Annotated in this window: 49 protein-coding genes and 5 tRNA genes; 37 read left to right on the top strand and 17 right to left on the bottom strand. The window is 63.4% G+C overall.

The features are described 5' to 3' along the window. Nucleotides 1-372: 372 nt before the first annotated feature. The 4 genes from LU671_RS26170 to LU671_RS26155 are packed head-to-tail and all read left to right on the top strand — an operon-like array spanning nt 373 to nt 4,508. A complete protein-coding gene (locus tag LU671_RS26170; RefSeq protein ID WP_203648056.1) occupies nt 373-1,032 on the top strand; it encodes a paraquat-inducible protein A in 660 nt (219 codons plus the stop codon). Beyond that, nucleotides 1,019-1,642 carry a paraquat-inducible protein A gene (locus LU671_RS26165; RefSeq protein WP_186714227.1) on the top strand — a complete coding sequence of 208 codons (624 nt, stop codon included), beginning with the start codon at nt 1,019-1,021 and terminating at the stop codon, nt 1,640-1,642. The genes LU671_RS26170 and LU671_RS26165 overlap by 14 nt, the downstream gene beginning before the upstream one ends. Next, on the top strand, nt 1,635-3,935 hold the full coding sequence (locus tag LU671_RS26160; RefSeq protein ID WP_232857383.1) for a PqiB family protein: 2,301 nt from the start codon (nt 1,635-1,637) through the stop codon (nt 3,933-3,935). The genes LU671_RS26165 and LU671_RS26160 overlap by 8 nt, the downstream gene beginning before the upstream one ends. Before the next feature lie 57 nt (nt 3,936-3,992). Continuing rightward, complete coding sequence (locus LU671_RS26155; protein WP_232857382.1) at nt 3,993-4,508, top strand: histidine phosphatase family protein; 516 nt, start codon at nt 3,993-3,995, stop codon at nt 4,506-4,508. Here the strand turns inward: LU671_RS26155 and LU671_RS26150 are convergent. Then, complete coding sequence (locus LU671_RS26150; protein ID WP_232857381.1) at nt 4,505-5,461, bottom strand: arsenic resistance protein; 957 nt, start codon at nt 5,459-5,461, stop codon at nt 4,505-4,507. The genes LU671_RS26155 and LU671_RS26150 overlap by 4 nt on opposite strands. A gap of 75 nt (nt 5,462-5,536) precedes the next feature. On the opposite strand from LU671_RS26150, the gene LU671_RS26145 reads away from it, so the two are divergent. Beyond that, nucleotides 5,537-6,244 (top strand): SDR family NAD(P)-dependent oxidoreductase, encoded by a 708-nt coding sequence (locus LU671_RS26145; protein WP_232857380.1) that lies wholly within the window; start codon nt 5,537-5,539, stop codon nt 6,242-6,244. Between the two features lie 70 nt (nt 6,245-6,314). Here LU671_RS26145 and LU671_RS26140 read toward each other — a convergent pair whose 3' ends face one another. Beyond that, nucleotides 6,315-7,484 (bottom strand): hypothetical protein, encoded by a 1,170-nt coding sequence (locus tag LU671_RS26140; protein WP_232857379.1) that lies wholly within the window; start codon nt 7,482-7,484, stop codon nt 6,315-6,317. Nucleotides 7,485-7,550: 66 nt separating this feature from the next. On the opposite strand from LU671_RS26140, the gene LU671_RS26135 reads away from it, so the two are divergent. Then, entirely contained in the window at nt 7,551-8,135 is a 585-nt protein-coding gene (locus LU671_RS26135) for a YcbK family protein (protein WP_232857377.1), read from the top strand. On the opposite strand, the gene LU671_RS26130 is transcribed toward LU671_RS26135, so the two are convergent. Continuing rightward, on the bottom strand, nt 8,075-8,980 hold the full coding sequence (locus tag LU671_RS26130) for a LysR substrate-binding domain-containing protein (RefSeq protein WP_232857376.1): 906 nt from the start codon (nt 8,978-8,980) through the stop codon (nt 8,075-8,077). The two genes, LU671_RS26135 and LU671_RS26130, sit on opposite strands and share 61 nt — an antisense overlap. 243 nt (nt 8,981-9,223) lie before the next feature. On the opposite strand from LU671_RS26130, the gene LU671_RS26125 reads away from it, so the two are divergent. Then, on the top strand, nt 9,224-9,838 hold the full coding sequence (locus LU671_RS26125) for a LysE family translocator (RefSeq protein WP_203648050.1): 615 nt from the start codon (nt 9,224-9,226) through the stop codon (nt 9,836-9,838). A 54-nt stretch (nt 9,839-9,892) separates the two neighbouring features. On the opposite strand, the gene LU671_RS26120 is transcribed toward LU671_RS26125, so the two are convergent. Both LU671_RS26120 and LU671_RS26115 read right to left on the bottom strand, forming a co-directional pair. Continuing rightward, nucleotides 9,893-9,969, bottom strand: a tRNA-Met gene (locus LU671_RS26120). A gap of 96 nt (nt 9,970-10,065) precedes the next feature. After that, nucleotides 10,066-10,998, bottom strand: a complete 933-nt coding sequence (locus tag LU671_RS26115; RefSeq protein ID WP_232857374.1) for a FecR family protein — start codon at nt 10,996-10,998, stop codon at nt 10,066-10,068. Between the two features lie 191 nt (nt 10,999-11,189). Between LU671_RS26115 and LU671_RS26110 the strand changes: the two genes are divergently transcribed. The 3 genes from LU671_RS26110 to LU671_RS26100 all read left to right on the top strand — a co-directional run bounded on the left by LU671_RS26110 (nt 11,190) and on the right by LU671_RS26100 (nt 14,071). Continuing rightward, nucleotides 11,190-12,404, top strand: a complete 1,215-nt coding sequence (locus LU671_RS26110; protein ID WP_232857372.1) for an MFS transporter — start codon at nt 11,190-11,192, stop codon at nt 12,402-12,404. A gap of 237 nt (nt 12,405-12,641) precedes the next feature. Beyond that, on the top strand, nt 12,642-12,785 hold the full coding sequence (locus tag LU671_RS26105; protein WP_186734725.1) for a hypothetical protein: 144 nt from the start codon (nt 12,642-12,644) through the stop codon (nt 12,783-12,785). 125 nt (nt 12,786-12,910) lie between these two features. Beyond that, a complete protein-coding gene (locus LU671_RS26100; RefSeq protein ID WP_203648049.1) occupies nt 12,911-14,071 on the top strand; it encodes an MFS transporter in 1,161 nt (386 codons plus the stop codon). Between the two features lie 310 nt (nt 14,072-14,381). Here LU671_RS26100 and rpsT read toward each other — a convergent pair whose 3' ends face one another. Further along, nucleotides 14,382-14,660, bottom strand: coding sequence for a 30S ribosomal protein S20 (gene rpsT / locus LU671_RS26095; RefSeq protein ID WP_023533220.1), 279 nt, complete (start codon nt 14,658-14,660; stop codon nt 14,382-14,384). A 250-nt stretch (nt 14,661-14,910) separates the two neighbouring features. Between rpsT and murJ the strand changes: the two genes are divergently transcribed. The 6 genes from murJ (at nt 14,911) to ispH (ending at nt 22,243) form a co-directional block, all read left to right on the top strand. After that, nucleotides 14,911-16,449, top strand: a complete 1,539-nt coding sequence (murJ, locus tag LU671_RS26090; protein WP_232857371.1) for a murein biosynthesis integral membrane protein MurJ — start codon at nt 14,911-14,913, stop codon at nt 16,447-16,449. A gap of 118 nt (nt 16,450-16,567) precedes the next feature. Continuing rightward, the gene (ribF, locus tag LU671_RS26085) at nt 16,568-17,518 is read left to right on the top strand and encodes a bifunctional riboflavin kinase/FAD synthetase (RefSeq protein WP_232857370.1); all 951 of its coding nucleotides are present in this window, start codon (nt 16,568-16,570) and stop codon (nt 17,516-17,518) included. Next, on the top strand, nt 17,515-20,346 hold the full coding sequence (gene ileS, locus LU671_RS26080) for an isoleucine--tRNA ligase (RefSeq protein WP_232857369.1): 2,832 nt from the start codon (nt 17,515-17,517) through the stop codon (nt 20,344-20,346). Before ribF ends, ileS begins: the two co-directional genes overlap by 4 nt. Beyond that, entirely contained in the window at nt 20,339-20,854 is a 516-nt protein-coding gene (lspA, locus tag LU671_RS26075; protein WP_203648045.1) for a signal peptidase II, read from the top strand. The genes ileS and lspA overlap by 8 nt, the downstream gene beginning before the upstream one ends. Next, a complete protein-coding gene (locus LU671_RS26070; RefSeq protein WP_023629753.1) occupies nt 20,847-21,284 on the top strand; it encodes an FKBP-type peptidyl-prolyl cis-trans isomerase in 438 nt (145 codons plus the stop codon). The genes lspA and LU671_RS26070 overlap by 8 nt, the downstream gene beginning before the upstream one ends. A 14-nt stretch (nt 21,285-21,298) precedes the next feature. Beyond that, entirely contained in the window at nt 21,299-22,243 is a 945-nt protein-coding gene (ispH, locus tag LU671_RS26065) for a 4-hydroxy-3-methylbut-2-enyl diphosphate reductase (RefSeq protein ID WP_232857368.1), read from the top strand. Nucleotide 22,244: 1 nt separating this feature from the next. On the opposite strand, the gene LU671_RS26060 is transcribed toward ispH, so the two are convergent. Then, nucleotides 22,245-22,694 carry a GspH/FimT family protein gene (locus LU671_RS26060; protein WP_269806832.1) on the bottom strand — a complete coding sequence of 150 codons (450 nt, stop codon included), beginning with the start codon at nt 22,692-22,694 and terminating at the stop codon, nt 22,245-22,247. Between the two features lie 158 nt (nt 22,695-22,852). On the opposite strand from LU671_RS26060, the gene LU671_RS29555 reads away from it, so the two are divergent. The 5 genes from LU671_RS29555 to thiO are packed head-to-tail and all read left to right on the top strand — an operon-like array spanning nt 22,853 to nt 25,847. Beyond that, nucleotides 22,853-23,191 carry a hypothetical protein gene (locus tag LU671_RS29555; RefSeq protein WP_332880097.1) on the top strand — a complete coding sequence of 113 codons (339 nt, stop codon included), beginning with the start codon at nt 22,853-22,855 and terminating at the stop codon, nt 23,189-23,191. Then, complete coding sequence (locus tag LU671_RS26050) at nt 23,188-23,835, top strand: PilW family protein (RefSeq protein WP_232857366.1); 648 nt, start codon at nt 23,188-23,190, stop codon at nt 23,833-23,835. Before LU671_RS29555 ends, LU671_RS26050 begins: the two co-directional genes overlap by 4 nt. After that, nucleotides 23,832-24,302, top strand: a complete 471-nt coding sequence (locus LU671_RS26045) for a hypothetical protein (RefSeq protein ID WP_232857365.1) — start codon at nt 23,832-23,834, stop codon at nt 24,300-24,302. The genes LU671_RS26050 and LU671_RS26045 overlap by 4 nt, the downstream gene beginning before the upstream one ends. A gap of 1 nt (nt 24,303) precedes the next feature. Next, entirely contained in the window at nt 24,304-24,696 is a 393-nt protein-coding gene (locus LU671_RS26040) for a type IV pilin protein (RefSeq protein WP_232857364.1), read from the top strand. 53 nt (nt 24,697-24,749) lie between these two features. Then, nucleotides 24,750-25,847: a glycine oxidase ThiO gene (gene thiO, locus LU671_RS26035; protein WP_232857363.1), complete on the top strand. Its 1,098-nt coding sequence runs from the start codon at nt 24,750-24,752 to the stop codon at nt 25,845-25,847. A 150-nt stretch (nt 25,848-25,997) separates the two neighbouring features. Here the strand turns inward: thiO and LU671_RS26030 are convergent, their stop codons facing one another. Both LU671_RS26030 and LU671_RS26025 read right to left on the bottom strand, forming a co-directional pair. After that, entirely contained in the window at nt 25,998-26,228 is a 231-nt protein-coding gene (locus LU671_RS26030) for a PP0621 family protein (protein WP_050703666.1), read from the bottom strand. Between the two features lie 94 nt (nt 26,229-26,322). After that, a complete protein-coding gene (locus tag LU671_RS26025; protein WP_050703667.1) occupies nt 26,323-27,342 on the bottom strand; it encodes an outer membrane protein assembly factor BamD in 1,020 nt (339 codons plus the stop codon). Nucleotides 27,343-27,491: 149 nt separating this feature from the next. Between LU671_RS26025 and rluD the strand changes: the two genes are divergently transcribed. From rluD to LU671_RS25990, 7 genes are all read left to right on the top strand, one after another. Then, nucleotides 27,492-28,454 (top strand): 23S rRNA pseudouridine(1911/1915/1917) synthase RluD, encoded by a 963-nt coding sequence (rluD, locus tag LU671_RS26020; RefSeq protein WP_203648040.1) that lies wholly within the window; start codon nt 27,492-27,494, stop codon nt 28,452-28,454. Then, a complete protein-coding gene (gene pgeF, locus LU671_RS26015) occupies nt 28,451-29,188 on the top strand; it encodes a peptidoglycan editing factor PgeF (protein WP_232857362.1) in 738 nt (245 codons plus the stop codon). The genes rluD and pgeF overlap by 4 nt, the downstream gene beginning before the upstream one ends. A gap of 258 nt (nt 29,189-29,446) precedes the next feature. After that, nucleotides 29,447-32,011, top strand: coding sequence for an ATP-dependent chaperone ClpB (gene clpB, locus LU671_RS26010; RefSeq protein WP_232857361.1), 2,565 nt, complete (start codon nt 29,447-29,449; stop codon nt 32,009-32,011). A gap of 471 nt (nt 32,012-32,482) precedes the next feature. Continuing rightward, nucleotides 32,483-32,558, top strand: a tRNA-Asn gene (locus tag LU671_RS26005). A gap of 4 nt (nt 32,559-32,562) precedes the next feature. Further along, nucleotides 32,563-32,639, top strand: a tRNA-Pro gene (locus LU671_RS26000). Between the two features lie 6 nt (nt 32,640-32,645). Continuing rightward, nucleotides 32,646-32,721, top strand: a tRNA-Lys gene (locus LU671_RS25995). A gap of 101 nt (nt 32,722-32,822) precedes the next feature. Beyond that, nucleotides 32,823-33,359 carry a dihydrofolate reductase family protein gene (locus LU671_RS25990; protein ID WP_232857359.1) on the top strand — a complete coding sequence of 179 codons (537 nt, stop codon included), beginning with the start codon at nt 32,823-32,825 and terminating at the stop codon, nt 33,357-33,359. Nucleotides 33,360-33,483: 124 nt separating this feature from the next. On the opposite strand, the gene LU671_RS25985 is transcribed toward LU671_RS25990, so the two are convergent. The 4 genes from LU671_RS25985 to LU671_RS25970 all read right to left on the bottom strand — a co-directional run bounded on the left by LU671_RS25985 (nt 33,484) and on the right by LU671_RS25970 (nt 36,286). Beyond that, nucleotides 33,484-34,779, bottom strand: a complete 1,296-nt coding sequence (locus LU671_RS25985; protein WP_110739752.1) for an NAD(P)/FAD-dependent oxidoreductase — start codon at nt 34,777-34,779, stop codon at nt 33,484-33,486. Nucleotides 34,780-34,863: 84 nt separating this feature from the next. Beyond that, on the bottom strand, nt 34,864-35,037 hold the full coding sequence (locus LU671_RS25980; RefSeq protein WP_232857358.1) for a DUF3094 family protein: 174 nt from the start codon (nt 35,035-35,037) through the stop codon (nt 34,864-34,866). Between the two features lie 132 nt (nt 35,038-35,169). Next, nucleotides 35,170-35,799, bottom strand: a complete 630-nt coding sequence (locus LU671_RS25975) for a DUF1780 domain-containing protein (protein ID WP_110739751.1) — start codon at nt 35,797-35,799, stop codon at nt 35,170-35,172. A gap of 55 nt (nt 35,800-35,854) precedes the next feature. After that, entirely contained in the window at nt 35,855-36,286 is a 432-nt protein-coding gene (locus LU671_RS25970) for a hypothetical protein (protein ID WP_232857357.1), read from the bottom strand. Between the two features lie 86 nt (nt 36,287-36,372). On the opposite strand from LU671_RS25970, the gene LU671_RS25965 reads away from it, so the two are divergent. Next, nucleotides 36,373-37,080 (top strand): energy-coupling factor ABC transporter permease, encoded by a 708-nt coding sequence (locus tag LU671_RS25965; protein WP_232857356.1) that lies wholly within the window; start codon nt 36,373-36,375, stop codon nt 37,078-37,080. Nucleotides 37,081-37,231: 151 nt separating this feature from the next. On the opposite strand, the gene yacG is transcribed toward LU671_RS25965, so the two are convergent. From yacG to LU671_RS25945, 4 genes are read right to left on the bottom strand one after another with little or no spacing between them, the layout of a single operon-like run. Then, entirely contained in the window at nt 37,232-37,432 is a 201-nt protein-coding gene (gene yacG, locus LU671_RS25960) for a DNA gyrase inhibitor YacG (protein ID WP_232857355.1), read from the bottom strand. Beyond that, complete coding sequence (gene coaE, locus LU671_RS25955; protein WP_110739747.1) at nt 37,429-38,052, bottom strand: dephospho-CoA kinase; 624 nt, start codon at nt 38,050-38,052, stop codon at nt 37,429-37,431. Before coaE ends, yacG begins: the two co-directional genes overlap by 4 nt. Then, a complete protein-coding gene (locus tag LU671_RS25950; protein ID WP_232857354.1) occupies nt 38,052-38,918 on the bottom strand; it encodes a prepilin peptidase in 867 nt (288 codons plus the stop codon). Before LU671_RS25950 ends, coaE begins: the two co-directional genes overlap by 1 nt. A gap of 2 nt (nt 38,919-38,920) precedes the next feature. Beyond that, nucleotides 38,921-40,129 carry a type II secretion system F family protein gene (locus tag LU671_RS25945; RefSeq protein ID WP_232857353.1) on the bottom strand — a complete coding sequence of 403 codons (1,209 nt, stop codon included), beginning with the start codon at nt 40,127-40,129 and terminating at the stop codon, nt 38,921-38,923. Nucleotides 40,130-40,356: 227 nt separating this feature from the next. Between LU671_RS25945 and LU671_RS25940 the strand changes: the two genes are divergently transcribed. The 8 genes from LU671_RS25940 to avs3b all read left to right on the top strand — a co-directional run bounded on the left by LU671_RS25940 (nt 40,357) and on the right by avs3b (nt 51,718). Next, nucleotides 40,357-40,767: a pilin gene (locus LU671_RS25940; RefSeq protein WP_062575174.1), complete on the top strand. Its 411-nt coding sequence runs from the start codon at nt 40,357-40,359 to the stop codon at nt 40,765-40,767. Nucleotides 40,768-40,825: 58 nt separating this feature from the next. Continuing rightward, nucleotides 40,826-40,901 (top strand) — tRNA-Thr (locus LU671_RS25935). Between the two features lie 161 nt (nt 40,902-41,062). Further along, nucleotides 41,063-42,385 carry a tyrosine-type recombinase/integrase gene (locus LU671_RS25930; protein ID WP_232857352.1) on the top strand — a complete coding sequence of 441 codons (1,323 nt, stop codon included), beginning with the start codon at nt 41,063-41,065 and terminating at the stop codon, nt 42,383-42,385. A gap of 416 nt (nt 42,386-42,801) precedes the next feature. Beyond that, entirely contained in the window at nt 42,802-42,999 is a 198-nt protein-coding gene (locus LU671_RS25925) for a hypothetical protein (RefSeq protein ID WP_232857351.1), read from the top strand. 283 nt (nt 43,000-43,282) lie between these two features. After that, nucleotides 43,283-44,263 carry an integrase domain-containing protein gene (locus LU671_RS25920; RefSeq protein ID WP_232857384.1) on the top strand — a complete coding sequence of 327 codons (981 nt, stop codon included), beginning with the start codon at nt 43,283-43,285 and terminating at the stop codon, nt 44,261-44,263. Beyond that, nucleotides 44,260-44,547 carry a hypothetical protein gene (locus LU671_RS25915; protein ID WP_232857349.1) on the top strand — a complete coding sequence of 96 codons (288 nt, stop codon included), beginning with the start codon at nt 44,260-44,262 and terminating at the stop codon, nt 44,545-44,547. The genes LU671_RS25920 and LU671_RS25915 overlap by 4 nt, the downstream gene beginning before the upstream one ends. 252 nt (nt 44,548-44,799) lie before the next feature. Further along, nucleotides 44,800-51,060 carry an AVAST type 3 anti-phage nuclease/ATPase Avs3a gene (gene avs3a, locus LU671_RS25910; RefSeq protein WP_232857348.1) on the top strand — a complete coding sequence of 2,087 codons (6,261 nt, stop codon included), beginning with the start codon at nt 44,800-44,802 and terminating at the stop codon, nt 51,058-51,060. Further along, entirely contained in the window at nt 51,035-51,718 is a 684-nt protein-coding gene (avs3b, locus tag LU671_RS25905; protein ID WP_232857347.1) for an AVAST type 3 anti-phage proein Avs3b, read from the top strand. Before avs3a ends, avs3b begins: the two co-directional genes overlap by 26 nt. The last annotated feature ends 163 nt before the right edge of the window (nt 51,719-51,881 follow it).

Raw genomic sequence — 51,881 nt, 5'->3', positions numbered from 1 at the left:
CGCCGATGGTAGTGTGGGGTTTCCCCATGTGAGAGTAGGTCATCGTCAAGATTCATTTCGCAAAACCCCTATCTGCGCGAGCAGGTAGGGGTTTTGTCTTTTCTGCGTTGCAAAATAAACACAGTCTCCCCCTGTAGGAGCGGCCTTGCGCCGCGAAAGGGTCGCAACGCGGCCCCGGCGATATCAGCGTGATGCACAAACCCCGGGGCCGCTACGCAGCCCTTTCGCGGCACAAGGCCGCTCCTACAGGGAGGGCGATTCGCTTGCGGAAAATGTGACCCGGCTACCGATACAGTTCCTCATAATGGCCATCTCCCACAATTCGAGTCGGAACACTAGAATAGAGCCGACGCATCCATTCAGAATGCCTTTATGCCCAACCCTGTCGATCCCGAAGCGCTCGCGCAGATGCCGCTGGACGAACTCGTGGCCTGCCACGAGTGCGACCTGCTGATGCGCAAGACCACGCTGCAAAATGACGAGAAGGCCCAGTGCCCGCGCTGCGGCTACGAGCTGTATGCCCATCGCCACAACCTGATCAACCGCAGCCTGGCCCTGGTCCTGACCGCGTTGCTGCTGTACGTGCCGGCCAACTTCCTGCCGATCATGCAGTTGCACCTGCTCGGCCAGACCTCCGACGACACCGTCTGGAGCGGTGTGCTTGGCCTGTACAACTCAGAGATGCGCGGCATCGCCGTGGTGGTGTTCCTGTGCAGCATGGCCATTCCCTTGCTCAAGCTGCTCTGCCAGCTGATGGTGCTGCTGAGCATCCGCCTGGATATCGGCCGCAGCTACGGCCTGCTGATCTATCGTATCTATCACCACCTGCGTGAGTGGGGCATGCTCGAGGTCTACTTCATGGGCGTGCTGGTGGCCATCGTCAAGCTGGTCGACCTGGCCGAACTGAGTATCGGCCTGGGCCTGTTCTGCTTCATCAGCCTGTTGCTGGTGCAGGTATGGCTCGAGGTGGTCATGTCGCCGCACCAGATCTGGGTGGCCTTGTCGGGGGAGGATGTCCATGCGGGCGATTGATGCAGGCATCCTGGTCTGCAACGAATGTCACGAGCTCAATCGCCAGGAGCCGGACAGCACCTCGCAGACCTGCACCCGCTGCGGCGCGGTGGTGCATGCCCGGCGCCCGAACAGCATCGTGCGCACCTGGGCGCTGCTGATCACGGCGATGGTGCTCTACATCCCGGCCAACGTGCTGCCGATCATGACTGTCAGCGCGCTCGGCCAGGGCAGTCCGGACACCATCATGTCCGGCGTCATCACCTTGATGAAGCATGGCATGCTGCCGATCGCCGCGGTGGTGTTCATCGCCAGCATCCTGGTGCCGACCTTCAAGCTGGTCGGCATCGCCCTGCTGCTGTACTCGGTGCAGCGCCACCAGCCGCTCTCGGCGCGCCAGCGCATCCTGATGTACCGCTTCATCGAATTCATCGGCCGCTGGTCGATGCTGGACATCTTCGTCATCGCCATCCTGGTGGCGGTGGTGAATTTCGGCCGCATCGCCAGTGTCGAAGCCAATCTGGGCGCCGTCGCCTTCGCCACCGTGGTGATCCTGACAATGCTCGCCGCTTTAACTTTCGATCCCCGACTGATCTGGGACAACACGGAGTCGGATGACGACCATGAGTGATTTGCCTACGGCTAAAACCCGCCCCGCTTCGAACTGGTCGGCTATCTGGATCCTGCCGTTGATTGCCTTGGCGATTGGCGGCTGGCTGGCCTGGAAGGCCTACAGCGATGCCGGTATCGAGATCCAGGTGCGCTTCGAGAGTGGCGAGGGCATCGTCGCCAACAAGACCGAGGTCATCTACAAGGGCATGTCGGTGGGCAAGGTCGTCGCCCTGGTGCTGGATGACAAGGGGGAAAACCGCGGGGTGGTCGCCACCATCGAGATGCGCAAGGAGGCAGGGCCGCACCTGACCAAGGGCACGCGATTCTGGCTGGTGAAGCCAAGCGTCAGCCTGGCGGGCATTACGGGACTGGAGACGCTGGTGTCGGGTAACTACATCGCCGTCGATCCGGGGGAGGGCGAGCAGACCAAGCGTTTCACCGCGCTCAAGGAGGCCCCGCCGCTGTCCGATAGCGAGCCGGGTTTGCATCTTGTCCTCAAGGCCGAGCGCCTGGGCTCGCTCAATCGTGACAGCCCGGTGTTCTACAAGCAGATTCAGGTGGGCCGGGTGAAGAGCTATCGCTTGTCCGAAGACCAGGGCACGGTGGAGATCAAGGTGTTCATCGCCCCGGCTTACGCCAGCCTGGTGCGCAAGCACACGCGGTTCTGGAACGCCAGCGGGGTCAGCATCGACGCCGACCTGTCCGGGGTCAAGGTGCGTACCGAGTCGCTGTCGAGCATCGTCGCCGGCGGTATCGCCTTCGCCACGCCGGAAAACCGCAAGGACAGCCCGCCCACCGATCCGAGCCTGCCCTTCCGCCTGTACGAAGACTTCGACGCCGCCCAGGCCGGCATCCGGGTCAAGGTCAAGCTCAGTGACTTCGAGGGGCTGCAGAAGGGCCGCACGCCGGTGCTGTACAAAGGTATCCAGGTGGGAACGCTGAAGGAACTGAAAGTCGAAGGCGACCTCTCCACTGCCATGGCCGAGCTGACCCTCGATCCGTTGGCCGAGGACTACCTGGTCGAAGGCACCCAGTTCTGGGTGGTCAAGCCGTCCATTTCGCTTGCCGGCATTACCGGCCTCGAGGCGTTGGTGAAGGGCAACTACATTGCCGTACGCCCGGGTGAGCCGGGTGCCAAGCCGCTGCGCGAGTTCGAGGCGCGACCCAAGGCGCCGCCGCTGGACCTGAAGGCGCCGGGCCGGCACATGGTGCTGTTCGCCGATACCCTGGGCTCGCTGGAAGTGGGCAGCCCGGTGATGTATCGCCAGGTGCGCGTGGGTAGCGTGCAGAGCTACCAGTTCGCCCGCAACAGCAAGCGCATCCTGATCGGGGTGCACATCGAGAAGGAATACGAGAACCTGGTCAACGGCTCCTCGCGCTTCTGGAATGCCAGTGGCATCACCCTGACCGGCGGCCTCTCGGGGATCCAGGTCAAGAGCGAGTCGTTGCAGACGCTGATGGCCGGTGGCATCGCCTTCGATACGCCGAAACCGGATGTGCCGCTCAAGCGCCGCATTCCGCGTTTCCGCCTGCATGAAAGCCAGGATGCGGCCAACCGTGCCGGTACCCTGGTCACCATCCGCGTGGAGCGCGCCGAGGGCCTGAAGCCGGGCACGCCGATCCGCTTCCGTGGGCTGGATGTGGGCAGTGTCGAGAGTGTCGACCTGACCGCCGACCTGCAGGCCGTGCTGCTCCGTGCACGAATCACCCAGGCGGCCGAGCGCATCGCCCGTGCCGGTACCCAGTTCTGGGTGGTCAAGCCGGCCTTGGGCCTGGTGCGTACCCAGAACCTCGACACGCTGATCGGCGGCCAGTACCTGGAGGTGCTGCCGGCGCTCAAGGACAAGGGGTCGCAGCGTGACTTCATCGCCCTGAGCGATGCGCCGGAAGTGAAAGGCGAGGAGGTCGGCCTGCCACTGACCCTGAGCGCGGCGCGCCGTGGCTCGATCAAGCCGGGCGTGCCGGTGACCTACCGCGAGGTCACGGTCGGCAGGGTCACCGGCTTCGAGCTGGGCCAGACCGCCGACCGGGTACTTATCCACATCCTGATCGAGCCGCGTTACGCCGGGTTGGTGCGCGGCGGCAGCCGCTTCTGGAACAGCAGCGGCTTCGGCTTCGACTGGGGCCTGTTCAAGGGCGCCACGGTGCGCACCGAGTCGGTGGAGACCCTGATCGAGGGTGGGATCGCCTTCGCCACGCCGGATGGCGAGCAGATGGGCAACCCGGCGCGACCGCAGCAGACCTTCGCCTTGTTCGACAAGCCCGAGGATGCCTGGCTGGAGTGGGCACCGAAGATCCAGATCGGCAAGTGATGCATGCCGGGCCGCCCGTCTGGGTGGCCCGGCTGTGCGGGAGGGCGCGCGCCAGCCATGAAACCCATTCACCTCACCCTGGTCTGCCACGCCCGCACCGAGGCGCAGCGGGTTGGCCGCTTCGCGTTCGATGACGAGCCGCTGCGTGATCCTCCGGCACCGCTATCGACAACTGCCCGTTGCCTCACCGCGCCGGAGCTGCGTGCCCGGCAGACGGCCGAGGGCCTGAACGCGACTGTCGATGAGGGGCTGCGCGACTGCGACCTGGGCAAGTGGAAGGGCCTGCCTCTCAAGCAGCTGGACGAAGACGCCCTCCAGGCCTGGCTGTCCGACCCGCATGCCACGCCGCATGGCGGTGAGTCGATCGCCGCCTTGTGCGAGCGCGTCGCCATCTGGATGGACAGCGCCCTGTTGCCTGGCCAGTGGCTCGCCATCACCCATCCCTTTGTCATCCGCGCGGCGATGCTGCATGCGTTGGCTGCGCCCCTGGCGTCCTTCCAGCGGATCGATGTGCCGCCCCTGGCCGAGGTGCGCTTCAGCCATTGCGGCCAGTGGCGCTTGCAACTGGCCTAACGGCGAATCAACGCCGGTACGGCGCGGATGTAGATCAACTCGCTGACCAGCTCCACCAAGGTCTGGGTAATCACCGCCGCCGCCGCCAGCGCCCGGATCGGCTCCGGCAACGCCAGCGCCAACGGCAGCACCACCAGCGAATTGCGCGTGGCGGCACTGAAAGTCACCGCCCGGGCCTCGCCTGTGGATAACCGCAACAGCCGCGCCGCGAGCAATCCGAGCAGCGGTGCCAGCAGGGCGAAGCCGACATACACCGGCAGCACCGGCAGCAGGTCGTCGAGACGGGTGGCCACCACGCCGATCTGCGAAGCGATCACCACCACCAGTACCAATGCCATGGCCGGCACCGGCAGCCAGGCCCAGGCGTCGTTCCACTTCGCGACCAGGGTCGAGCGCCGCGCCCCGGCGCTGCTGGCGACAGCCAGCAACAGCGGCAGAACGATCAACAGCACGAACGCCTCGATAAAGGGCACCAGCGAGATTTCCACGCTACCGGCGCCTTCGAGCATCAGCGCCAGGTACAAGGGCAGCAGCGCCAGTTGCACCAGCAGCAGCACCGGCGTGGCGGCAAGGGTCAGGCGCGAGTCGCCTTTTCCGATATGGGTGAACACCACCACGTAGTCGATGCAGGGCGTCAGCAGCACCAGCAAGGCGCCGACCAGCACGGCGGGGTGTTCGACCAGGCCACGAGTGCCGGCCCACACCAACAGCGGCACCAGCACGAAGTTGGCCAGCAGCAGCGCGCCCATGAAACGCCGCTTGCCCAGGCCCGCGCGCAGGTCGAGGAAAGGGATCTGCAGGAACATCGCGTACATCAGCACGGCGATGGCCGGGGTCACCAGCGCCGCCAGTGGGGCGGCGGCGCCCGGTGCCAGCAGGCCGAGGGCGGCGGCCAGCGCCACGGCGACAAAATAGAAGGGGATCTGGTTGCGTTCGAGTTGATCTCTGTCCACGGTGTCCTGGCATTTCCGACTGATTTGCTGGGTTGGGCAGGGTACTATCTGGCGCAGTCCATAGGGAGTGATTCGATGCGAATTCTAGTGGTCGGTGCGAGCAAGGGATTGGGACGGGCGCTGGTACAGGGCCTGGGTGGCGTAGGCGATACGCTGGTCGGTGTATCGCGCACCCGGCCGGCGGCGTTGCCGGGCGCGGTACGCTGGATCGAGGCCGACCTCGGCCAGCCGCGCCAGGCCGCCGCGATCATCCACGAGGCGGTGTCCGGGGACGGGCTGGATGTGCTGGTCTACAACGTCGGGATCTGGGAGGCGGGGGCCTTTGACGAGGGCTACAGCTTCCTCGACGACGACGAGGCGCAGATCGAGCGCATGGTCGACACCAACATCACCGCGCCGCTGCTGTTGATCAAGCGCCTGCTGCCGGTACTGCTGCAAAGCCCCCGGCCACGGATCATTCTTACCGGTTCGACCTCGGGCCTGCCTGGTAGCGGGCGGCCAGAGGTGACTTTTGGCGCCAGCAAGTTCGGCCTGCGCGGCATTGCCGAGGCGCTGCGCGAAGGCTTCCGCGACCAGGGCCTGGGCGTGAGTTGCCTGAACCTCGGCTACCTGAACACCGAGGACGGCCTGGATGTGCCGCTGGCCCAGGCCGAGCGACGCGGGGAGGGCGCGCTGATCCCTGTGCACGATGTGGTGCAGGTGTGCCGGATGATGCTGAGCCTGTCATCTTCCAGCTACGTGCGTGACATCACCCTGCCGGCGTTGCGCGACGAACGCTTCTAATCGCGTTTGACGCCAAAGGGGCGCAGTCGCCCCTTTGGCCCAGGCTACCTGGAGCGATCGACTGGGCGGCTCAAAGCGCCCGGTCGGTCTCGTTGGTCTCCAAGGGCTTGCGCAGATCGCGCAGGCTACGCGTCACCGCCCCGGTATTGCACTTGGCCGCCGCCTGTTCCGGCGTCATGTCGCGGATGGTGCGGTAGAACAGCTCGCAGGTCTGCTTCTTCTGGGTCACCTGCCACTTGCTGGTGCAGGCCTGCAGGGTGAGCTTGGCATCGGCCTGCGGGTTGCGGCCCATGCCGGCCTGCCAGCAGGCGGCGGAGAGGTCCTGGCCCATCATCTTCAGGCCCGCGGCGTCGGCCTTGTCCTGGTCGCCGTCGTAGCTTTTCGGGTCGGCGGCGTACCAGATCGCGCTCGGATGGTTGGCGCCGAGCACGGGCACCTTGGCGCTGTCCGGCTCCGGCGCGATGCTGACCAGCCCCAGCACGTTGACCTTCGGCCCGTACTGCTGCTGGATCCACGCCCGCACCGGCGCGCCGAAGGCGACCATCGGCAAGGCGGTCTTGCCGTCGTGGGTGAGGGCCACTTCCTTGACCATCCGCACCTGGTAATCGTTGAAGTAGCTGTACACCCCTTCCAGGTCCTTGCCCGCGCTGGCCGGCGCGGCGATCGGGGCGATATCGACGATGGTCTGGTAGGCCGGGGTCTGGGTGGCCTCGACGCCGTTGAAGGTCAGAAGCTCTGCCCAGCGGTCGGTGGTGTTGGACTTCAGGTAGTCTTGATAGCGGGTCAGCGAGTAGTCCGGCGGGAAGTGCAGCAGCTCGACGCTGCGGCGGTTCTCCAGGGCCATTCCCAGGGGCAGGAACAGGTACCAGCTGTAGTCCCAGCCGCCTTTCTGGTTGAGGCGGGTGGCGCCCTGGTAGGCCAGTTCGCCGCTGTCGAGCAGCTTGCGCAAGGGTTCGGTATAGCTGGCCGGCACGCCGGTGATGCTGGCGTGCAACTTGTCGTTGTCGCGGTTCACCGTGACCTTGGCGTTGGCGTAGCCATCGCGCTGCACGCTCTGGGTGAGGTAGTGCTCGACAGTCTTCTCGAGTGTCCAGTCGCGGTAGCAGATCACGTTGCAGTTGTTGGGGTAGGCGAACAACCGGGTGACCCGTTGGGCGTCGCCCAGGTCGATCTGCGCGTCGGCCATGGCCAGGCCGCTGAAGGCGAGGGCGGCCAGGCCCGATACAGCAATCTTGTGCATGCTTAACTCCTTGTCAGTGGCCGCCAGGACGGCGGGCGCGCCCATGGTGGACGAAGAGGTGGGGGAATGAAAAGCGCCAGGACATGGCTATTGGCTAGCGCGTTGATCGGGCTCGGTGCAGTCCAGGCCGATGAGCGTGATGTGTGGATGTTCGCCCAATGGGCCGGGGATCACGAGAGCCGCAGGTTTCGTGAAATGCTGGTGGACGCCCGGCTGTATGGCGTGGTGCCGATCCATCAGTTGCTGCGCTCGGCCTCGGACTGGCGCCAGTGCAAGGCCTCGCCCTTCGCGGTGGCGCCAGCGAGCCATTGGCCGGCGGTGCGCTCGACGCTGGCCTTGATCCAGACCCTCGACCGGCAGGGCATCCTGCGTCAGTTCGAAGTGGTGTCGGCCTACCGCGATCCCCGGCTCAATGCCTGTGCCGGCGGCGCGCCGAGCAGTGCGCACATGCGCGCCTTCGCCGTCGACCTGCTGCTGCCACGCGGGGTCGACCCGAGCCCGCTGTGCCGCTTCTGGCAGCAGCACGGCCAGGCCTGGAACATGGGGCTGGGCCGTTACCCTTCGGGGCGCATCCATATCGACACGGCCGGCTATCGCACCTGGGGCGGTGACGGCAGGGCCGGTTCGTCGTTCTGCAGCAAGCCCAGGTGAGCCAGGCAGGCCCGGCACTCGTCGCCGACCCACTGCGCGAAACACTGGCGCTTGCTGCCGTCATCCAGTGGCTGCGGGCTGAGCAGGTGGTAGCCGGAGCCATCGCGCAGGAAGCCGTACGGCGCCTGTAGCTGACCGTTGTCCAGTTCGTCACGCACCATCAGCGCCGAGGCGATGGCCATTCCCATGCCCGCGCTGGCGGCCTGGATCGACAGGTAGAAGTGCTCGAAGTCGCTGCGCGCCGTTTGCCGGAAGTCCTGGCCACTCAGGCGCAGCCAGTTGGCCCAGGCGTCGGGGCGGGTGGCGCTGTGCAGCAGGCGCTGGTTTTTGAGATCCGGCGTGGCGACCGGGCCGATCCATTCATCGCAGATCTTCAGGCTGTGCAGCTGGCGGTCCCAGTGGAAGTCATCGCGGCGCAGGGCCAGGTCGATGCCGCCGCGGGCGAAATCCACCGGCCCGCCGGCCGCCACCAGGTGCAGTTGCAGGTCGGGGTGCCGGGCATGGAAGCGCGGCAGGCGCGGAATCAGCCAGCGCATGGCGATGGTTGGCTCGCAGGACACCACCAGCACGTTGTCGTGGGCTTGCTGGTGCAGACGCTGCACGGCGCCCTCCAGTTGCTCGAAGATCGCCTGGGTGGTGGCCTGCAGGTCGCGTCCGGCGCGGGTGAGGAAGATTGCTCGGTTGCGCCGTTCGAACAGTTCCACGCCGAGGCTTTCCTCGAGCAGGCGCACCTGGCGGCTGACGGCGCCGTGGGTGACGTGCAGGTGCTCGGCAGCGCGCACGAAGCTTTCGGTGCGGGCGGCGATGTCGAAGTAGCGAAAGGCGGTGAGGGGGGGCAGTTTCATGACGTTGTTGTCCTTGCCGGCCATTTCGCGGGTAAACCCGCTCCCACAGGTTTATCACCGATCTTGACCTTCATGCCGAGCCTGTGGGAGCGGGTTTACCCGCGAAGAGGCCAGTACAGCCTCAGAATATCTGTGAAATTAACTAGCGTATTTGCCTCACTATAAATCGATTTTTAGCAATTGATGCTGCCTCGATAATCACGGCACAAGTGAATTTTCATCGCCTATCGAGGATACCTGTTCGTGAACGAACTCATCGCCGTCGCCCTCTTCACCCTCCTGGCCGTCATCAGCCCCGGCGCCGACTTCGCCATGGTCACCCGCAGCAGTTATGCACAGGGCCGCAAGGCCGGTCTCGCGGCAGCGGTGGGCATCGCGCTGGGCGTGCAGGTGCATGTGCTGTACACCGTGCTCGGCATCGCCGTGATCATCAGCCAGAGCCCGACCCTGTTCCTGGCCATGAAGGTGGTGGGGGCGGGCTACCTGGTGTACCTGGGCTACAAGTCGCTGACCAATACCACGCGTATAAGCCTCGACGGCCTGGCGCACAGCGAGACAAATGTGGCGAGCGCCTTGCGTACGGGCTTTCTGACCAACGCGCTCAACCCCAAGACCATGCTCTTCGTGGTCAGTGCCTACACCCAGGTGGTGCAGCCCGGCAGCCCGCTGGCGCTGGACTTCGCCTATGGCGCGTTCATGTCGTTCGCCCATTGGGTGTGGTTCAGCCTGGTGGCGGTGTTCTTTTCCAACCACTTGCTGCGTCGGGCGATGATCGAGCGGCAGGTGGTGGTCGACCGGGTCATCGGCGTGGCGTTGATCAGCCTGGGGCTGGCCGTGGTGGTGGCAGGCGTGAAGTAGCTTTTTCGCAGGCAATGAAAAAGGGCTTATCTTTCGATAAGCCCTTTTAAAAGGTGGTGGCTACACAGGGACTTGAACCCCGGACCCCAGCATTATGAATGCTATGCTCTAACCAACTGAGCTATGTAGCCAACTTGGCGCGCATTATTAGCTCGAATCGCGATCCTGTCAACAACGTTTTTAAAAAAAATTGCCAACCTTTCAAAAACTTAGCCGGGAAGGGCGCATCAGCGCACGATCAACCAGTGGCCGAGCAGGTTGTGCAGGCGCAGGTGCTGGTCGGCGGCCAGGCGCTCGAGGCTCTGCGCCGGGTGGTCGAGGTCGAAATCACCGCTGACCCGCTGGTAGGCGGCCTGCTCGTTCAGCAGCCAGACGCGCTGGCCACGGTAATCGGCCAGGCGCTCCAGCACCTCGCTCAACGGCAGGTTCCTGGCCTTCAATTGGCCGTTGCGCCAGGCATCGGCCAATTTGGCATCGATCTTCTCGACCGAGTTGATGCGGCTTTCGCTGAACGTCACCCGTTCGCCGGCATTGACCAGGCGTTGGTCGCCACCCTGCAACACCGCAGCCTTGCCGCCGAACACCACCAGTTCGTCGTGGTCGGCATGGCGGGCGATCTGCAGGCGGGTGCCGAACACCTGGATCCGGGTGTCATCGACCTGCACCTCCATGGCCCGGCCATCGAGCATCACCTCCAGGTAGACCTGGCCCTGCACCAGCTGCAGCTGGCGGGTGCGCCCACGCAGGTCGACATTCATCGCGCTGGCGCTGTCCAGGTGCAGGGTCGAGCCATCGGCCAGGCGCACGCTGCGGCGCTCGCCGCTGTTGGTATGCAGTTCGCTGCCCAGGCGCTGCATCACGGGCCAGTAGAGCCAGGCCAGGGCGCCCACCAGCAGCAGGAACAGCAGCCCCAGGCACAGCCCGGCCCGGCTGCGACGAACCTTGGCGATGCGTGGTCGCGGGCGTGCCGCCGGCACCTGCAATTGCTGCCAGTAGGCTTCGAGCTGGGCATAGGCCCTTGCATTGAGCGGGTCCTGGCACCAGCTGGCGAATGCCTGGCGCAGGGCCTCGTCGCAGCCGGGTTGGCGGAGGCGCGAGAACCACTCCAGGGCTTCCTGCTCGGGGTCGGGCGTGGGCTGCAAGGCGGGCATCGGGCTCATGGGATCGGTCTGCTCGCAGGAGGAGGGCGGTTTTGCCCAGCGTTTACAGGGAAGAGGAGAAGGATGCTAATTATATTGATAATTATTTACAAGTACGTGTCGGATGGAAGGCCCGGCAAAATAAAAAGGTAGCTTCGTATCTATTTGTTTCACGATAATCGGATCCCAATCCGCGGACGGACATCCAGCCCATGGCCATCAGCAGTACCACGACTTCAAGCGCCAGCAGCCCGGCAAACCAGGCCTCGCCGCTGGTGATGCGCATCATCGGTTTCTGTGCCCTGGCGCACCTGATCAACGACCTGATCCAGTCGGTGCTGCCGGCGATCTACCCGATGCTCAAGGCCAACTACAACCTGAGCTTCGCCCAGATCGGCCTGATCACCCTGACCTTCCAGATCACCGCCTCGCTGCTGCAGCCGTGGGTGGGCTTTTTCACCGACAAGCGGCCCACGCCGAACCTGCTGCCGCTGGGCACGGTGTGCACCCTGGTGGGCATCGTGATGCTGGCTTTCGTCGGCAGCTTCCCGATGATCCTGCTGGCCTCGGCGCTGGTGGGCATCGGCTCGTCGACCTTCCACCCCGAGACCTCGCGCATCGCCCGGCTGGCTTCCGGTGGGCGCTTCGGCCTGGCGCAGTCGAGCTTCCAGGTTGGCGGCAACGCCGGCTCCGCCCTCGGCCCGCTGCTGGCGGCGGCGATCGTCATTCCTTTCGGCCAGACCCATGTCGCCTGGTTCGGCGTGGCCGGGCTGTTCTTCTTCGCCGTGACCCTGATGCTGCGCCGCTGGTACAAGGAGCACCTCAACCAGGCCAAGGCGCGCAAGGCGGTGCAGGCCACCCACGGCATCTCGCGCCAGCGGGTGATCCTGGCGCTGGTGGTGCTGGGCCTGTTGGTGTTCTCCAAGTACTTCTATATGTCCAGCTTCACCAGCTACTTCACCTTCTACCTGATCGAGAAGTTCCAGCTGTCGCTGGCCAGCTCCCAATTGCACCTGTTCCTGTTCCTCGGCGCCGTGGCGGCGGGCACCTTCTTCGGCGGGCCGATCGGTGATCGTATCGGGCGCAAGGCGGTGATCTGGTTCTCGATCCTCGGGGTGGCGCCGTTCACCCTGGCGCTGCCGTATGCCGACCTGTTCTGGACCACCGTGCTCAGCGTGGTGATCGGCTTCGTCCTGGCGTCGGCGTTCTCGGCCATCGTGGTGTATGCCCAGGAACTGGTGCCGGGCAATGTCGGGATGATCGCCGGGATCTTCTTCGGGCTGATGTTCGGCTTCGGTGGCATCGGCGCGGCGCTGCTGGGGTATGTGGCTGATCTGCGTGGGATCGAGTATGTGTATGGGGTTTGCTCGTTCCTGCCGTTGTTTGGGTTGCTGGCGGTGTTCCTGCCGTCCACTGGAAAACGTTGAAAGTCGGCCATGCGCACTCTTTGTAGGAGCGGCCTTGCCGAGGCGTCGGACCGGCCGGAAAGGGCTGCGAAGCGGCCCCGGCAATCTTTGGTTAAACGCGACAATCCTGGGGCTGCTTCGCAGCCCTTTCGCGGCACAAGGCCGCTCCTACAGGGAAGTGCATCAAGGTCGACGATTGACGATTTGGATCCGCATGGCCTAGAGTGCCGCCTCCTCAATCCCTGCGTAGTTCACGTGATGCGCCGTACCGATGTGACCCGCCCGCACCGCCAGCCTGTCGCCCCGACAGCGCGCCGCGCGTGGCCGAGCGACACGGTGCTCAAGCGTCGACGCAGCGTGCTGTTCGCCTTCACCTTCTCGCCACACCTTGCCCTGAACTGATCCGCGCCCCTGCCTCCCGCGCCATTGCGGCGTGACTGCGGGCGCCTGCGTTCGAATATCTTTCAGCGGATTTTCCAGTCGGCCAGGGCCAGAGCCCCTGCTCACCGGCTTGCAAGGAGTGGTACATGAACATGCGTTTGCTGGTGGGCCTGTTGTTCGCCGTGTCGGTGGTCGGTTTCAGCCTCGGGGCGAGCCTGCCACTGGTGTCGTTGCGTTTGCACGAGGCGGGGGCGGGGACACTGGAGATCGGCATCATCTCGGCGATCCCGGCCGCGGGCATGATGCTCTCGGCCTTTATGGTCGACACCTGCTGCCGGCACCTGACCCGGCGCGTCATCTACCTGCTCAGCTTCAGCCTGTGCACCCTGAGCATCGCCCTGCTGGAATGGGCCTTCGACTCGATGCTGTGGCTGGCGCTGCTGCGCCTGGGGCTCGGCATCGGCATGGGCATCGCGATCATCCTCGGCGAATCGTGGGTCAACGAGCTGTGTCCGGAGCACAACCGCGGCAAGATCATGGCCCTGTACGCCACCAGCTTCACCGGCTTCCAGGTGCTCGGCCCGGCACTGCTGGCGCTGCTCGGCGCCGACAGCCCATGGCTGACCGGCGTGGTCACCGTCTGCTACGGCCTGGCGCTGCTGTGCATCCTGTTCACCGTGCCCAACGACCATGTCGAGCATGGTGATGAAGGCGAGAAGAGTTTCGGCCTGGCCGGCTTCTTCCGCGTGGCCCCGGCGCTGTGCGTGGCGGTGCTGTTTTTCTCGTTCTTCGATGCGGTGGTGCTGTCATTGCTGCCGGTGTACGCCAGCAGCCACGGTTTTGCCGTGGGCGTGGCGGCGCTGATGGTGACCGTGGTGTTCGCCGGCGACATGATCTTCCAGCTGCCCCTGGGCTGGCTCGCCGACCGGGTCGAGCGCACCGGGCTGCACCTGGTGTGCGGGCTGGTGGCGATGAGCATCGGTATCGCCTTGCCCTGGCTGCTGCAGATGACCTGGCTGCTGTGGCCGCTGCTGGTGGTGCTCGGGGCGGTGGCCGGGGGCATCTACACCCTGGCGCTGGTGTTGATCGGACAGCGTTTCAGGGGGCAGGACCTGGTGACCGCCAACGCCAGTGTCGGCCTGCTGTGGGGTGTCGGCAGCCTGGTCGGGCCGCTGGTCAGCGGCGCGGCGATGGACGTGGCGCCCCATGGCTTGCCCATGGCGCTGGCGCTGATGGCAGGGTTGTTCGTGTGTTTCGCACGGCAGGCGTACCGTCGGGCGGGCAGGCTGCAGGCAGCGGTGGACTGAGCGGCAGGGCGGTTCGCTGGTTGGCGGGCGTGGTGCTGGTGGGCTTTGCCCGCCCCCACGCGGATCGCGCCAGATTCTAGAAATTGAGCAAGACAGTTGCTCCCACAAGTACAGCGCTCGATTCAGCGTTTGCGCGATCCTGTGGGAGCGGGTTTACCCGCGAAGGGCAGCAAAGCAGCCCCAACCAAGAGCGATGAAGCGCTAACTGACAGGCATTACGCCATGGGCCTTCTTTATATAAGCAACCCACACTTTATTGCAGGCATAAAAAAACCGACCCTAGGGTCGGTTTTTTCGACAAGAACGTCGCTTAGGCAGCTGCAGCTTCTTTCAGCGCCTTGATGTGGCCATTCAGACGGCCTTTGTGGCGAGCAGCTTTGTTCTTGTGGATGATACCCTTGTCGGCCATACGGTCGATTACAGGTACAGCCAGAACGTAAGCGGCTTGCGCTTTTTCGGCGTCTTTTGCGTCGATGGCTTTGACTACATTCTTGATGTAGGTGCGGACCATGGAACGCAGGCTGGCGTTGTGGCTGCGACGCTTCTCAGCCTGTTTTGCACGTTTCTTGGCGGAAGGTGAGTTGGCCACCGTCGAGCTCCTCGAAAGACTTTAGGTAAATAGCAAACAAAATAGGCCGCGAATCATGCCGATGAGTCGATCGGATGTCAAGGCCACTTGCAGGGTTCCGCCGAGTGGTGAGCCAACAGGAGGGAAATATTCCTTTCTGTCGCACGACCTGTAAACTCGGGAATTTTTGGCTCCCCTGCGAAGGCGCGGGAGTATCGCACATTCGGACGCTGTCTGGCAGCGTCCTCTGCCCCTGGCGTGAAACTTTTCGATGAACCTGCTCAAATCCCTGGCCGCCGTCAGTTCAATCACCATGATTTCCCGGGTGCTCGGCTTCGTGCGCGATACCATCCTGGCGCGGGTGTTCGGCGCCGGCATCGCCACCGACGCCTTCTTCATCGCCTTCAAGCTGCCCAACCTGCTGCGGCGGATCTTCGCCGAGGGGGCGTTCTCCCAGGCCTTCGTGCCGATCCTGGCCGAGTACAAGACCCAGCAGGGCGAGGAGGCCACCCGGACCTTCATCGCCTATGTCAGCGGCCTGCTGACCCTGGTCCTGGCGCTGGTCACGGTCATCGGCATCCTCGCCGCGCCTTGGGTGGTCTGGGCCACCGCGCCGGGCTTCGTCGACAACGCGGAAAAATACGAGCTGACCACCTCGCTGCTGCGGGTGACCTTTCCTTATATATTGCTGATCTCGCTATCGTCGCTGGTCGGCGCGATCCTCAATACCTGGAACCGCTTCAGCGTGCCGGCGTTCACCCCCACGCTGCTCAACGTGGCGATGATCGCCTTCGCCGTGCTGCTGACGCCGTACTTCGACCCGCCGATCATGGCCCTGGGCTGGGGCGTGCTGGCCGGTGGCCTGGCGCAACTGTTGTACCAGCTGCCGACGCTGAAGAAGATCGGCATGCTCGTGCTGCCGCGCCTGAACCTGCGCGACACCGGGGTGTGGCGCGTGCTCAAGCAGATGCTGCCGGCCATCCTCGGGGTGTCGGTAAGCCAGATCTCGCTGATCATCAACACCATCTTCGCCTCGTTCCTGGTGGCAGGTTCGGTGTCGTGGATGTACTACGCCGATCGCCTGATGGAGCTGCCCTCCGGCGTGCTGGGCGTTGCCCTGGGCACCATCCTGCTGCCGACCCTGGCCAAGACCTACGCCAACAAGGACCGCGAGGAGTATTCGCGGATCCTCGACTGGGGCCTGCGCCTGTGCTTCCTGCTGGTGCTGCCCTGCACCCTGGCCCTGGCCATTCTCGCCGAACCGCTGACCGTGGCGCTGTTCCAGTACGGCAAGTTCACCGCCTTCGACGCCGCGATGACCCAGCGCGCCCTGATCGCCTATTCGGTGGGCCTGCTGGCGATCATCCTGGTCAAGGTACTGGCACCTGGCTTCTATGCGCAGCAGAATATCCGCACGCCGGTGAAGATCGCGGTCTTCACCCTGGTCTGCACCCAGCTGTTCAACCTGGCCCTGGTCGGCCCGCTGGCCCATGCCGGGCTGGCCCTGGCCATCAGCCTGGGCGCGTGCCTGAACGCCGGCCTGCTGTACTGGAAGCTGCGCAGCCAGCAGCTGTTCCAGCCGCAGCCGGGCTGGACGCCGTTCCTGCTCAAGCTGGTACTGGCGGTGACCTTGATGTCGGCTGTGCTGCTGCTGGGCATGCACTACCTGCCAGCCTGGGAGCAGGGCAACATGCTCGCGCGCTTCCTGCGCCTCGGGGCGCTGATCGCGGCGGGCGTGGTGACTTACTTCGGCTGCCTGTTCCTGTGTGGTTTGCGCCCTCGGCATTTCGCCCGCAAGGCGTTGCATTGAGGCGCCAGAGGGGTCAGGCGTCGGTTTTTCGCATTCCACGCCCCATGGGGGCGCTGCTGCCTGTCACCAGCGCCCGGGTGTGGTTATAATCGGCCACTTTATGAGCAAGAAGCGCGTTATGCAGCTGGTTCGAGGTCTTCACAACCTGCGCCCCGAGCACCGGGGCTGTGTCGCCACCATTGGCAACTTCGACGGGGTCCACCGCGGCCACCAGGCGATCCTCGCGCGCCTGCGCGAACGCGGCCAGGAACTGGGCCTGCCCACCTGCGTGGTGATCTTCGAGCCGCAGCCGCGCGAGTACTTCGCCCCACAGAGCGCCCCGGCGCGCCTGGCCCGCCTGCGTGACAAGGTCGAGCTGCTGGCCGGTGAGGGCATCGACCGGGTGCTGTGCCTGTCGTTCAACCAGCGCCTGAGCCAGCTCAGCGCCGAGCAGTTCGTCAAGGCGGTGCTGGTCGATGGCCTGGGCGTGCGCCACCTCGAAGTGGGCGACGACTTCCGTTTCGGCTGCGACCGCGCCGGCGACTTCGTCTTCCTCTCCGAAGCCGGCAAGCGCCACGGCTTCAGCGTCGAGGCGGCCAACACCGTGGTTCAGGACGGCCTGCGGGTCAGCAGCACCGAAGTGCGCAAGGCCCTGGCCGAAGGCGACTTCGAGCTGGCCGAGCACCTGCTGGGGCGTCCGTACCGTATCACCGGGCGCGTGCTGCATGGCCAAAAGCTGGCCCGCCAGCTCGGCACCCCCACCGCCAACATCCAGCTCAAGCGCCGTCGCGTGCCGCTGTCCGGGGTCTACCTGGCCAGCATCGAGATCGACGGCAAGGCCTGGCCGGGTGTCGGCAATATCGGAGTGCGCCCCACCGTCGCCGGTGACGGGCGTCCTCACCTGGAGATTCATCTCCTGGACTACGCCGGCGACCTGTATGGCCGGCGCCTGACGGTGGAATTCCACCACAAGCTGCGTGAAGAGCAGCGTTTCGCCTCCCTGGAGGCGCTGAAGTCGGCGATCGACGCGGACATCGCCGCCGCACGTGCCCACTGGCACGCTCAACCGCTAACGAAGAGCCTGAAATGACCGACTACAAAGCCACGCTTAACCTTCCGGACACCGCCTTCCCCATGAAGGCCGGCCTGCCTCAGCGCGAACCGCAGATCCTGCAGCGCTGGGACAGTATTGGCCTGTACGGTAAGTTGCGCGAGATTGGCAAGGATCGTCCGAAGTTCGTCCTGCACGACGGCCCGCCCTATGCCAACGGCAAGATCCACATCGGTCATGCGCTGAACAAGATTCTCAAGGACATGATTGTCCGCTCCAAGACCCTGTCCGGCTTCGACGCGCCGTACGTGCCGGGCTGGGACTGCCACGGCCTGCCGATCGAGCACAAGGTCGAGGTCACCCACGGCAAGCACCTGACCGCCGACCGCACCCGCGAGCTGTGCCGCGAGTACGCCGCCGAGCAGATCGAAGGGCAGAAGACCGAGTTCATCCGCCTGGGCGTGCTGGGCGACTGGGACAACCCCTACAAGACCATGAACTTCGCCAACGAGGCCGGTGAAATCCGCGCCCTGGCCGAGATGGTCAAGCAAGGCTTCGTGTTCAAGGGCCTCAAGCCCGTGAACTGGTGCTTCGATTGCGGCTCGGCCCTGGCTGAAGCCGAGGTCGAGTACGCTGACAAGAAATCCCAGACCATTGACGTCGCCTTCCCGGTGGCCGATGCCGACAAGCTGGCCGCCGCCTTCGGCCTGGGCGCGCTGGCCAAGCCCGCCGCCATCGTGATCTGGACCACCACCCCGTGGACCATCCCGGCCAACCAGGCGCTGAACATCCACCCGGACTTCAAGTACGCCCTGGTCGATACCGGCGAGCGCCTGCTGGTGCTGGCCGAAGAGCTGGTCGAGTCGTGCCTCAAGCGCTACAACCTGGAAGGTTCGGTCATCGCCACCGCTCCGGGCTCGGCCCTGGAGCTGATCAACTTCCGCCACCCGTTCTACGACCGTCTGTCGCCGATCTACCTGGCCGACTACGTCGAGCTGGGCGCCGGTACCGGCGTGGTTCACTCCTCGCCGGCCTACGGTGAAGACGACTTCGTCACCTGCAAGCGCTACGGCATGGTCAACGACGACATCCTCACTCCGGTGCAGAGCAACGGCGTGTACGTCGAGTCGCTGCCGTTCTTTGGCGGCCAGTTCATCTGGAAGGCCAACCCGGCCATCGTCGACAAGCTCAGCGAAGTCGGCGCGCTGATGCACACCGAGACCATCAGCCACAGCTACATGCACTGCTGGCGCCACAAGACCCCGCTGATCTACCGCGCCACCGCGCAGTGGTTCGTCGGCATGGACAAGCAGCCGACCACCGGCGAGCCGCTGCGCGAGCGCGCGCTCAAGGCCATCGAAGAGACCAAGTTCGTTCCGGCCTGGGGCCAGGCGCGCCTGCATTCGATGATCGCCAACCGTCCGGACTGGTGCATCTCGCGTCAGCGCAACTGGGGCGTGCCGATCCCGTTCTTCCTCGACAAGCAGACCGGCGAGCTGCACCCGCGCACCGTCGAACTGATGGAAGAAGTTGCCAAGCGCGTCGAGCAGGAAGGCATCGAGGCCTGGTTCAAGCTGGACGCCGCCGAGCTGCTCGGTGACGAAGCCGGCCAGTACGACAAGATCACCGACACCCTCGACGTGTGGTTCGACTCCGGCACCACCCACTGGCACGTGCTGCGCGGCTCCCACGACATCGGCCACGCCACTGGCCCGCGCGCCGACCTGTACCTGGAAGGCTCCGACCAGCACCGTGGCTGGTTCCACTCATCCTTGCTGACCGGTTGCGCCATCGACGGCCACGCGCCGTACCGCGAGCTGCTGACCCACGGCTTCACCGTGGACGAGAACGGCCGCAAGATGTCCAAGTCGCTGGGTAACACCATCGAGCCGCAGAAGGTCAACGACACCCTGGGTGCCGACATCATGCGCCTGTGGGTCTCGGCCACCGACTACTCCGGCGAGATGGCGGTTTCCGATCAGATCCTGCAGCGTAGCGCCGACGCCTACCGCCGCATCCGCAACACCGCGCGCTTCCTGCTCTCCAACCTGTCCGGCTTCGACCCGGCCCGCGACCTGCTGCCGGCCGAAGACATGCTGGCCCTGGACCGCTGGGCGGTCGACCGCACCCTGCTGCTGCAGCGCGAGCTGGAAGAGCACTATGGCGAGTACCGTTTCTGGAACGTCTACTCGAAGATCCACAACTTCTGCGTGCAGGAGCTGGGTGGCTTCTACCTCGACATCATCAAGGACCGCCAGTACACCACTGGCGCCAACAGTGTCGCCCGCCGCTCCTGCCAGACCGCGCTGTTCCACATCTCCGAGGCACTGGTGCGCTGGATCGCGCCGATCCTGGCGTTCACCGCCGACGAGCTGTGGCAATACCTGCCGGGCGAGCGTAACGAGTCGGTGATGCTCAACACCTGGTACGAAGGCCTGAGCGAACTGCCGGAAGGTTTCGAGCTGGGTCGCGAGTACTGGGAACGCATCATGGCCGCCAAGACTGCGGTCAACAAGGAACTGGAGAACCAGCGCGCGGCCAAGGCTATCGGTGGCAACCTGCAGGCCGAAGTCACCCTGTTCGCCGACGACGCCCTGAGCGCCGACTTGAACAAGCTGGGCGACGAGTTGCGCTTCGTGCTGATCACTTCGGCCGCCAGTGTCGTGCCGTTCGTCCAGGCACCCGCCGACGCCGTGACAACCGAAGTTGAAGGCCTCAAGCTGAAAGTCGTCAAGTCCGGTCACGCCAAGTGCGGTCGCTGCTGGCACTTCCGCGCCGACGTCGGCAGCCACCCGGAGCATCCGGAGATCTGCAGCCGTTGCGTCGACAACCTGAGCGGCTCCGGTGAGGTGCGCCACTATGCCTAACGCTTCCGCGGGGCGCTTCGGGCGCCTTGCCTGGCTCTGGCTGAGCCTGGTGGTCCTGGTCCTCGACCAGGCCACCAAGCTGTACTTCGACAGCGCGCTGACCATGTACCAGCAGATCGTGGTCATTCCCGACTACTTCAGCTGGACCCTGGCCTACAACACCGGCGCGGCGTTCAGCTTCCTGGCCGACAGCTCCGGCTGGCAGCGCTGGCTGTTCGCGCTGATCGCCGTGGTGGTCAGCGCCGTGCTGGTGGTCTGGCTCAAGCGCCTGGGGCGCAACGAGACCTGGCTGGCCGTGGCCCTGGCCCTGGTGCTGGGCGGCGCGCTGGGCAACCTGTACGACCGCGTCGTGCTGGGCCATGTGGTCGACTTCATCCTGGTGCACTGGCAGAACCGCTACTACTTCCCGGCCTTCAACCTGGCCGACAGCGCGATCACCGTGGGCGCGGTGATGCTGGCGCTGGACATGTTCAAGAGCAAGAAGTCCGAGGAAGCCGTCCATGACTGAGACCCGCATTGGCCAGAACACCGAAGTCACCCTGCACTTCGCGCTGCACCTGGAAAACGGCGACACCGTCGACAGCACCTTCGACAAGGCCCCGGCCACGTTCAAGGTCGGCGACGGCAACCTGCTGCCGGGCTTCGAGAACGCCCTGTTCGGCTTCAAGGCCGGTGACCAGCGCAAGCTGAGCATCGCCCCGGAGAACGCCTTCGGCCAGCACAACCCGCAGAACGTGCAGGTGATGCCGCGCTCGCAGTTCGAAGGCATGGAGCTGTCCGAAGGGCTGCTGGTGATCTTCAACGACGCCGCCAACACCGAGCTTCCGGGCGTGGTCAAGGCGTTCGACGACAACCAGGTGACCATCGATTTCAACCATCCACTGGCTGGCAAGACCCTGAACTTCGAGGTGCAGATCCTCGACGTGAAGGCCGTGTGAGCCTGGAGCCGAGCATGCAAATCAAACTCGCCAACCCGCGCGGCTTCTGCGCGGGGGTCGACCGGGCGATCGAGATCGTCAACCGCGCCCTGGAAGTCTTCGGCCCGCCGATCTATGTGCGCCACGAAGTGGTGCACAACAAGTTCGTGGTCGAGGACCTTCGCAACCGTGGCGCGGTCTTCGTCGAAGAGCTGGACCAGGTGCCGGACGACGTCATCGTCATCTTCAGCGCCCATGGCGTTTCCCAGGCCGTGCGCCAGGAAGCCGCCGGCCGTGGCCTGAAGGTGTTCGACGCCACCTGCCCGCTGGTGACCAAGGTGCATATCGAGGTTGCCAAGTACAGCCGCGACGGCCGTGAGACCATTCTCATCGGCCATGAGGGGCACCCGGAAGTCGAAGGCACCATGGGTCAGTACGACGCCAGCAACGGCGGTGCCATCTACCTCGTCGAGGACGAGGACGATGTCGCCAGGCTGCAGGTGCGCAACCCTGACCACCTGGCCTTCGTCACCCAGACTACCCTGTCGATGGATGACACCAGCCGGGTGATCGACGCCCTGCGCGCACGCTTCCCGAACATCGGCGGCCCGCGCAAGGACGACATCTGCTACGCCACTCAGAACCGCCAGGACGCCGTCAAGCAACTGGCCGACGAGTGCGATGTGGTATTGGTGGTCGGCAGCCCGAACAGCTCCAACTCCAACCGCCTGCGCGAGCTGGCCGAGCGCATGAGCACCCCGGCCTACCTGATCGACGGCGCCGAGGACCTGCAACGCAGTTGGTTCGACGGGGCCGAGCGCATCGGCATTACCGCCGGGGCCTCGGCGCCCGAGGTGCTGGTGCGTGGCGTGATCGACCAGCTCAAGGCCTGGGGCGCGACTGGCGCCGAAGAGCTCGATGGGCGCGAGGAGAACATCACCTTCTCCATGCCCAAGGAGCTGCGGGTCCGCTCGATCTGAGTCAGTCCGGTGCACAGCGGCGACCCTCGTCGCTGCGCAGGCTGACCCGGCCACTGGGGCTGAGCACCACCTGATGACGGCTGTCGAGGGTGGTGCGCGGGCAGATGTCCAGCGTGGTGCCGACGAAGCCCACCCCCAGCGGCGCCCCCCGGGCGCTGAACCTCACGACCCGGTCCGAGGTCGTAGCAATTCTCAGCGGCCTGCCCAGGCGATGTTCCTGCAACCGTTCGCCATCCTGTTCCAGCACCACCCGCCAGCCCTTGCCCCAATTCTCCTCCAGCGGCCTGACCAGCACGGCCTGGTGCCTTAGCGCCGCCTGATTACGGGCGCCGCGCAGGGCCTGTGCCAGCTCCCTGGCCACGGCACCGAGGTAAAGCTCATCGCTGAACTTGCTGTAGGCCGATATACCCTGGTGTGTCAGAAGGCTCAGCACGCCCAGTGCGAACATCATTTGTATCAGTGTTACGCCTTGTTGCCCCACGCTGCATTCCTCCCTGGAAGTGCTTCTCTGTAGCTTCCAGGACGCCCAACAAAGGCGCCAGTCGGCCGGTTCGGGTTGCGGCCTAGGAAAGATCCCAGGAGGGGGTTATGGGGGCGAGGGAAGGGGGCATGACGCTGCTGGAGGTGCTGCTGGCTGGCACGCTGCTGACGCTGGGGCTGTTCGCATCGGCGGCCTTGCAGCTGCGTGGGCTGCAGGCCGTCGAAGGGGGGCGGCGGGAAGCGCAGGTGTTGCAATTGGCCCAGGGCATGTTGGAGCGGGTCAGGGCTGCCGGGGCGCTCGAGGCGGGCGAGGAAGCAGCCTGGCAGTCGCGCCTGACCCAGGTGCTCGGTAGTGCGGCGCAAGGGCGCATGAACCTGGCCGGGGGCGTGCTGGTGCTGGACGTCGATTGGCCGGGCCTGGGAGGGGGCCGGCAGTCGCTGAGCGTGCAGGGCAGGGTGCTGCCATGAGGCGCCGGCAGGCGGGTTTGGGCCTGGTCGAGGCACTGCTGGCCCTGGTGCTGGGCCTGATGCTGCTGGTGGCCGCCGGCCAGGTATTCGTCTCGGCGTATCAGGCCTTGCAACTGCAAGGTGCGACGGCGCGCCTGCAGGATGACGCTCGCCTGGCCTTGCAGCGAATGGCCGAGGATATTCGCCAGGCGGGGATGTTCGGTTGCTTGCGTCTTGAAGCCGAGGACTTTGCCGATCCTGGCGCGGCCCAGGCTTTCGCCTCGCCCATTGAGATCATGGGCGACAGCCTGACCCTGGTCGGCGCTGAGTTGCCCGGGTTGCTCGGCAGCCCGGACTGGACCGTGCTCAGCGACTGCCGCAGTTGGGCGCGGGTGCAGCCCGGGCAGCACGTCGGGGACGGCGAGTTGCTGGCGCTGCCGGTGCGCCGGGTGACCTATCGGGTGCGCAACGGCAGCCTGATGCTCACCAGCAATGCGCAGCATGCCAGTCTCATCGACCAGGTGCGGGCACTGGAGGTCAGCCGTGTCGAGGCGGGCGCGGGCGAGCGCCTGGATATCCGCCTGACCCTGCATGACCGGCAGCATGGGCTCGAGCAGCAGCATTCGCTGAGCGTGGCCTTGCGCAACCCGGGAGCCGGGTCGTGACGGGGCAGCGTGGCATTGTGCTGTTGCTGGCGCTGGTCCTGAGCCTGCTGTTCGGCCTGCTGGCAACCCTGGCCCTGCGCGAGGCGCTTTTGCAGCAACGCCAAGCAGGCGATCAGCTGGCCGGCGCGCGGGCCTTCGAGCAGGCGGAGGCGGCCTTGATCGAGGGCGCAGAACTGCTTGCAGGCGGCATCCCGGGCCGATGCCAGGCCTGTCCGCCACCCAGTCCACCTGATACCCAGCCTTCTCCACCCTGGCTGGCGACCCAAAGTGGCTTCGTTTACCTGCAAACCCTGGGAGACAGCCTGCGTGTCGCGGGCCAGCCCGTCGGGGACAGGCTGACGCTGGTCCGGGTGACGGCGGTGGGCCTTCAAACCCGCGCGCGGCAACTGCTGGAGGCGGTCTATGCCATCGACGATGACGGCGCGGTGAAGCGGATCAGCTGGCGCCAGCGCCTGGGGGAGGGCTGAGATGCAGCGCGGCCTTGGTCTGATCGAATTATTGATTGTCGTGGCGCTGATCGGCATGCTGGCAGCCATTGCCTACCCCAGCTACAGCGACCAGCTGCGGCGCGCCGCGCGAAGCGAAGCGGTCGGCCTGCTGCAGGACGCGGCATTGCGCCTGGAGCAGCACCGCGCCCGCGTGGGCGGTTATGCCGACAACGAGCAGCTGACCACCGTGTTGCCCGCGGGCACACGCTACTACCGCCTGCAGGCCTGGCGCGACACTGACCGGTTCAGCCTGCGCGCCAGCCGTGTGCCCGAGGCCTTCATGGCGGATGACCGTTGCGGCGACTTCCTGCTCGACCAGGCGGGCGTGCGCGATAACACGGGCGCGGGCGACCAGGCGTGCTGGGGAAGCTGAAGATCATGAGGTGCCCAGGCACCGTGGAATTACTTCAGGTGTTGGATCGAACCATGAGCAAGCAAGTAGTGATTGTCGGCGGCGGTGTCATCGGCCTGCTGACCGCGTTCAACCTGGCGGCGGATGTCGACCGGGTGGTGGTGTGCGACCAGGGCGAGGTGGGTCGGGAGTCGTCCTGGGCCGGTGGCGGGATCGTCTCGCCGCTGTACCCGTGGCGCTACAGCCCGGCGGTGACCGCCCTGGCGCACTGGTCGCAGGATTTTTATCCACAGCTGGGCGAGCGCCTGTTCGCCAGCACCGGGGTCGACCCCGAGGTGCATACCACCGGGCTGTACTGGCTGGATCTGGACGACGAGGCCGAGGCCCTGGCCTGGGCGGCGCATGAGCATCGCCCACTCAGCGCCGTGGATATCTCGGCCGCCTACGACGCGGTACCGGTGCTTGGCCCGGGTTACCGCCATGCCATCTACATGGCGGGCGTGGCCAACGTGCGCAACCCGCGCCTGGTGAAGTCGCTGAAGGCCGCGTTGCAGGCGTTGCCGAACGTGACCCTGCGCGAGCATTGCCAGATCAGCGGGTTCGTCCATGAAGGTGGCCGCGTTACCGGTGTGCAGACCGAGGACGGAGTGATCGCCGCCGACGATGTGGTGCTCAGTGCCGGAGCCTGGAGCGGCGACCTGCTGCAGACCCTCGGGCTGACGCTGCCGGTGGAGCCGGTGAAGGGGCAGATGATCCTGTTCAAGTGCGCCGAGGACTTCTTGCCGAGCATGGTCCTGGCCAAGGGGCGCTATGCGATCCCGCGTCGCGACGGGCATATCCTGGTGGGCAGTACGCTGGAGCATGCCGGCTACGACAAGACCCCGACCGGGGATGCGTTGGAGAGCCTGAAGGCCTCGGCGGTGGAGTTGCTGCCGGCGCTGGCGGATGCCGAGGTGGTCGGGCATTGGGCTGGCCTGCGTCCTGGCTCGCCGGAAGGTATCCCGTATATCGGCGCGGTGCCGGGGCATGAAGGGCTATGGCTGAACTGCGGGCATTACCGCAACGGGCTGGTGCTGGCGCCGGCGTCGTGCCAGCTGTTCGGTGATTTGCTGCTGGGGCGCGAGCCGATCATCGATCCGGCGCCGTATGCGCCTGCGGGGCGTCTGGGCTGAGCGCATAACCCACTGTAGGAGCGGCCTTGTGCCGCGAAAGGGCTGCGTAGCGGCCCCAGGATTTCAGCGTTGACGCAAAGATTGCTGGGGCCGCTTTGCGGCCCTTTCGCGGCACAAGGCCGCTCCTACAGAGAGAGGGCGCGTAGGCTGTCAGCGCTGCTGGCCTGGCCCCTGCTCCAGATGCTGCTGGCTGCAGTACCACTCCTGGCCGCGCTGCAACGCCCGGTCATTGGGCAGGTGCACGCCGCAATGGGCGCAGCGCACCATCTTCAGCGGGTCCTGCAGGCGCGGCTCGGCAGGTGATTGCTGACTGGTCTTGAACTTGCGCCACAGCCAGAACGCGGCGGCGATCAGGGCGATCCAGAAGAGTAGGCGAACCATGGTGTCCAGCTTGTCGAGAAAAGAAGCCGACAGTCTAGGACGCAGGCATGAAAAAAGGGAGGCCTCGGGCCTCCCTTTCTTTGCGTGCGTGGTATCAGTCGAACAGACCGAAGGTCATGTAGCTGAACCACGAGCGGTCCTTCTCGGCTTCCTTCGGACCTTCCGGCAGGATCGGGTCGCCGTTCTCGTCCTTGGGCAGCAGCTCCTGCGGAATCTCGGAGCGGGCATCCTGGAACTGCTTGACCACGTCCTGGTTGGCGCGGGTCTCGCCCGGTGGCAGCGGCGCCTGGGTGTCGATCAGGCCCAGGGTGGCCTTGGACAGCCACGAGCGGTTGCCGTTTTCATCCACTTTGGCGACGAACTGGCCATCGACCAGGCTCGGGTGGTTCGGGTAGTTGAGCTTGAGGGTCTCGAGGCTGGTGGCCGCCAGTTCGTCCAGGTGCATGCGCTGGTACGACTCGACCATCACCGCCAGGCCATCACCCACCGACGGGGTTTCCTGGAAGTTCTCGACCACGTAGCGGCCACGGTTGGCGGCGGCCACATAGGCCTCGCGGCTCAGGTAGTAGTTGGCCACGTGGATCTCGTAGGAGGCCAGCAGGTTGCGCAGGTAGATCATGCGCTGCTTGGCGTCCGGGGCGTAGCGGCTGTTGGGGAAGCGGCTGGTCAGCTGGGCGAACTCGTTGTACGAGTCGCGGGCGGCGCCCGGGTCACGCTTGGTCATGTCCAGCGGCAGGAAGCGCGCCAGCAGGCCACGGTCCTGGTCGAACGAGGTCAGGCCCTTGAGGTAGTAGGCGTAGTCGACGTTCGGGTGCTGCGGGTGCAGGCGGATGAAGCGCTCGGCGGCGGACTTGGCGGCCTCGGGCTCGGAGTTTTTATAGTTGGCGTAGATCAGCTCGAGCTGGGCCTGGTCGGCGTAGCGGCCGAACGGGTAGCGCGATTCCAGGGCCTTGAGCTTGTTCACGGCGCTGGTGTAGCTGGAGTTGTCCAGGTCGGCCTGCGCCTGCTGGTACAGCTCGGCCTCGCTGAGGTTCTCGTCAATGACTTCCTTGTTCGAGGAACAGGCAGCGGTGAGCCCGAGGATGGCGATCAGCAGCAGGTGTTTCACTTGCATGGCGGCTTGCGTCCCTTTGACGGCCGCTGTCTTGGGCGGTGCCGTCCTGTTATGATGAGCGCCCCCGGCCAAACCCCGGGGCAAAAGAAGCCGTATTTAACCACAAGCGCGCAGCCGAAACCAAAGGCTGAACGCCCGTCGATTCGAGCATGTCCGAGATCATTCAACTTAGCGCAGAGGTCCCGTCCGAACTGGGCGGCCAACGCCTCGACCAGGTCGCCGCCCAATTGTTCGGCGAGTACTCGCGTTCGCGCCTGTCCTCGTGGATCAAAGATGGCCGCCTGACCGTCGATGGCGCGGTGCTGCGACCGCGCGACACCGTCCACACCGGCTCCATCCTGGCCCTCGAAGCCGAGCAGGAGGCCCAGGGCGAATGGGTGGCTCAGGACATCGAGCTGGACATCGTCTACGAGGACGACCAGATCCTGGTGATCAACAAGCCCGCCGGGCTGGTGGTCCACCCGGCGGCCGGTCATCCCGATGGCACCTTGCTCAACGCCCTGCTGCACCATGTGCCGGACATCGTCAACGTGCCGCGCGCCGGCATTGTGCACCGCCTGGACAAGGACACCACCGGTCTGATGGTGGTGGCCAAGACCCTGCAGGCGCAGACCAACCTGGTCGACCAGCTGCAAAAACGTTCGGTCAGCCGCATCTACGAGTGCATCGTGGTCGGCGTGGTGATCGCCGGCGGCAAGATCGACGCGCCGATCGGCCGTCACGGCGGCGAGCGCCAGCGCATGGCGGTGACCGAGGGCGGCAAGCCGGCCGTCAGCCACTACCGCGTGCTCAAGCGCTTCCGTTCGCACACCCATGTGCGGGTCAAGCTGGAAACCGGGCGCACCCACCAGATCCGTGTGCACATGGCGCATGTCGGCTATCCGCTGGTCGGCGACCAGACCTACGGTGCACGCTTCCGCATCCCGCCGGCCGCCAGCGTGGCCATGGTCGAGGCGGTCAAGCACTTCCCGCGTCAGGCCCTGCACGCGCGTTTCCTGGCGCTGGACCACCCGACCACGGGTGAGCGCATGGAATGGAAGTCGGAGTTGCCAGATGACTTCCAGTGGTTGCTGTCGCTGCTCGACCAGGACCGCGAGAGCTTCATCGGATGAGTGGCCTGGCGCAGTCGCTGATCCTCCCCGACTGGCCGGCCCCGGCCTCGGTTCGCGCCTGTGTCACCACCCGCGAGGGCGGCGTCAGCCTGCCGCCCTATGAATCCTTCAATCTTGGCGACCATGTGGGCGATGACCCGCAGGCGGTCGCCGAGAACCGTCGTCGCCTGAGCGAAGAATTCGCCATCCAGCCCGCCTGGCTCAAGCAGGTGCACGGGCTGGTGGTGGCGGATGCCGATCCCGCCGTGGTTGCCGAAGCCGATGCCAGCTGGACAGACCAGCCGGGCATTGCCTGCACCGTGATGACCGCTGATTGTCTGCCCGCGTTGTTCTGCGACCGTGCCGGTACCCGTGTGGCAGCTGCCCATGCCGGCTGGCGCGGGCTGGCCGGTGGCGTGCTGGAGGCCACCCTCGACCGCCTGGCGCTGGCGCCTGAAGAGGTCATGGTGTGGCTGGGCCCGGCCATCAGGCCGCAGGCGTTCGAGGTGGGTATGGAAGTGCGCGATGCCTTTACCGCCGTGCATCCCGAGGCCGCCGCAGCCTTTGTTGACGGCGAGCGTCCTGGCAAGCTGATGGCCGATATCTACCAGCTGGCGCGGATCCGCCTGGCGGCGTGTGGCGTTACCGCCGTTTATGGTGGCGGGTTCTGCACGGTCAGCGATCCACGCTTCTTCTCTTATCGCCGCACCCCGCAGGGTGGGCGTTTTGCTTCGTTGGTCTGGTTGCAGCCTTAAGAACGCCGGGGCTGCTTTGCAGCCCTTTCGCGGCACAAGGCCGCTCCTACAGGGGGAGTGGAGTCCTCTGTAGGAGCGGCCTTGTGCCGCGAAAGGGGCGCAAAGCGCCCCCGGCCATCTCCCCGGCAGCTGACCTCTGTCAACCCCGCTACGCTTGAATCTTCCAGAATCACCCTTATCTATTGGTCATCTCAGGCAGGTTCTTCATTACAGGTGCTGTCCATCGCTCCGCCTGCCCTTTAAAGGAAGGTATCCCCCATGCGAATAGACCGACTGACCAGCAAGCTGCAACTCGCGTTATCCGACTCCCAATCCCTGGCCGTGGGTATGGACCACCCGGCCATCGAGCCCCTGCACCTGCTGCAGGCGCTGATCGACCAGCAGGGCGGCTCGATCAAGCCGCTGCTGATGCAGGTCGGCTTCGACATCAACAGCCTGCGCAAGGCGTTGACCAAGGAGCTCGACCAGCTGCCGAAAATCCAGAACCCCACGGGCGATGTGAACATGTCCCAGGACCTGGCGCGCCTGCTCAACCAGGCCGACCGCCTGGCCCAGCAGAAGGGCGACCAGTTCATCTCCAGCGAACTGGTGCTGCTCGCCGCCATGGACGAGAACAGCAAGGTCGGCAAGCTGCTGCTCGGCCAGGGCGTGAGCAAGAAGGCCCTGGAGAACGCCATCAACAACCTGCGCGGCGGCGCGGCGGTGAACGACGCCAACGCCGAGGAATCGCGCCAGGCCCTGGACAAGTACACAGTCGACCTGACCAAGCGCGCCGAAGAAGGCAAGCTGGACCCGGTGATCGGCCGTGACGACGAGATCCGCCGCACCATCCAGGTGCTGCAACGCCGCACCAAGAACAACCCGGTGCTGATCGGCGAGCCCGGCGTGGGCAAGACCGCCATCGCCGAGGGCCTGGCCCAGCGCATCATCAACGGCGAAGTACCCGATGGCCTGAAAGGCAAGCGCCTGCTGGCCCTGGACATGGGCGCACTGATTGCTGGCGCCAAGTACCGCGGCGAGTTCGAAGAGCGCCTCAAAGGCCTGCTCAACGAACTGAGCAAGCAGGAAGGCCAGATCATCCTGTTCATCGACGAACTGCACACCATGGTCGGCGCCGGCAAGGGCGAGGGCGCCATGGACGCCGGCAACATGCTCAAGCCGGCCCTGGCCCGTGGCGAGCTGCATTGCGTCGGTGCCACCACGCTCAACGAATACCGCCAGTTCATCGAGAAGGATGCCGCCCTCGAGCGCCGCTTCCAGAAAGTGCTGGTGGAAGAGCCGAGCGAGGAAGACACCATCGCCATCCTGCGCGGCCTGAAAGAACGCTATGAAGTGCACCACAAGGTGGCCATTACCGATGGCGCGATCATCGCCGCGGCCAAGCTCAGCCACCGCTACATCACCGACCGCCAGTTGCCGGACAAGGCCATCGACCTGATCGACGAAGCGGCCAGCCGCATCCGCATGGAGATCGACTCCAAGCCGGAAGTGCTCGACCGCCTCGACCGTCGCCTGATCCAGCTGAAGGTGGAATCCCAGGCGCTGAAGAAAGAAGAAGACGAAGCCGCGAAGAAGCGCCTGGAGAAACTGACCGAGGAAATCGACCGCCTGGAGCGCGAGTACGCCGACCTCGAAGAGATCTGGGCCTCGGAAAAAGCCGAGGTGCAGGGCTCGGCGCAGATCCAGCAGAAGATCGAGCAGGCCCGCCAGGAGCTGGAAGCCGCCCGCCGCAAGGGCGATCTCAGCCGCATGGCCGAGTTGCAGTATGGGGTAATCCCGGACCTGGAGCGCAGCCTGCAGATGGTCGACCAGCACGGCAAGACCGACAACCAGCTGCTGCGCAACAAGGTGACCGAGGAAGAAATCGCCGAAGTGGTCTCTAAGTGGACCGGCATTCCCGTGGCCAAGATGCTCGAAGGCGAGCGCGAGAAGCTGCTGAAGATGGAAAGCCTGCTGCATGAACGGGTGATTGGCCAGGACGAGGCGGTGACCGCCGTGGCCAACGCTGTGCGCCGTTCCCGCGCCGGGCTGTCCGATCCGAACCGCCCCAGCGGCTCGTTCCTGTTCCTCGGGCCTACCGGGGTGGGCAAGACCGAACTGTGCAAGGCACTGGCCGAGTTCCTGTTCGACACCGAAGAGGCCATGGTGCGCATCGACATGTCCGAGTTCATGGAGAAACACTCCGTGGCTCGCCTGATCGGCGCTCCACCAGGCTACGTGGGCTATGAAGAGGGCGGCTACCTGACCGAGGCCGTGCGTCGCAAACCTTACTCGGTGGTACTGCTTGATGAGGTCGAGAAGGCCCACCCGGATGTGTTCAACGTGCTGCTGCAGGTGCTGGAAGACGGCCGCCTGACCGACAGCCATGGCCGTACCGTGGACTTCCGCAATACGGTGATCGTGATGACCTCCAACCTGGGCTCGGCGCAGATCCAGGAACTGGCCGGTGACCGCGAGGCGCAGCGTGCGGCGGTGATGGACGCGGTGGGTTCGCACTTCCGTCCGGAGTTCATCAACCGTATCGACGAAGTGGTGGTGTTCGAGCCACTGGGCCGCGAGCAGATCGCCGGTATCACCGAGATCCAGCTTGGCCGCCTGCGTGGCCGCCTGGCCGAGCGCGAGTTGAGCCTGAGCCTGAGCCCGGACGCGTTGGACAAGCTGATCGCCGTCGGTTACGACCCGGTGTATGGCGCACGGCCGCTCAAGCGTGCGATCCAGCGCTGGATCGAGAACCCGCTGGCGCAGCTGATCCTGTCTGGCGAGTTCCTGCCGGGTGCGGCGATCACCGCGAAGGTGCAGGGCGAGGAAATCGTCTTCGCCTGATCATTAGCAGCCATGGACGAGCCCCGCACATGCGGGGCTCTTTTTTATGTGTTTGCCTGTGCTGGCCTCTTCGCGGGCAAGCCCGCTCCCACAGGGATCTCACAAGCTTTGATCGTGGTGCGGTACCTGTGGGAGCGGGTTTACCCGCGAAGAGGCCGGTACAGGCCCAGAAAAACCGGGCCTTTTCGGGCTTTCCAGATAACTTGCTGAAATTTTTGAAAAAAATGCTTGCACAAAATCCAGAGTGCCCCTAATATTCGCCCCGCTGTCAGGCACTGAGCGAATCACCAGCAACATCGGGGATCGCAAAACAACTTACAAATCAGTAAGTTGAACGAAAAAAAGTGGTTGACAAGCAAAACGAAGAATGTAGAATAGCCGGCCTCAGCAGCGACAACGCGAAAGCGAAGCAGCTAAAGAGTTCGAAGCTAACACAGGCTTCGAAGCAGTAAAGATGTACCGAAGTTCAGTTCCGCGATAGCTCAGTCGGTAGAGCAAATGACTGTTAATCATTGGGTCCCTGGTTCGAGTCCAGGTCGCGGAGCCAATCTCGGGGTGTAGCGCAGTCCGGTAGCGCGCCTGCTTTGGGAGCAGGATGTCAGGAGTTCGAATCCCCTCACCCCGACCATTTTCCGGGTCGTTAGCTCAGTTGGTAGAGCAGTTGGCTTTTAACCAATTGGTCGTAGGTTCGAATCCTACACGACCCACCATGTAAAAAGGGCATCTCGAATGAGATGCCCTTTTTCTTTTGTCCGCGATTTATATTCCCACCCTTGCTACCCTGTGGCCTTTGCCCGCAGGAGCGCCACGCATGTCCCTCAAAGCCCGTGTTTTCATCGCCACCAGCCTGGATGGCTACATCGCCCGTGAAGACGGCGGCCTCGATTGGCTGATGGGCGCCACCCAATCCACCGACGACCATGGCTACGCCGGGTTCATGGCGGGCGTCGACACGCTGGTGATGGGGCGCGGGACCTTCGACAAGGTCATGACCTTTGGCGAGTGGCCGTATCCGGATACGCGTGTTGTGGTGGTCAGCAGCACCCTCGAGGCCTTGCCCAAGGGCGTATCGGGGCAGGTCGAGCTGCACCCCGGGCCGATTCCGGCATTGCTTGAGCACCTGCAGGCCACGGGCGCGAAAAGCCTGTACCTGGATGGCGGCAAGCTGATTCAGGGGTTCCTGCGCGAGGGGCTGGTGGACGAGATGACCATCACCCGTATTCCCGTGCTGCTGGGGCAGGGGATTCCGTTGTTTGGCGGGTTGGCGAAGGATGTGCTGTTGCAGCACATGAGGACGACCAGTTACGAGAGTGGGTTTGTGCAGAGCACGTATCGCGTGGTCAGGTGAATCGCTGGGGCCGCTTTGCGGCCCATTCGCGGCACAAGGCCGCTCCTACAGGGGGACGCGATCGTCTGTAGGAGCGGCCTTGCGCCGCGAAAGGGCTGCGCAGCAGCCCCAAAATCTCAAAGCCTCAGTGCAGTTTGAGCCGCGGCTCAGTCCCGCGCCCAATCTTGCTACCCAGCATCATCATCGCCGTGCGGAAGAACCCATACAACGCCATCTGGTGCATCCGGTACAGCGACACATAGAACATCCGCGCCAGCCAGCCCTCCAGCTTCACGCTGCCCATCAGGTTACCCATCAGGTTGCCCACCGCCGAGAAGCGCGACAGCGACACCAGCGAGCCATAGTCCTTGTACTCATAGGTCGGCAGCGCCTTGTTCTCCAGGCGCGCCTTCAGGCTCTTGGCCAGCAGCGAAGCCTGCTGGTGCGCGGCCTGGGCCCGTGGCGGCACGTTGCGGTCGCTGCCCGGCTGCGGGCAGGCGGCGCAGTCGCCGAAAGCGAAGATATTGTCGTCGCGGGTGGTCTGCAGGGTCGGGCGCACCACCAGCTGGTTGATGCGGTTGGTTTCCAGGCCGTCGATGTCCTTGAGGAAGCCCGGCGCGCGAATGCCCGCCGCCCACACCTTCAGGCTGGCCTGGATCACTTCGCCGGCCGCCGTCTTCAGGCCATCCTCGGTCACTTCGCTGACCGCGGCGTTGGTCATCACCGTCACGCCGAGTTTTTCCAGGGTCTTGTGCACCGGCACGCTGATGCGCTCCGGCAGGGCTGGCAGTACCCGTGGGCCGGCTTCAATGAGGGTGATGTGCATGTCCTTCGGCTGGATCTTGTCCAGGCCGTAGGCCGCCAGTTCGTGGGCGGCGTTGTGCAGCTCGGCCGCCAGCTCCACGCCGGTGGCGCCGGCACCGACGATGGCCACGCTGATCTTCTCGCTGGCCACATCGCCCGCGTGGGCACGCAGGTAATGGTTGAGCAGCTGCTGGTGGAAGCGCTCGGCCTGCTTGCGGCTGTCGAGGAACAGGCAGTGCTGCGCCGCGCCCAGGGTGCCGAAGTCGTTGGTGTTGCTGCCCACGGCGATCACCAGGCTGTCGTAGCCGATGGTGCGCGCAGGCAACAGCTCACGGCCCTCGTCGTCGAGGGTCGCGGCCAGCTGGATCAGTTTGCTTTCACGGTCCAGGCCGCTCATGCGGCCCATCTGGAAGTTGAAGTGGTTCCACTTGGCCTGGGCCACGTAGTTCAGTTCGTCTTCCGAGGAGTTCAGCGAACCGGCCGCCACTTCGTGCAGCAGGGGCTTCCAGATGTGCGTCAGGTTGGCATCAACCAGGGTGATCTCGGCCTGTTTGCGCTTGCCCAGGCTTTTACCCAGGCGGGTCGCCAGTTCCAGGCCGCCGGCGCCGCCGCCGACAATCACGATGCGATGAGTCATGGGGATATCTCACAAGTTTTACGGAATTCGTGGACACAAGGTCCGGCCGCGTCCGGCATGAGGGGCGGGCGAGCGCAAGGCAGCTCATAGCACCAGTCTACTCAGCAGGCGGCTCAACAGGCCCAGACCGATGGTCACGGCCACCACCAACAACAGGAGCAGCAACGGCCGGAAGGGCCTGCGCTCGACTTGATGCTGGGGCGCGCTCAGATACTCATCGACGCGACGCTGATCTTCGGGATTCAGGCGGCTGGTCATGGTGGGCCTCGTCAGATAGACGTTTGTGACTGCGTGTACGCCACAGCGTTCACGCAAACGCATAGGTCGAATGATAATGCTTTCTATCCCTGGCGCCGAGTGTACGTGATCGCAAAGACACCCGGCACTGGATCAAAGACTGATACCTACGTCGAACACGATGCTGCGCCCCAGGTTGCCGCGCAGGAAATCCGGCGCGTCCGGGTGGGCGAACAACACCCTTGCGAAGGTCGGCCCCACCAGCGACAGCGAGCGCCAGCCCTGGCGCAGGTATTCGGTGGGCGGCGGGAAATGGCTGTTGAGGTCGAGCACTTCGCGCTTGAGGCTGGAGAAGGCGATGATGTCCAGCTCGCCCAGGTCCAGCCCGCGTTCGCGGTAGTTGTGCGATTTCTTGCGCAAGGTGGGCGCCAGGCGCGCCAGCAGTTCCTGGGCGCTGATCCGCCGGGGCCGCTGCTCGCGGCGCACCAGCTGGGCCAGGGAAAACGCGCTGCGCCGCCGTTGCAGCTCCTCGCGCCATTCATCGTTGAGCCGCCGGCCCTCGTCGAGCACGAAGAACACCTCGAACGCCGCGTCGCGGAACAGCACGTCTGGTGGCTCCTGCCCGGCCGGGGTGAAGTCCTCGCTGCGGTAGGGAATGTTCAGCCCTTGCAGCAGGCGCTGGCAGACCCAACGCTCGCGTTCCCATTTGCGGGCATTGGACAGGAACGCATTGGCTTGTTCGGCCTGGATGGTAAGCAGGCGCAGATAGTCTGAGTCATCCATGGGGACAAGCTTAGTCGCTAATTGATGACGGTAAGATGCTGTTTGTGCGTGGGAATCAGCCCAGTACCAGCCATTGCTGGACAACCCCGAACAAGTGCAGCAGCCCACCGCCCACGCAGATCGCCGAACTGACCGCGATGAAGCGCCGGCTGCGCCCGGTGCCGGCCAGCAACAGCGGCCCCAGCAGGCCACGGGCCAGGTACACCAGGGTGATCAGGCAGATGATCGGCATCAGCAACGGCAAGGGCGCGATCACACCGGCTGCCGACAGCGCGTAGGCGGCCCAGACCAGCAGTACCGATGCGATAAGCAGGGTGACCAGGGCAGGGTAGGCACGCCCTTGTTCGGCGGCCCGGGCCATGCGCTCGCCTGCGCCGAACAGACGGTACCAGCGCGGGCCCACGGCGATGACCATCAGGTGCAGTACCCCCGCGATGGCGCTGAACAGCGCGCCCAGCAGCAAGGGTAGGTTGATGCCTTCGGTCATCGGGGATGCGTCCTGCAGCGAAAGGAGGTGTCAGCCTATAGCAACCGGACGAAAGGGAGAATGGGTGTAGACTCAGGCTTGTCCACATGGCTGAAAGGGATATTGTTCAGGTGATCAGCGCACAGGTCTTGTCCAGCACCAGCCTCACCCTTGGCTGGCTCGGTTACGTGCCCCTGCTGGTCTGGGCCGCCAGCCGCACGCGCTGGGTGGAGCTGTTTACCGATACCCGCCGCCAGCACCTTTTGTTCGGCACGGTGTGCTGCCTGTTCGTGCTGTGGCTGGTGCGGCGCGACTTCGACACCGGCGTGTCGTATCACTTTATCGGCATGACTGCCGTCACCCTGCTGCTGGATTGGCCGCTGGCGGTGCTCGGCGGCTTCCTCGCCCAGCTCGGCCTGTTACTGCTCGGCCGCCAGGACCTCGCCGCCATCGGCGTCAACGGCCTGCTGATCGTCGGCTTGCCGGTGCTGGTCACCGAGGTGTGCGCGATCCTGGTCGAGCGCGCCCAGCCGCGTAACCTGTTCGTGTATATCTTCTGTTGCGGGTTCTTCCCCGCCGCGCTGACCGTACTGGTGTGCCTGGCGGCTGGGCTGGGGATATTGTGGATGGACGAGCGTTTCGCCATGCCGGAGTGGCTCAGCGACTTCGTTGGCTATCTATGGCTGATGATGTTCCCCGAGGCGTTTATCAATGGCGCCGTGATCAGTGCCCTGGTGGTGTTCTGCCCCGAGTGGCTGGAGACGTTCAACCGCACTCGTTATTTGCAGGCGCCGTGGAAGGATGAAGAACGGTGATGCTTTCTGGGGCTGCTGTGCAGCCCTTTCGCGGCACAAGGCCGCTCCTACAGGCGGTCGCATTCCCCTGTAGGAGCGGCCTTGTGCCGCGAAAGGGCCGCAAAGCGGCCCCAACAACGTCGAACCAATCAGCGTTCCAAAAGCACCTGCCTCAATGCCGCGGCTCCAGATCCCCCGAATACAACTCATCCTCGGACTCTTCCGCCCCCGCAATCTTGTGCTCCTCGGCCGCCCAGGCCCCCAGGTCGATCAGCTTGCAGCGGTCCGAGCAGAACGGCCGGAACGGGCTCTTCTCCCCCCATTCCACAGGCGCCCCACAGGTCGGGCATTCAACGGTCATCGGCTGGCTCATGGCTGGCCTCCTCGCAAAGTCAGGTAAAAGTGGTGCAGGCGGTCGATTTCGTCGTGCAGCGATTGCAGGTCACGATCATTGACCACCACGTCATCGGCATGGCGCAGGCGCTCTTCCCGGGCCAATTGGGCCTTGAGAATCGCCTGCACCTGCTCAGGATTGGTGTTGTCCCGCTGCAGGGTGCGCTGCACCTGCAACTCGGTCGGCGCATCGATCACCAATATGCGCTGGGTCTTGCTGAACTGCCCCGACTCGATCAACAGCGGCGACACATACACCGCATAGGGCGTCTCGGCCTTGGCCAGGTAGCTGAAGATCTCCTGGCCGATCAGCGGGTGCAGCAGCTGCTCCAGCCATTGCCGTTGTGCAGGGTCGGCGAAGATCTGCTGGCGCAGGGCGCCACGGTCGAGCTGGCCGTCCTCAAGCAACACGCCGGGGCCGAAGCGCTCGACGATGCGGGCCAGGGCAGGGCGCCCCGGCTCGACAACCCAGCGCGCGGCCTGGTCGGCATCGACCAGGTGCACGCCCAGCTCGACGAAACGCTCGGCGGCGGCGCTCTTGCCGCTGCCGATGCCGCCGGTCAGGCCGAGAATCCAGGGGGTGAAAGGCGCTGTGCTCATCAGGTTCCAAGCAGTTGCAGGTAAGAAGCGACTATTTCATCACCCCAGAGCACGGCGATCCACCCCGCAATGGCCAGATATGGCCCGAAAGGCAGCGCAGCGCCCATTTGCGTGCGCTTCAGACGCACCAGCGTCAGCCCGATCAGCGCCCCTACCAGCGAGGCCAGCATCAAAGTCTGCGGCAAAATCTGCCAACCACCCCAGGCCCCGAGCATGGCCAGCAGCTTGAAGTCGCCAAAGCCCATGCCCTCCTTGCCGGTCACCAGCTTGAACACCCAGTACACCGTCCACAGGCTCAGGTAACCCGCCACCGCGCCCCACACCGCGTCGGCCAGCGGCACCAGCAGCCCGAAGGCATTGACCACCAACCCCAGCCACAACAGCGGCAGCACCAGCACATCCGGCAGCAACTGGTGCTCGGCATCGATCAGGCTCAAGCCGATCAGGCCCCAGGTCAGCAGCATCACCGCCAGCGCCTCCACCCCCGGCCCGAAATGCCAGGCCACCAGCAGCGACAGCAGGGCGGTGGCCAGCTCCACCAGTGGATAACGCGCACTGATTCGCGCTTTGCACCCCGAGCAACGTCCGCGCAAGGCCAGGTAACTCAGTACCGGAATGTTTTCCCACGCCCGGATCGGGCGCTGGCAGTGGGGGCAACGCGACGCCGGCAGGCACAGGTCGAAGCGCTCGTGCTCGGCCTGCGGCAGCCCCAGCACCTCCTGCGCCTCCCGCTGCCACTGGCGCTCGAGCATCACCGGCAGCCGATATGCCAGCACATTGAGAAAACTGCCCACCAGCAACCCCAGCACCGCGGCCAGGGCATAAAAGAACGGCGGATGATCGACGATTACGGCCCAGGCATTCATGTTCAGATCAGGCTACCCAACTGGAAGATTGGCAAGTACATCGCCACGACAAGGCCCCCCACCAGCAGCCCGAGGATCAGTACGATGGCCGGCTCCAGCAGCGTGGTCAACTGCTCCAGCGCCTGGCTCACCTGCTCTTCGTAATGTAGCGCGGCCTTGTCCAGCATGGTGTCGAGGGTGCCGCTGGCCTCGCCGACCGCCACCAGCTGGCGCAGCAGTGGCGGGAACAGCCCGTCCGCCTCCATCGCCTGTTGCAGGCTGGCCCCATTGGCCACGCCCTGGCGCAACGCCAGGATCGCCTGCTCATGCAGGCAGTTGCCACTGACCGGCGCCACCGTTGCCAGCGCATCCAGCAACGCCACGCCCGCTGTATAAGAAGTCGCCAGGCTGCGCGCAAACCGCGCCAACGCCGCCTGCCCAAGCAAGGTGCCGACCACCGGCACCCGCAGCCCCCAGCGCACCATCCACAGCCGCGCCGGCAAATGCCGCCGATAAACCTCCCGCCCACCAACCCCCAATACAGTTATCAACAGCACCAGCCACCCCACGTGATTGCCCAGCCCTGTGGATAAATCGATCACCCATTGCGTAAACGCCGGCAATGCCTTGTCGAAACTGGCGAACAGCCCCTGAAAGCGCGGCACCACCTCCAGCAACAACAACGCCGCCACCCCCAGCCCGGTCAGCAGCAACAGCGCCGGATACAGCATCGCCTTGCGCACCTTCTGCCGCAGCGCCTGGCGCTTTTCCAACATCCCCGCCATCTGCTCCAGCTGCCGGTCCAGCGTGCCCGACTGCTCGCCCACCCGTACCAGGTTGCAGTACAGCGCATCGAACCACGCCGGATGCCGCTGCAACGCCTCCGCCAGCCCAAGCCCCGCCGCCACATCCTGTTTCAACCGCGGCAGCAACGCCGCCATGCCGCTGTCCACCGTGCTGCGCGCCATCACCTCGAACGCCTGCAACAATGGCACCCCCGCCGTCAGCAAGGTCGCCAGTTGCCGGCTGAACCCCGCCGCATCCGCCTTGCCCGCCCGCTGCGGCCAACGCCACTGAATCCCACCCGCCAACCTCACCCGCGTAGCCCGGATGCCCTGACGTTGCAGCCAGGCCTGCACGAACGCCGGGCTGCGCCCCGGTTGCTGGCCGTGTTGACGAGCGCCGGAGGCATCGATGCCCTCCCAGGCGTAGAGGCGGGTAGACGGTGGCATGCGAAGGTCCTTTGCAGTGCGGCGACAAGCCCCGTAACAGCTTGCCGGGCCCGAGGGCGGGCGCGTTTCCATGACGCTCACTAGAGTAGTTCAGCGAAGATGAAGCCCTGCCGTGCAGGGGTGACAAAAGGTGTCGGTTCAGGCCTACTGCGCGCCTGCCGGCCGGGGCGCAACCCAAGATGAAATGCGCCGACCGCGCCTCCATGTATTACGAAGGAAGACCGTTCATGAAAGGGCAACGAGGTATCACCCTGATCGAACTGATGATCGTTGTCGCGATCATCGGCATCCTGGCGACCATCGCCATCCCCATGTACACCAACCACCAGGCCCGGGCCAAAGCCGCGGCGGCGCTGCTGGAAATCTCCGCGCTGAAAACGCCGATGGACATCCGCCTGAACGAAGGCAAGGACGTGCCCGACGTCGCCAGCCTCGGCGGCCAGCCCGCCACCGCCCATTGCGCGATCACCGCCAGCGGCACGGCGGCCGACGGCACCGCCAGCATCGCCTGCACCCTGGCCGATGCACCGGCCAATGTGCTGGGCAAGACCGTGACCCTGGCCCGCACCCAGGCGGGGTGGAGCTGCGTGACCACGGTGGAGGAAGACCTCGCGCCGAATGGCTGCAAGGCGCCGTGAAAGTGAGGTGAAACAGGGGTTTGCGTAACGGACACGGCAATGGTACGTTGCGCAACACGCCGGTGTAGCTCAGTCGGTAGAGCAGCGCACTCGTAACGCGAAGGTCGCAGGTTCGATTCCTGTCTCCGGCACCAGTTCAGGTTCCAGCGAAGGCTACCAAAATCTCTGGAACCCCCGTAAAACCCGCCTTCTGGCGGGTTTTTTCGTTATGGCGTTCCGTCGGAATCCGACAGCTGCCAGCCGATTTAGGGGTAACGTTTGAGATAAAGTCGATTCGATAAAGGGGTTTACCCTTATGGCTCGTACTACTGCTCCCCTGACCGACACCGCATGCCGCTCGGCCAAACCTACTGACCGCCCCTACAAGCTTTTCGACGGTGACGGTCTTTACCTCCTTGTTTACCCCAATGGCCGCAAAGGCTGGCGCTTACGGTATGTGAAACCGGATGGGCGAGAGGGGCTGACCTCGTTTGGCAACTATCCCGTCATCGGGCTTGCAGATGCTCGGCAGAAGCGTCTGGAGGCTAAGCGGATACTGGCTGAAGGTATTGATCCGATTGCGTCCAAGCAGCAGGCCAAGGCCGAGGCGGTTGTCAGAGGCCACACATTCGAACGCGTTGCCTTGGACTGGCATAAGGAAATGTCCGTGAAGTGGGCGCCTGGCCATTCGAGGACCGTGTTGAGTCGCTTGAAGACACACGTATTCCCGCTGCTAGGCGCACGTGCCATCGTTGATCTGGATACCTTCGACCTCATGCAGCCGCTTGAGGCGGTCAAGAAGCGTGGCACGATCGATGTGGCTTTAAGGGTACAAAACTACCTTCAAAGCATCATGCGTGAGGCGAAGCGACTGAGGTTGATCACGGTGAACCCTGCATATGACCTTGAGGGCTTCATCAGCGCGCCACGGGTTACGCATCGACCTGCACTCCCGCTGTCACGTTTGCCAGAGTTAATGGACCGCATCGAGAACTACAAGGGGCGCACGCTCACTCGACTGACAGTCATGCTGTCCCTGCATGTGTTTGTCCGGTCCAGCGAATTGCGCTTCGCACGTTGGAGTGAGTTCGACCTGAAGCGCGGTATATGGGAAATACCTGATACGCGGCCCGCGTTGGACGGCGTCCCGTATTCCACAAGGGGGACGAAGATGGCGGGTGACATCCACCTGGTCCCGCTTTCACCGCAAGCGGTGGCGTTGCTCGAACAGATTCATGCGATCACGGGGTACTTCGATCTGGTGTTCACTAGTGACGCTCGCTCGTGGAAGCCTATGTCCGAAAATACGGTCAACAGCGCTTTGCGGAACATGGGCTACGACACCAAGACCGAAATCTGCGGGCATGGCTTCCGGTCCATGGCGTGCAGTGCCTTGGTCGAATCCGGGCTGTGGTCAGAGACGGCTATCGAACGGCAGATGAGCCACAGGGAACGCAACAATGTTCGGGCGGCGTATATCCACAAGGCCGAGTTCCTGGAGGAACGGCGAATGATCATGAGTTGGTGGAGCCGTTACCTTGAAGCGAACCGGCAGGAGCATATCTCGCCGCATGAGTTCGCGAATCAGACCGGGGCAAACGTTTCTAGCCTAAGAGCAAGGCGTGGCGCAGTCGAGTGAGTGCCCGGCTTCGAATTTTCGGTGATCCGCTTTCCACGCGGGTCCATCCAAACAGGGCTGCAAAGCCGCCCTGTTTGGATGGACCTCACCTAAAAAATCAAAAGCACCCAATCGGCCACTGGAAACCACGGGATTCCGTACACGCCCAATGCCATTTTCAACTGCAAAATCCAGTGGGCGAGTCGCTTGACCCTCTCGGATTGCGGGCGTAGAAAAGACAGTGCAAAGGCTGTCGTTGACAGCACCCCAGGTGACCCGAGCCTTAAAGGTCACGCCGCTCTGGCGGTGGTTCTCCCCAAGGGCGATTCGCATCCGGCAGCTCGCCCGGTCACTACCCATGTGATGGATGCTCTTATACATATGGCGCTCGTGCGCCAGATACTCTGTACCTCGCTGCCCTGCAGCAACCTATCCGCTTGGCCAAATTTTTGCGCCAACCTGTGCCCGTCTCTTTCTTCTGGAAAGAGACGGGCACTTCCAACACTGCTGCAGCCCTGATCGCACAAGGCTTTGCGGCAATCCCCATCGTGACAATCGGCGTGACAAACGCCGATGTCACCAGCAACAGCGCTGTAGATGATGGTGCCGCAGACCAGGGAATGGACTGCACCTGACTGACAGTCAGGCATGCCCCGGTCATCGCATTGCTGCTTGCACCTGGCTCAGGATCTTCAGGCGCTGGTTTAGTCAGCCAGCACTGCCTCCACCCGCCCACCGGTAACGGTGTTCAGGAGGCCAGATCATGAGATGCCCTTGCTCCCGGACGTAAGGAGCCGCCAGTCCCGCGTAGAGGACATTCCCCACAGGTCGCAGGGGCCTTGATCCCTGATAACACTCAGCATTCTTGGCGGGATGACGTGGGGGGAGGATCGGAGAGCGAACGATGAGGTGACCGACATGGGATTGGTGGGTAGGCGCAACGGTCGCAATTTTGGCTACGGTAGGCAATTGAGCTATGCAGGACCGCAGGCACTGAAAGACATGTTCGGCAGTGGCCATTACGGAACGGTCAAAGCGCACTGTGACCGGTGGTTGGCATTCGTAAAGTGGTGCCGCTCCGAACAGGGGCCCGGTATCAATGATGCGCGGCAGATTGATCGAAAGGTATTGGCCGACTACGCGGCGTATCTGCGCGACATTGTTAAGCGCGGTGATCTCGCCGTCAGCACCGCGCAAAACCGGTTATCCAGCGTTAACAGGACCATGGCGGCGCTTCGCGGTGATCAGTACGTAAAGGTGCCAAGCCCGAGCAAGGCGTTGGGTATGCAGCGCACCGGGGGTCGACAGTCGGTGCCTCAGGGCCAAAACCGCGACCAGGTTAAGCAGATTGTCAATGCGCTTTGCCGCGATCATCAGCAACGGGCCGCCGCAATTGTCCTATTGGCGCGAGCCACCGGCATGCGCTTACGTGAGGCCATCCTAGCCGACTTGCCACGGCTCAGCCGTGAGGCTCACGACCTAGGCAGGATCAACATCCAGGATGGCACCAAAGGCGGCCGAGCTGGCGCCTCAGCGCCACGATGGATTGCGGTGGACCACCATGTTCAAAACGCACTTGGGTTTGCACGGCAGGTGTCGCCTGCGAGTAGCCGCAACCTGATTGCGCCAGACGAAAGCTATCGGAATGTTCTGCAGGAAATCATCCGTCCAGCGCGAGACGTGCTGCATGCACACAAGCTCAAAGGCTTTCATGAGCTACGAGCGGCGTACGCGTGTGAGCGCCATGAGCAAATTACTCAACACCACGCACCCATCAACGGCGGCCAGTGTTGCCAGATAGATAGGAACCTTGATCGTGAGGCCCGAAGGCAGATCAGCTATGAGCTGGGGCATGCTCGGATCGATGTGGTCGCTGCCTACATTGGAGGATGCACATGAGTAAACCATTCGATATGGAATTGTTCTTGGCCGGCGTGCTGACTGGGTCGCACGCAACGCGACAGCGCCATTTACGGCAAGCAAAGCTCATCCAAGCCGAGATATCTCAGCGCTGGCAGCTGGAAACACCCTGGGCTTGGCAGAGAAAGCATCTACTTTGGTTTCTTGAGCATCGCCTGGCTAGGCGATGCGTGGCGACTCGGTATTACTATCTGCTGACCATGCAACTACTAGTTCGTCGTCTAGAAAAAACATGGGTCTTCAAGTGCCAAGCGAAGGCCTGATTGATAGTACTGACCAACAGCTTTCAACACGTAGCCGTGGTGGAGCAGGGCTACTACCGGCCGATTGCAGTCGTTTGAGCCGCCGTGGTCAACGTCTGCTATGTAGCTGGGGCAGCCTTCATTCTACCAACCTCGACGCCCGAAAGCGGTTCCGCAGCCCTTGAAGGTCGGAGCTGGCCGTAGTCAGGTCCGCCAAGGACATCTCGGTCCTGTAAACTCCGTTGAAAGGCGGATGCAGGGAGTGCAGAAAATATGGCGAAGCAAGGTTCTGTAGGTCCCTCTAGAAGTGGCGACCAGTTCCATTATCAATGGGCCGCCCGGCAATGCCTCGGGTTGCTTGCCGTGGCGGGTGACCTGGTGGCGGTGGCGATCGAAGGGGCGTCACTGGACGAGGGGGTTGCCTCCACAATTGTCGGCGACGAGGTCATCGACGTCGGCCTTTATTACGGTAGCGAAGATGTCATAGCGGCAAAGTCCATCCGCTATGTGCAGCTCAAACACTCGTCCAGGCAAGCGCACGTTCCTTGGACGGTAAGCGGCCTCAAAGGAACCATCGAGGGCTTTGCAGGACGTTTCAAGGAGTTGGAGGCGTCGCTTGGCTTGGACGCTTTGGCGAAGAAGGTTCGGTTCATTTTTCTGACAAACAGACCCATGGACGGAACTGTTCTTGAGGCTCTGGCCGATATCGCAGCGGGGTCGAAAGCGCCGCGGCACCTTGAAATAGACGAGTTGCTGAAACGTTACGCGGTGTCGGCTGGCAGCAACGTACAGAGCTTCTTCTCCGCGTTCTCGGTTGAAGCTGGTGAACCGGATCTATGGGAACAGCGCAACCTCCTGAGTCGAGACCTGAGCTCGTACCTGTCCGGACCGGACACCGAGGCCGCGCTCCAACTGAAGGAACTGGTCACCCGCCGGGCAACCGATGAGGGCGCGAAGGATCGTTCTGTCCGGCTCTACGACGTACTCCGCGCACTGCAGGTGACCGAAATCGATCTTCTGCCGGCGCCCTTGTTGATCTCGGAACCGAAGCAGGTGCTTCCTCGAGCGCAACACGCAGAAATCTTGGCCAAGATTCTCACTGCACAACGCCCCGTAGTCATCCATGCAGACGGCGGTGTTGGCAAGTCGACTCTTTCTGCTCACCTGGCTCGTGCCATGCCTGCTGGGTCAGTGGCGGTTCTGTACGACTGCTTCGGCGATGGCACTTATCGCCAAGCCTTGAAGTATCGCCATCGATACCGCGATGCTCTCGTCCAGATCGCGAACGAGTTATCAGGACTGCAGCTTTGCTTGCCATTGATTCCGTCCGGCGGCACCGACTCCAAGCAGTTCATGCGGGCCTTCGTATCTCGGCTCAAGCAAGCCATTGATCTTCTTAAAGCCCGCAAGCCTCAGGCGAGCCTTTGCATCATCGTCGACGCGGCCGATAACGCATGCATGGCTGCACAAGAGATCGGTGAGCGTGCCTTTGTCCAGGACTTGATCAATACGGACATGCCCGACGGGGTGCGGTTGGTATTCACATGCCGATCACACCGGCAGAGCCACCTGGGTGCTCCGCTTAACACCATCATTATTAAACTGGAGTCGTTCACCAAGGCTGAGACTGCCACACACCTGCGACTGACCTATCCCGAGGCGACGGACGCGGAGGCTGCAGAGTTCGCCTTTCTCAGTAGCGATAACCCGCGCGTTCAAGCACTGGCGATGGAGGGAAAGCCATCCATCGGCGACATGCTGAGGACCCTAGGACCAACACCCACAACTGTCCAGCACGCGATCGGAGGCCTGCTTACCAAAGCTATCGACAGGCTGAAAGCCGAATGGGGGCCGACAGAAGCGAATCAGATAGACCTCATCTGCAAGGGTCTAGCGGTGCTCCGGCCCTTGGTACCCATTTCTATCTTGGCGCAGATTGCTGGCGTCCCAGAGAGCGCCGTTCGTACGTTTGCCACTGAATTTGGGCGACCGCTGTTCGTCAAGGACTCAGGTCTGCACTTCATGGACGAGCCTGCAGAGACCTGGTTCAACGAGACGTTCAAGCCCGATGCGGCTTCGCTTGATGCGTTTCTTACGAAGCTCAAGCCACTTGCGGTAACCAGTTCATACGTGGCAGCCGCGCTGCCGCAGTTGCTATTGTCTGCCGGTCGTATGGACGAGCTGATTGCTCTGGCGCTTTCGAACGAGAGCTTGCCAGAGCTCAACCCGCTGGAACGACGAGACGTCGAGCTGCAACGACTGATGTTCGCGCTCAGAGCATGCTTGCAGCAGGGGCGGCATGTTGCCGCCGCTAAGCTGGCGCTGAAAGTCGGTGGTGAGGTAGCTGGCGAGGCTCGCCAGAACACGCTCATCCAGCAGAACACTGATATTGCCAGCATTCTGCTTGCGCCAGATCGCATCGAAGAAATGGTTTCCAGACGCACGTTCGGCGGTGGATTCCTTGGCTCGCATCACGCGTATGAGGCGGTGCTGCTTGCCGGAAACGAAGACCTCATCCCTGAGGCGATAAGTAGGTTGCGCATGGCATGGGAGTCTTTGATCGCTTGGAGCAAGCTGCCACCCAAACGCCGCAAAGAGGACAAGATCGACGACGCCGACATCGCCGAGCTTGCTATCGGAGTCCTGAGATTGCGGGGCCCTGCGGAGTCCGCGCAATTTCTGAAAGCATGGAATCTCAAATCCACCGTACTGAGAGCCACGAAGTGCGTGGCCGCTCGACTTGCGGACGTTGGCGACTTTAAGCGAATGGATGAACTTGCCGAGCACGCTGAGGGAGATGCCTGGATGCTGCTGGGCCTAGCAACTGAAGCTGTCCGGGTTGCACATCTGTTGCCAGCGGAGCCGCTGCGCCATCTGATGGGCATCTTGGTCGACCCTAAGGTCAAATTACCCGAGGAGCATTTCTCATGGCGGTCTGGGAACAGCGTACTGGACGGAGTTCGGTCTGCAATCACGCTGGCGCTCCGGTGCCTCCCGCGCGACGATGCGACTTGGGCGGAGACGTTGCGCCGGTATTTGCCAGAAGATCCGCCTCACCAACTCCATGACTTCGATGACGAGCGAGCAGACTTCATTCGGGCCTACGCTTTGGAAGCCGCGCTACGCGGAAAACGGATTGAGTTGATTGATCTGGCGCCCAAGGATATCCGCATTGAACTTGAGACGAAGGGATCTCCCGTAAAGAGCCGACAAGCGTCACAGTTGCAGCAAGTGACAGGGGGCATTCTACCTTGGTTCGTCTTGGCCGCTGAGATCGCCTGCGGCCGCAAGTCTCCCAACCTTGATCACGAAGTCGAGCTTGCGCTGGGACATACGAAATCTGCTTCGTCACGTGACTATCAGCGGAACTTCAATTTGGAGAAGGCTGTTGCCATCGAATGGGTACAGATCCTTCGCGATGCGGGCTCCGTTGAGCCCGCTCAGGTCGACGCGCTACTGAAGTGGGTCGACACTAATGGCCGCGTCTACTCGAGCACTCTCACGAGGATGTGCCACATCGCTGCGCGAACAGCAGGGATGGGCGATCTGTCACTGCAGCTCAGCTCTAAGGCGTTCGATCAGATCATCGCGTCGCGCAGCGATGCGGAGGCACAGGTTGACGATCTTCAGGAGCTGGCGCGCGCCATCTTTTGCGTGAGCAAGTCGGAAGCGGCTGCTTATTTCGACAAGGCGATCGACATCGCCAGTAAGATCGGAGAGGAACACCTCTCTCGATGGACAACGTTCTTGGATCTCTTGGACGCCGCGCATCGCCCGGACCAGGCCAGACCTAAGACCGCCTATCGGCTGTCACGTATTGCCGAGCTCAGCTACGAGCACATGGCCCGAGACAAATACATGGACTGGGACCGGTTGGTCGAGGGCTTGGTCGGCCTTTGTCCTTCATCCAGTCTCGCAATTCTTAGCCGTTGGCGCGATCGAGAGTTCGGCGTTGCTGGCGAGCTATTTCCCGTCGCAATCTACAGTCTGATCGAACGAGGGCTTCTTCCAAAAAAGGCAGCGGTGGCCTTGAGTGGTACCGAGGCGGGATGGAAGCGCGATAGCGACATCAAAGCGGCCATTGAGGCGGAATCCGACAACAGTCGGAAAAGATCAATCCTGCAGATCGCCTTCCGATTCCTCCGCATCCAGACCCACGAAACGCCCACCTGGCGCAAACTCAAGGTTCTGGCCGACTCCGTGGCGATGTCGCTTCCAGATTTGGAGAGGCTACTGCAGGCATCTGTGCCCAAAGAGGCTGGTGAGTCGGTGACTGCTGCTTTCACGTCCCGGTCGGGTCCTCGTAAAGAGGTGAAAGAGCCAGACTGGGATGCCATCTTCAACGGCGTCGATCTCTGTGACCCAGCAGCGGTTGTTGCAGCACGGCGATCGCTCAAGACGAATAATGGTCGTTCGTACGCTAGCGAGTTCTATGAGCAAGGCTGTCGGCGCGCGAAACTGTCGGAGTTCGACGGATACCTCCGAGCTCTCCAGTTGGTCGACGAGTTCAGTGTGTTCAGCTTCATGGACGTCATTAGGCACCTCCCCGATGCGAGCAAGAGGCTCCTGTCCGTCCGCAACGAACTAAGAAAGGCAGCCCTTTTGCTGGCTGCAAGCGAACCCAACCGCGTGGGGCGTCGCGGTTGGGGCTATAAGGGCCCATTTGATGGTCTCTACGCAGAAGGCATCATCGCGGAGAAGGACGTAGCGTCAGCTCGGATCAAGGGATACCTGTCGCAGCTCGACGCCCTTGATGCGAACGACTTGTTCCATCTGGTGGAGCCGCTCTCGCGACACCTGACCAGCGACGAGGCCGATGAGGTGTTGAACTTCGGCTTAGACCTGCTTGAAGATATTCTTGAGGGCAATGATGGCGATGGCCCGTGGAACGACTCGCTCGCACCGTCATCCTCTTGCGAGGAGGCCTTGGCCGGCTACTTATGGGCGGGTCTGGCGCGCCCCTCCACTGCGGAACGCTGGGAACACGCCCACTGCGTCCGCAACTGTCTTGAGCTCGACTGGCGATCCTTGTTGTCCGCGCTGGCCACTCGCGCATCGGGAGCTGACCCGCAGCCATTTGCCGACCGCGGCCTGGTTTTTTATGAGTGGCATGCCCGCCAATGGCTCTGTATTGCCTTGGCACGGGGCGCCATGGATGTACCTCGTGCCGTTACTCCTTTTCTCGCGTTCCTTGATTCTTGCGCACGGGAGCAGCACGTCGTTATCCGGCACTTCGCTTCGGATGCATTGAGACGCCTGCATGAAGTCCACATGTTGTCATCGGATTTGCTCGACATTGCGAACGCCGCAAACCGCGCTGCGCTGCCCAAGGACGTCTACGACCATAGCGAGTACGGGATCGTCGATGACAATGCGTCGGATGACGAAGCCGTGGACGACGACGAGAGGTACTTTTTTGGCATCGACATCGGCCCCTATTGGTTCGCGCCGTTGGGCCGCGTATTCGGTTTGAATCAGCAGTCGATCGAACAACAAGCACGGGCAGTCTTGCGTGGTCGCATGTCGCTAGGGCCTCGCCGTCGCGTCGATGATCAACGTTATGAGCGTGGGCTCTTCCGAGGGAGAGAGACAAGCCACTCGCATGGAAGTATGCCCAGAGTAGAGGATTGCGTCGTCTATCAGTCCTACCACGCTATGATGTTCGTCGCTGGCCAGCTCTTGGAGACAAAGCCGGTACGCCGTCGCGCTGATGAGGAAAAAGATCCGTTCGACGATTGGTTGAGAGGACAGTTGCTCACTCGCGGTGATGATCGGTGGCTTGCAGACCGGCGCGATCCCGAGATAGTGAACGTCGCCTCGTCGGGTGGCGATCGGTCTGATAGCTCATGGTGTTGGCAAGTTGATAGACAGTACCTGGATGACCAACTGACAACAGACGACGGCATGACGGTCCTCTGGGGCCATTGGACGACCACCGATGCGGCCAATGGTGAAACGGTGTCGGTAAGGTCTGTACTCGTTCCTTCTTGCCATGCGGATGCCCTTCTAGCCGCAATGCAGACGAGCCCTAGCCCAGGAGAGATTTACCTTCCAGACGCGGATCACAACGATAACCGGGAGGATGTTGATGATCCAGAGCTGAGGCTACTCGGCTGGGTGAAGTCGGGAAGCGACTCGATGAGCCTTGATGAATATGACCCATGGGCTGGCAGGGTGGACAACCCGGGCCCGCAGCCTTGTCAAGAAATCCTCAAAGCCCTGAATCCGATGATGGATCCAGAGGCGCGATCGTGGACGCTACCAGACGGTGGCAGGGCGAGAAGCGAATCGTGGTCGCGCAGCACGGGCTACGGCGAGGAGCGCGATGTCCTGAACGGCACTCGGCTCAGCGCCGACGACAAGTTCATTCGCGCACTGTTGAATGGACACCCGAACACATCTCTGGTCGTCTGCGTCAAGGTCCGCCGCAAACCACCTAAAGACAAGACTGACAACGATGACTACTCCTTCTATAACTACCCCTACAACCGCTACTATTTGATCGGACATGATGGAATCACTAGATCGCTCTAAGGCTGTAATCGAGCTCGGCAAGCGGATCGTTGCCGGCTTGATGCTCGGCGATGATGTCACTGCCCAATGGATGGCGCACCTAGTAGCCGAGAAAATTTCCGCTGCTGAGGAAGCGTCCGAAACTGTACGAGATTCAGCGGTTGCGGAGTGCCTGGATGTCATCCTGAAACTCTGGGCACACCGTTACACATTGCCTCCGTACATGCGACCGCTGAGGGAGCTAGACCCGCTGCTACGCACCCTCAATTCTTTAGGGGTGAATGAAGCAGATGAACTCAGGTTTTTCGCGCGCCCGCCCACCAGCGAAGAGCTTGAAGGTGCTTCAGAGGACGAGAAGGAGCTCTTCGACTTTGCGATTGGAATTGACCGGGCAGCTAGGGAACTGATCCGTTATGCACTCAGCGTTGCCGCCGAACGGTCCGTCAATGTAGTCAACCCATGGTTAGAAGAGGTCGTCACGGGTGGCTTGGAAGCAACCGTGGAATTGCGGGTCTCAAGATTCGTCGCAGGAGGTCTGCTGAAGAGCCAAGAGCAGGCCCAACGACAAGCCATGCTCGATCGAATTGGTCGACTGGAGAGTTTTGCGGAAGCAGCCTTGGTCCTCGCCGGCGATATGAGAAGCACGCTCCCTCAAGATACCGAGGAATTGGGTGGGTGAGAAACGAGGTCTCGCACTTCAGCGAAACAGCTTACGCTGGCGGACATAACAGGAACTCCTAGGCAACTCGATGCTACCAATCCTTCCTAGGCTCTGTGTGAAAAGCCTTGATACTCGGTGATGCTGCGTTGAAAACAGCCTCGGAATGCTCATTTACAACCCG

The organism is Pseudomonas sp. NMI760_13 (assembly GCF_021283245.1).
In the GTDB taxonomy this organism is placed as follows: Bacteria; Pseudomonadota; Gammaproteobacteria; order Pseudomonadales; family Pseudomonadaceae; genus Aquipseudomonas; species Aquipseudomonas peradeniyensis.
Note: the sequence above shows the minus strand (reverse complement) of the source record. Positions and strands in the feature narration are given on the sequence as shown.

Bases quoted from the DNA above. Each gene is read 5' to 3' on its own strand.
- LU671_RS25930 (WP_232857352.1), top strand. From the start codon at position 41,063: ATGGCTCGTACTACTGCTCCCCTGACCGACACCGCATGCCGCTCGGCC.
- yacG (WP_232857355.1), bottom strand. From the start codon at position 37,432: ATGAGCCAGCCGATGACCGTTGAATGCCCGACCTGTGGGGCGCCTGTG.
- ileS (WP_232857369.1), top strand. From the start codon at position 17,515: ATGACCGACTACAAAGCCACGCTTAACCTTCCGGACACCGCCTTCCCC.
- LU671_RS26030 (WP_050703666.1), bottom strand. From the start codon at position 26,228: ATGGTTCGCCTACTCTTCTGGATCGCCCTGATCGCCGCCGCGTTCTGG.
- pgeF (WP_232857362.1), top strand. From the start codon at position 28,451: ATGAGTGGCCTGGCGCAGTCGCTGATCCTCCCCGACTGGCCGGCCCCG.
- LU671_RS25920 (WP_232857384.1), top strand. From the start codon at position 43,283: ATGGGATTGGTGGGTAGGCGCAACGGTCGCAATTTTGGCTACGGTAGG.
- LU671_RS26135 (WP_232857377.1), top strand. From the start codon at position 7,551: ATGAAAAGCGCCAGGACATGGCTATTGGCTAGCGCGTTGATCGGGCTC.
- LU671_RS26145 (WP_232857380.1), top strand. From the start codon at position 5,537: ATGCGAATTCTAGTGGTCGGTGCGAGCAAGGGATTGGGACGGGCGCTG.
- thiO (WP_232857363.1), top strand. From the start codon at position 24,750: ATGAGCAAGCAAGTAGTGATTGTCGGCGGCGGTGTCATCGGCCTGCTG.
- LU671_RS25985 (WP_110739752.1), bottom strand. From the start codon at position 34,779: ATGACTCATCGCATCGTGATTGTCGGCGGCGGCGCCGGCGGCCTGGAA.
- clpB (WP_232857361.1), top strand. From the start codon at position 29,447: ATGCGAATAGACCGACTGACCAGCAAGCTGCAACTCGCGTTATCCGAC.
- LU671_RS26025 (WP_050703667.1), bottom strand. From the start codon at position 27,342: ATGCAAGTGAAACACCTGCTGCTGATCGCCATCCTCGGGCTCACCGCT.
- rluD (WP_203648040.1), top strand. From the start codon at position 27,492: ATGTCCGAGATCATTCAACTTAGCGCAGAGGTCCCGTCCGAACTGGGC.
- LU671_RS26130 (WP_232857376.1), bottom strand. From the start codon at position 8,980: ATGAAACTGCCCCCCCTCACCGCCTTTCGCTACTTCGACATCGCCGCC.
- LU671_RS25950 (WP_232857354.1), bottom strand. From the start codon at position 38,918: ATGAATGCCTGGGCCGTAATCGTCGATCATCCGCCGTTCTTTTATGCC.
- avs3b (WP_232857347.1), top strand. From the start codon at position 51,035: ATGATGGAATCACTAGATCGCTCTAAGGCTGTAATCGAGCTCGGCAAG.
- LU671_RS26070 (WP_023629753.1), top strand. From the start codon at position 20,847: ATGACTGAGACCCGCATTGGCCAGAACACCGAAGTCACCCTGCACTTC.
- LU671_RS26040 (WP_232857364.1), top strand. From the start codon at position 24,304: ATGCAGCGCGGCCTTGGTCTGATCGAATTATTGATTGTCGTGGCGCTG.
- LU671_RS25945 (WP_232857353.1), bottom strand. From the start codon at position 40,129: ATGCCACCGTCTACCCGCCTCTACGCCTGGGAGGGCATCGATGCCTCC.
- coaE (WP_110739747.1), bottom strand. From the start codon at position 38,052: ATGAGCACAGCGCCTTTCACCCCCTGGATTCTCGGCCTGACCGGCGGC.
- LU671_RS26140 (WP_232857379.1), bottom strand. From the start codon at position 7,484: ATGCACAAGATTGCTGTATCGGGCCTGGCCGCCCTCGCCTTCAGCGGC.
- LU671_RS25940 (WP_062575174.1), top strand. From the start codon at position 40,357: ATGAAAGGGCAACGAGGTATCACCCTGATCGAACTGATGATCGTTGTC.
- LU671_RS26155 (WP_232857382.1), top strand. From the start codon at position 3,993: ATGAAACCCATTCACCTCACCCTGGTCTGCCACGCCCGCACCGAGGCG.
- LU671_RS25970 (WP_232857357.1), bottom strand. From the start codon at position 36,286: ATGACCGAAGGCATCAACCTACCCTTGCTGCTGGGCGCGCTGTTCAGC.
- LU671_RS26110 (WP_232857372.1), top strand. From the start codon at position 11,190: ATGGCCATCAGCAGTACCACGACTTCAAGCGCCAGCAGCCCGGCAAAC.
- LU671_RS26165 (WP_186714227.1), top strand. From the start codon at position 1,019: ATGCGGGCGATTGATGCAGGCATCCTGGTCTGCAACGAATGTCACGAG.
- murJ (WP_232857371.1), top strand. From the start codon at position 14,911: ATGAACCTGCTCAAATCCCTGGCCGCCGTCAGTTCAATCACCATGATT.
- LU671_RS26170 (WP_203648056.1), top strand. From the start codon at position 373: ATGCCCAACCCTGTCGATCCCGAAGCGCTCGCGCAGATGCCGCTGGAC.
- ispH (WP_232857368.1), top strand. From the start codon at position 21,299: ATGCAAATCAAACTCGCCAACCCGCGCGGCTTCTGCGCGGGGGTCGAC.
- LU671_RS26050 (WP_232857366.1), top strand. From the start codon at position 23,188: ATGAGGCGCCGGCAGGCGGGTTTGGGCCTGGTCGAGGCACTGCTGGCC.
- LU671_RS26060 (WP_269806832.1), bottom strand. From the start codon at position 22,694: ATGATGTTCGCACTGGGCGTGCTGAGCCTTCTGACACACCAGGGTATA.
- LU671_RS25990 (WP_232857359.1), top strand. From the start codon at position 32,823: ATGTCCCTCAAAGCCCGTGTTTTCATCGCCACCAGCCTGGATGGCTAC.
- LU671_RS26160 (WP_232857383.1), top strand. From the start codon at position 1,635: ATGAGTGATTTGCCTACGGCTAAAACCCGCCCCGCTTCGAACTGGTCG.
- LU671_RS25915 (WP_232857349.1), top strand. From the start codon at position 44,260: ATGAGTAAACCATTCGATATGGAATTGTTCTTGGCCGGCGTGCTGACT.
- LU671_RS26115 (WP_232857374.1), bottom strand. From the start codon at position 10,998: ATGAGCCCGATGCCCGCCTTGCAGCCCACGCCCGACCCCGAGCAGGAA.
- LU671_RS25980 (WP_232857358.1), bottom strand. From the start codon at position 35,037: ATGACCAGCCGCCTGAATCCCGAAGATCAGCGTCGCGTCGATGAGTAT.
- LU671_RS25975 (WP_110739751.1), bottom strand. From the start codon at position 35,799: ATGGATGACTCAGACTATCTGCGCCTGCTTACCATCCAGGCCGAACAA.
- lspA (WP_203648045.1), top strand. From the start codon at position 20,339: ATGCCTAACGCTTCCGCGGGGCGCTTCGGGCGCCTTGCCTGGCTCTGG.
- ribF (WP_232857370.1), top strand. From the start codon at position 16,568: ATGCAGCTGGTTCGAGGTCTTCACAACCTGCGCCCCGAGCACCGGGGC.
- LU671_RS26105 (WP_186734725.1), top strand. From the start codon at position 12,642: ATGCGCCGTACCGATGTGACCCGCCCGCACCGCCAGCCTGTCGCCCCG.
- LU671_RS25965 (WP_232857356.1), top strand. From the start codon at position 36,373: ATGGCTGAAAGGGATATTGTTCAGGTGATCAGCGCACAGGTCTTGTCC.
- avs3a (WP_232857348.1), top strand. From the start codon at position 44,800: ATGGCGAAGCAAGGTTCTGTAGGTCCCTCTAGAAGTGGCGACCAGTTC.
- LU671_RS26100 (WP_203648049.1), top strand. From the start codon at position 12,911: ATGAACATGCGTTTGCTGGTGGGCCTGTTGTTCGCCGTGTCGGTGGTC.
- LU671_RS29555 (WP_332880097.1), top strand. From the start codon at position 22,853: ATGACGCTGCTGGAGGTGCTGCTGGCTGGCACGCTGCTGACGCTGGGG.